Source organism: Shewanella sp. DW31, assembly GCF_015767295.1.
Classification (GTDB): Bacteria; Pseudomonadota; Gammaproteobacteria; order Enterobacterales; family Shewanellaceae; genus Shewanella; species Shewanella oncorhynchi.
Genome location: NZ_JADWMP020000013.1, coordinates 57,672 through 115,342 on the forward strand (window position 1 = coordinate 57,672; position 57,671 = coordinate 115,342).

Here is a 57,671-nt window from a genome sequence, read left to right on the forward strand (position 1 = left end):
ATGGCACTATTGTTGAAATTTGTGCTGAACTCGTCGGTTGTCGGAGAAGATTAAATGGTCGATTTGCGTTTGCTGCGTTTCTTTATTGCAATTTTTGAAGAGAACAATATTACCTCGGCGGCTAACCGTTGCTTTGTGAGCCAGCCTTCACTGTCTGCTGGGTTAAAGCAACTCGAAGAAGAGCTTGGTGGTCAGTTATTTGAGCGCAGCAAAAAAGGCGTTAAACCTTTGGACAGCGCGCACTATCTATACCCTTTGGCGGTTAAATTAGTCGAGGAGGCGAGTAAGTTACCAGGCTTATTTATGGCGAAGGCGAGCCGGCAAAAGCTACGTTTGGCTGTGATGCCAGATCTCAGTCAGCGGCGTTTGGCGGGATTTTTACAACAGGTGAATCAAGCCATTGATAAGTTAGATCTTGAACTGGTGGACTATCAAAGCCCCGCAGATTGTCGTTTAACTATCGACAGTTTACGCCATGAAGATGAAGTATTTTTTCCGCTGTGGGAGGAGGATTATGTGCTCTGCGTCCCCAAGGATCATACCCTCGCCCAAGTAGATAGCCTACGTCCCGAGCAGCTCAATGGCTTTGACTTTATTGAGTGCCCACCCTGTGAAGCCCATCAGCAAACAATAGGTTTATTGGCGTGCAGCAATATGTCGCTTAATTTGGTCGCTAAGGCTGAGTCAAAATCTCTAGTGATGTCGCTAGTGTTAGCCGGATTTGGCGTGAGTTTTTTACCCGATGGTTTGATTGAAGATGAGCCTAGGCTCAAGCAAGTGAAATTTGATGGTCCGAGAATGTTCCGTCGTATTGGTTTGTGTTATCCCTCCCATCAGGCAGTTGCGCCAACATTGGCGACCTTGTTACGGCATTTAGCCGCTCGACCGAATTAATTCCAAGTTAGTTTTGGGTTATCAGCATTCAGATTAGTGAGTCGCTAAGGGCGATTCAGTGAGATTAAGTGGAGGCTCGACGCCGTAGGATTTAAATAGTTGAGTAATTTCACCAGAGGTGCGCATGTCGTCGACTATCTGGTGAACTTGCTTGGCATATTGATGCTGCGGCGACATGAGCGGAATACTGAAATAGCGGCCATTTTTGCTGATATCTACGTACGCCATCTGTTTGAGTTGGGGATCTTTGGCAAAAAATTGCATCTCATGCTGTTCGGAGGTGATGGCTAAATCGATACGCTCAGCCTTCAACATATTGATTAACTGACCATTATCATTAACAAAAGACACTTTTAGTTGGTTTTGATTGTCATTGAACTGCGGACAGTAAAAAGCGCCTCTAAGTGCGCCAATGATATGAGGTTTTAGTTCATCGAAATGTTTGACTTCAAGTTGTCTATTCGCAAGGGCAAAGTAATAGACGTAGCGCTTGTCGTATCCCAGTAGCATAGGGTCTAGAAAATCGTTGCGCTCTGGCGTCATCGAATGGACAGGAATTAGGTCGACTTGTCCCATTTCTGCCACTTTAATTGTGCGTGCCCAAGGCACATTACTCCAATTTATCTTGTGACCTAGGCGGGCGATGACTTCATTGATGACAGCTGCACCTGGGCCTTTGCACTCACCATTTTCGACATAAATAACAGGATGCCTATCGCGGCAGTGTGCTTGCCAGACAACGGCAGAGGTTTCTGCCCTTGCTTGGGGCAGAAATAAGCATGAAATGACAATGATCAGTATCAGCCTCATTCATCTTGCCTATTAAAATGCTCAGTTTTAATTATCGGGCTGGACAGTTAATTCGACTAGGTTTTATTTTTGAGTCGTTTAGCTGCGCAGGTTTGGTCAATAATTGATTGTAGTGCTTATACATCCACTGTGCTTTTTAAGTAATTATAAATTCACTCTATTTTGTAACCAAACGGTTTGGCCTGTTAAATCTGACCAAACCTTTTCTGGGGCTCATTCGCTGCTAGGAAACTTACCTATCCGACTCAAGATAGGGCGTTAATTGGGTTTCAATAGCCTCAATTTGAGTTTCGGCGTAGGCAAGTTCGGATTCGGTTAAACATGATTTTGCGGTGTTTTGATGGAGTCGTTGAGCGCTATTCATCCCGTATTTACCAAAATGACGTAGCAATAAACTAGACCAAATAAACATTTGTATAGGTTTATTTAATTGTTCTGCGCCGTAAATATTGACCAGCTCCCGCATAGCAATTTCATGACCTAGCTCTGCCGATTTGACGTACCAAGCTTCTGCCGCTTGTAGAGCCTCTTGAGTGGTTTTTTCACCACTTAAAAATGATTCAGCCTTATAGAAATAAAAATATTGTTGTTGCTCAGCGGGGATTGGATGCTGATGCAAGAAACTGTCACGTAGACGCTCAGCCTCTCTTATCTCTAAGGTACCTAGTTGCTGACTGAATCTGGCTAATTCTTTTAGGTGATCTGCTCTATTGCTCATGGCCGCGAGCTGGTAATACATTAACGCTTTAATTGGTTGGCGACTCACGCCTAAACCTTGCTCATAAATCTTGCCTAAGCCTAGCAGTGCGTCTTCATTCCAGTTAAGTACGAATTCTTCAAAGTCAATTTTAGCCTGTTGGTAATCACTTTCATTTTGTGGCGCTTTCAGTAAAAGATGAGCAAATTCAATCTTAGCGAAGTCATTACCTCTAGCGACAGATTGGCTTAACCAATGGCGCGCCTTGTCATAGTCGACAGCAAAATCTTCACCGTAGAGGAAACGTTTACCAAGATAATACTGGCGGAAATCATCGTCTGCGGCGCGCTCGCTAAGTAATGCCTCTGCACGCGCTAAATCTTTAGGTCCACCTTGGCCTGCAGCAAGCATATGCCCTAGATCATCTTTTGCTAATTCATAATCAGCGGCTGCGGATTTCTCAAAGTATTCACGTGCTTTGATATAGTCCGAAGTGACGCGCTCATCATGCCAGTAGAGTGTGGCTAAATGGTAATAGGCTCTTTGGTTTTCTTGTGCGGCGGCTTTTTCGAACCAGTAAATTGCTTGGCTAGCATCGGGATCGAGAAAGGGCTGGCTTAGATACAAGTAAGCAAGCTCATATTGAAACTCGGCTTGCCCCGCTTCGGCATTAGGTTTGAGCTGTTCTGCCTGTGCGATTAACTCATCGAGTGTTTGCGACTCAGAAGAGAGCAAATTAGGTAGTGTGAGCATGGGTAAATATTGAGGCTCTATTTCGGCGGCTTTTTTATACCAATCGTTAGATGCCTTGGGATCGGCGGGAACTTGTGGGAATCGACCGGAATAAAGTTCGGCCATAGCAATGGCGGCAACGGCTAAGCCTTTATCGACTGCCTGCTGAATATAATCTAGGCCAGAGTTGACTTCGCCTTGGTTAATCAGTGTTAAGCCATGATTGAGTAGCGCAGTAGGATCACCTGTGGCAAGTGCTTTAGCTTGCACTTGTTTTTTTTGATATTTAGCGAAAAAAATAAACAGTACAATAAAAGCAATAATTATGAGTATCAACAACATAGTAGTCCATCACTATCGATATTTGGGAGTATAGTAAACGTAAATTTTTACAAGAATGCAAGTTTACAATTTGGGCTAGGCTGATCGACTAAGCCTACCAATCCCATGGGCATTAGCGTTATTTATCTTGTAGATGGATCTCTCTAATGGGGCAGGCAATCTCGATTCCTGCCTGCTTAAGGGCGTTATAAAGAGCGAGGTTCACCTTATATTTATGCTGAAAATAGCTTTGTGTGGGCACCCAGTAACGAACCCCCATTTCAATTCCATTAGCATTAAAACCATTGATGCCAATATTAGGTGTGGTCTCTTGATAAACATAGGGATTATTGCTTAATAACTCAGTAATCACACTAATGGCTCGTTCGGGATCTGTGTTGTAACTGAGATTGAACTGGGTTTCGACTAGCTTATTGCTGAAGGAGTTGTGCAGGATTTCGCCGACGATATGCTTATTAGGAATGCTGATTTGCTCACCTTCCTCATTGGTCAGTATGGTCATGCCTAAGTGGATACGTTTAACAACGCCGCTTTCCCCTTTAATTTCGATAGTATTGCCTACCACAAAAGGGCGGGTGACGATAATAGTCACGCCTGCGGCATAGTTCGCTAGCATGCCTTGTAAGGCTAAACCTGCACCGAGGGAGGCGGCACCAATTGCCGCAACCATAGGGGTAATACTGATGCCGATCTTGCCGAGGGCGATAATCCCGACCATGACTATGATCAAAATGCGGATAAGATTGCTGACAAAATTGCTTAGGGTGATATCGATATTGTGTTTGTCGAATTGCTTAGCGACTAAGCGTGATACTTTACTGGCTACCCATAAACCTAACAAAAAGATCAGCAAAGCACCTACGAGTTGAAAGCTGTAGGTGACTAAAAATTCGGTGATGAGTTGATAAACGCCTTGTAGTTGCTGCAATTCTTGATCGAGTCCAGGTGTTATCATTATGATATCCTTGTAATAAAATTAACTGTGCGATTATAGCGTAGAAATTCCACCAAATACTTTTCGCCCTTCATGTGTGAAGCGTATCATGTAATCGTGGTTGGTTTAATGAGTCGATAGGGGGAGTCAGGTATGCTGTTCGCCTATCCAATAATGGAGTCGAGTGTTTATGAAAACGCTGTTGTTATGTTTGTCTTGTCTGTTAACCCCAATCTGGGCGTATGCTGCGAGTTATGTTGCCGGAGATGCGATTAATCCCATTTCACTTCTCGACCAAAATGATAAAACCATTAATGTGACTGATGAGACTCAAGTGCTGCTCTTTAGTCGCAGCATGAAAGGCGGTGATGTGATTAAGGATGCACTTACCCCCTTGAGCGCGACTCAAATGCCAACGGGTTTAGTTTATGTTGCCGATATCAGTGGTATGCCTTCTTTGATCGCTAAATTTGTGGCTGTGCCACAGATGCAAGATTTACCTTTTGCGATTGGGTTAGATAGGGATGGTGAGATCAGTCGTTTATTACCTGATAACAAAGATATGGCCACTATGATATTGCTTAAGCAGCGTAACATTTTGGACATTGCCTATTTTGATTCCAGTGAAGCCTTGAACCAAGCCCTCGCAAAACTCAATCAGCCGCAGTAACAACTCGATTTAACGGACGTATTTTAAGGCATCCATTAGTCTTCTTTTCGCTGTGTGATTGTTACTTCAAGATAACTGTTTTTAGATGGATATTTTGGCTCCAGCCAGTCTATCCATCTCCCTTCCGATAACGTCGTAAAAAATTCACTTTTTATTCTGATAATGAACACAAATTTACCTTAGGGTTTGTGTGCATAATTATTTGTTTTATAGCGCCTTTTTTTGATGGTTCAGTTCCTTAAAGAGTTGGGGAATAAAAAGTTATTAATTCAGCATAAAAATTCGTTGCGTAAAGCGAAAAAATATCGTTTACTGCGCACGTTTTTAATACATCACACTTACTGTTATCTATCTGACCCAAAGGAGACTCTGGCCCAATGAGCCAATTTCAATCTATTGATGTTGCTGACTATTATGATATGGACACATTCAAGCGTATTGAAGCGTTTGCCAAAGACAAAGCAACCCCGTTCGTCGTGATCGATACCAGTATCATAGCGAAACAATACGATGACATGGTTAATAGTTTTCCTTACGCCAACGTTTATTATGCAGTTAAGGCAAACCCTGCGGCCGAGATCTTATCTTTACTAAAAGATAAAGGATCAAACTTTGATATTGCCTCGATTTATGAGCTAGATATGGTCATGAATGTCGGTGTGACAACCGATCGAGTCAGCTATGGTAATACGATTAAAAAGCGTCAAGATGTACGTGCATTTTATGAGCGTGGCGTGCGTATGTATGCATCTGACTCAGAAGCCGATTTGCGAATGATCGCTGAAGAAGCGCCGGGTTCACGTATTTATGTGCGCATTCTGACCGAAGGTACAGATACCGCTGATTGGCCGTTATCCCGTAAATTCGGCTGCCAAAACGAAATGGCTTATGAGCTATTAGTATTGGCACAGGAATTAGGCTTAGAACCTTTCGGTATTTCTTTCCATGTGGGTTCTCAGCAACGTGACATAGGTGCTTGGGATTCCGCTATTGGTAAAGTGAAAAGTATTTTTGACCGTCTGCGTGATGAGCACAATATCACCCTGAAGATGATCAATATGGGCGGCGGTTTCCCTGCTAACTATATTGATAAAACCAATCAATTGGGTGTGTATGCCGAGCAAATCACTCACTTCCTGAAGGAAGATTTTGGTGATGATTTACCACAAATTATTTTGGAACCAGGTCGTTCGTTGATCTCTAACGCGGGGATTTTAGTGTCTGAAGTGGTACTGATCAGCAAAAAATCTTACACAGCGTTAGAGCGTTGGGTGTTTACCGATGTGGGTAAATTCTCTGGCTTGATTGAAACGATGGACGAGGCGATTAAGTTCCCGATTTATACTGAGCGTCAAGGCGAGCTGGATAAATGCGTGATTGCCGGCCCAACCTGTGACAGTGCAGATATCATGTATGAGCACTATAGCTATGGCTTACCAAATGACTTAGCCATTGGCGACCGTATGTATTGGTTAACCGCAGGGGCTTATACGACGACGTATTCAGCAGTATGCTTTAACGGTTTCCCACCGCTGAAGGATTACTATCTGTAAGCGATTGTGGTGACATTAATAAGGGCGCTTAGGCGCCCTTATTTGTCTTTAGAGTAATAGCGGGATTACTCGTGGGATTTGAGGATCTGATAAATTTCCTCTTTTAAGTGTAACTTTCTGCTTTTGAGTTCTTTCACAGTGGGGTTGAAATCACTGGCGACACGTTTTTCCAGTTGTTTGATTTCCTCGTCTAACTGATTATGCTCATTAAACTTACGTTGAAAATGAGCATCTTGGGTTTTCAGGGTGGAAATTAATTCTCTGTACTCTGGAAACATCGGCATTCTCCTTGTCGTCATTTACTACACTTCAGGTTACGTCTTAACCCTAACCTTATACCAAGTCGTTAAACGTGACTTAGATCACTTTTAGCGGTCACTTAGATTAATACTAATGGATGATTTGTTTTAATCTATTTTAAATCAGTGCCTTAGGTATTTGTTGCCACAGACTCTGGCATGAGTTCAGGATCTAGTTCACACTTTGTTTGGTATAAATCAGACTGACATTCGAAATATGGGCAAATTTGCTATCTTGTGAGCAGATGCTGGTGTAGTTGGTAATTTCATTACGACTAAACAATTACTTCTTGCCGATAATTCTGTGATCAAGTTAACCTTCACCGCTTCGATACTAGGTTAAAGTCGATTTTATAAGAATTTAATTATCAAAAATGAAAGGGGTTTTCACAATGGCTGATGTATTTCATTTAGGTTTGACCAAAGCGATGCTCGATGGTGCAACCTTAGCAATCGTTCCTGGTGATCCAGAGCGTGTAAAACGTATTGCCGAACTAATGGACAATGCTACGTTTCTTGCTAGCCACCGCGAGTATACAAGCTATTTAGCGTATGCCGATGGCAAGCCAGTAGTAGTGTGTTCAACCGGTATCGGTGGTCCATCTACTTCTATCGCAGTAGAAGAACTTGCGCAATTAGGTGTGAATACCTTCCTGCGTGTAGGGACTACAGGCGCAATCCAACCTCATGTTAATGTGGGTGATGTGATTGTGACTCAAGCTTCAGTACGTTTAGATGGCGCGAGCTTACATTTTGCACCTATGGAATATCCAGCGGTTGCAAACTTTGAATGTACCACTGCTATGGTTGCAGCGTGTCGCGATGCTGGTGTTGAGCCACACATTGGCGTAACAGCTTCTTCTGATACTTTCTACCCAGGCCAAGAGCGTTATGACACTGTCACAGGCCGTGTAACGCGTCGTTTCGCGGGTTCAATGAAAGAATGGCAAGATATGGGCGTACTGAACTATGAGATGGAGTCTTCCACTTTGTTCACTATGTGTGCCACTCAAGGTTGGCGTGCAGCCTGCGTTGCTGGTGTGATTGTAAACCGCACCCAACAAGAAATTCCTAATGAAGCCACAATGAAGAAAACTGAAGTGAGTGCGGTTTCTATCGTGGTTGCTGCAGCGAAAAAATTGTTAGCTTAATTTTTAGTAAGCTAAGCAACACTCCCCTGCAAAGTGAGTGCTCAGAATAGAAAAGGTGCCAATGGCACCTTTTTTGTTGCTTTAAAACTATGCCGATACCGATTAGAAATGGTATTGAGCAATCACAGAGTAAGTGTCTTGATCGACGCCTTTCACACCGTATTTGTTGGTCCACAGATCGTATTCGATACCCACCAATAATTTATTGGCTTGATGATCACCGAACAGGCTCTTTCCGAGATCGTATTTTAGCTGTGGGTTGAAATGGAAGTTTTCCTCGTAGCCGTTATCGTCGGTGGCAAATACCCAGTCGATAAAGCCATCGAGTACTATGTTGGCAGATCCAACAGGGATATCGATACGAAATACAGGAGTGAACTGCCAGCCGTCACTATTGTTACCAGTGCTCATACCATCGCGGCGATAGGTATTAAAGTTAAGATAAGTGAAGTATGGTACTGCTATGTCAACCCCTAAACCGTAAAGTAAGCTGTGGACTGGACCTTCACCTTCTTCATAGGTTAACGCTAGAGACAAGTCTGTTATTGGGCCAAAGGCTATTTTTTCGCCAAGAATTTTACTGGCACTAAAACGTGGCGAAATTTCACCATAGGTAGTGCTTTGCATGCCCGTGTCGTTACCTTTGAAATAGATAAAATCTTGGAAGGCAAACCAATCACCGTATTTCCAACCGCCAGCTGTTTCCAAGGTGATAGTGGCTTGTTTATCCGATGGCGCTAAATCGTAGTCTTCGCCATAGAGGGCTGTTGCACTGAAATCCCACCACTGTACTAAGTCACCCGCAAATGCTTGAGGAGAAAGCATTAGTGCTAGGCATAGGCATGTTTTTTTCATTGTTATTTCCTGTTGTATAGGTCGAAGTTAATTCGTGTCTTACTCAATCCGCTCTCTGACCTATGGCATGGTTTGATGGGTAAGTTCAAACCTAGCGCGAGTGTACGTCAAAGGACTTGCTCAAAAGTGGGGGCAATATATGCAAAAATTTACATTTATTCAAAGTTTTTATTGAATGTTGTTGTCAAAATCACATAATCATTAGTGAGGGATTTTATTTTTAGATAATTGATTTTTAATGTTTTTTATTGTTATTTCGCCGCTTGTGGATTGGGGGCTTGCTATCTTTTTGAATTGATTATGCTTAATTTTAAAACAACCTGACGGCTTTCGTGGGCGGATATGGGAGAATGAGGATTAAGTCATAGGTGATTGAGTGTGCATTTTGATAGGGTAAATTTTGACATATTATGTCGATTATCCGAAACTCTGCTGTTATAGTGCAGTAAAGGACACTCTCATTTCAGGGGGAAATATGGAGTTTTCAAATCCGATTTTAGTGTGGGCAGTGATTGGTTTAGTGTTAATGCTCGCCGAAATAGTGGTTCCAGGTGGCATAATAGTGTTGCTGGGTGCGGCTTGTTTAGTCGTGGCAGGTGCGTTAGGCATAGGACTGGTCGAAGGTGTCGTGCAGAGCATGACCCTGTGGTTTATCTCTGCCATTGTGTTGTTATTGGCTTTCAGACAAGTCACTCAGAGGCTCGTTGGTGGTGATTCCCATGTGGATAACACGGATGAAGCAATCGAACTATACAATCAAATTGTTCGCGTAAAGCAGACCATTGGTCCTGGACAAACACCTGGGCGGGTGGAGTTTCAAGGTAGTGAATGGCCAGCGCTTGGCGATGGCAGCATTATTGAGGCGGGTACCGAAGTCAGAATTATTTGTCGTGAAAATATCGCTCTAGTCGTTGAGCCTATTTCAATAGAAGCTTCCAAAAACTAAAGGATGGAATCTATGTTTGTATTTACCTTAGTCATTTTATTTATCTTTTTTATTCTTTATAAGTTGATGTTAATTGTGCCGATGCGTGAAGTGCATGTCATTGAGCGTCTTGGCAAATTTCGTGCAGTATTAAGCCCTGGATTTCATTTTTTGATCCCTTTTTTCGATCGCGTCTCCTACCGTCACGATACCCGTGAGCAAGTATTAGATGTGCCGCCACAGAGTTGTATCTCCAAAGATAACACTCAACTTGAAGTGGACGGCTTGGTCTACCTAAAAGTGATGGATGGCAAATTGGCGAGTTATGGTATTGAAAACTACCGTAAAGCAGCGGTGAATTTAGCCCAGACCACTATGCGATCTGAAATCGGTAAGCTGAGTTTGAGTGAGACTTTCTCTGAGCGTGATAGCTTAAATGAATCAATCGTGCGGGAAATAGATAAGGCTTCCGAGCCATGGGGAATCAAGGTATTGCGCTATGAAATTCGTAATATCACGCCTTCACGCCATGTGATCCACACTCTTGAGAAGCAGATGGAAGCTGAGCGTCGTAAACGTGCCGAAATTACCTTAGCGAATGCCGAAAAAGCCGCGATGATCAATATGTCTGAAGGTGAGCGCCAAGAGGCCATTAACCTGTCAGAAGGTCAAAAACAGAAACGGATTAATGAAGCTAAAGGTACAGGTCAGGAGATCGCTATCATAGCCAAAGCAAAATCCGAAGGTATGGCAATGATCTCGCAAGCATTAGCCGTCAATGGCGGTACAGATGCGATGAATATGCTATTAAAAGAACAGTTTATTGCTCAAGTTGGCAAGATCCTCAATGATGCACAAGTCTCTGTTGTTCCCGCTGAAATGGCAAAACTTGAAGGTTTCTTCGAAGGCATGGAGCAAGTCACTCAGACTATGAGTGGCCAGAATAATCTTGGCAAAGGAGCGCGATAATGAATATTCCAGTAGATACAGATTTGATTGTGATGGCGATTTGGGGCCTGATATTTGCCATTTTTGTGATTAAACTATTTCAATCGATCCGCCTAGTACCCACTAAATCGGCTTTTATTGTTGAGCGTTTAGGTAAGTATCACAGTACGTTAGATGCAGGGTTCCATACCTTGATCCCCTTTGTGGATAAAGTGGCTTTTATTCATGATTTGAAAGAAGAAACCATTGACGTACCACCGCAGGAATGTTTCTCGAGCGACGAAGTAAACGTTGAAGTGGATGGGGTGATTTATATCTCTGTGACTGACCCAGTGAAGGCCAGCTATGGTATTACTGATTATCGTTATGCAGCAATTCAGTTGGCGCAAACGACGACGCGCTCTGTCATCGGGACACTTGATCTTGATCGTACGTTTGAAGAGCGTGATGTGATTTCAGCCAAGGTAGTGCAAGTCTTAGATCAAGCGGGTGCCATGTGGGGAATACGCGTGCATCGTTATGAAATTAAAAATATTACACCACCTGAAACCGTTAAAAATGCCATGGAAATGCAAGTAAATGCCGAGCGTGAGCGCCGTGCATTATTGGCTAAGAGTGAAGGCGACAAACAGAGTAAAATTAACCGTTCTGAAGGGGTTAAAGCTGAAACGGTAAACCGTTCTGAAGGTGAGATGCAGCGCCGGATTAACGAAGCCGAAGGTAAGGCTGAGGAAATTTTAACCATTTCCCGCGCAACGGCAGAATCGATTGAACGTCTCGCCTCTGTTATTGCCGCGCCGGGTGGTCACAATGCCCTGCGGATGCAACTCGGTGAGCAATACTTTAAACAGCTCGATGGCTTAAGCCAGAAGAATAGTCGAGTGGTGTTACCGGGTAATATGGTGGATTTCGATTATTGGATGAATAGCATAGGCTTAACGGAAGAAAAACCGAGCTAAGGCTGTGGTTAAAATCTGAAACTAGCTAGATTATTAAGGTCAAATACTTAGGTGTTTGGCCTTATTTTTTGGCTGTAATTGGATTCTGAGTTATGAAGAGTGAGTGGGTTAGACAGCTTCTGTTGAATGAACCGCCAGAAGCTGCAGTTGGGCATAGATAAATTTTTCATTGAATGGAAGGCTAATAAGCTAGGCGTTCGTGAATTTGGGAATGGGCGTGGGTTTCAATGAGCTTGGCAATTTGGTTTTGTTCTAATTGCTGAAGCGCAGAAATTTCGTCATAAATCTTGTCTTGAACATCTAGTGGCATGCGCACATGTTCCATAAACATCCTAATTCCCAGCATGTCGCCACTCTTGAACAATTGGCTGAATTCGGTGGCTTCTATCTCGATTAATGCATTCATAATACTTCACCCTGAGGTTGGATTTGACACAGATACAGCGGTCTTGCTGTTAATTAAGAGATACGCTTAAGTTTGATCTAGGTCAATTAAACTGCATATTAATCTTTCTTAATAAAGGATTTTGTTGTTTACAAATAATGGGTTATAAATTTAGTAGATCAGCAAATTTGAAATGAGTTGTTGTTTAAAACTGAGTTTTTATGGGTAGGCAGAATCAATAAGTGAGTCATGTGATACGGATAAAAAAATAGCGACGAGCGATAAAACGCTGGCCGCTATTTATTCTTAATAGTCTATCAGGAGTAGGCTAAAGCCTTATTTAGGAATCGCCAGAATCTGGCAACCATTAATCCCCGCTTTTTGCAGTGTATGACGTTTACGCTCTGCATCACGTTTACGCTCGAAGGGGCCTAAAGCAACCTTGTACCATACGCCAGTCGTACCTTCGACTTGTCTCACTTGCGCCTCTAAACCTTGGAAAGCGATGACAGCTTTCATCTCGTTCGCCTGTGATTCTTGGCGGAAAGAAGCACACTGCAACTGATATTGCATCGGTGTTCTGCTCGCAACAATATCGGGAATATCGACCTCAACATGCTTATTTTCAAGCTCGTTCAGATAGGTCCATTCTTCCTTTGGTTGTGGTGGCAGAGCATTAGGATCCTTCTTTGGCGGAACAATAAGCTCAGCAGTTTCAGTTGTCTCTACTGGGATAACGACCGCTTGGCGTTCAGGTTCTTTGACCTTAGGAGTAAGCACCGCTGTCTCTTGAGGCTTAACTTGTACTTCCGTTTTCTTGGCTGGAGCGGGTATCGGCTTCACTTCTTGCTTAGCATTATCTTTAATGCTTGACAGGAAATAGACGAAACAACCCACAGCGAGTATGACAAAGCCTATCAAGGTCAGCGGCAGCTTCTTACGCGGCGCCGATTTAGATTGTGAAGGCTTTGCTCGAGTTGGGCGAGTCGCGCGGATTGGGCGCGGTTTAGCGCCCGACTGCGGCCTTCTATTGGCATAATCGCGATTACTCATGGCTTACATCCGCTCTAAGGTTTCAATACCGAGTAGATTTAGGCCTTTTTGTAATGTACGAGCCGTCAGTTGCGCGAGTAATAAACGGCTGTTCTTTTGCGCGTCATTATCGGCGGCAAGCACTGGACAAGCTTCGTAGAAGCTAGAGAAAGCACCCGCTAATTCATATAAATAAGCACACAGTACGTGCGGCTGACCTTTATCGACAACACGATTGAGGATCTCACCGAACTGCGCCAACTTATTACCGAGATCTTTCTCTTTTTCATGCTCAAGCACGATTTTCGCTTGGCTGAGATCCAGATCAGTTACTCGCTTGAATATGCCCGCAACACGGGTGTAAGCGTACAGCAGGTAAGGTGCGGTATTGCCTTCGAAGCTGAGCATTTGTTCAAAGCTGAAAATGTAATCGCTGGTGCGGTTTTTCGACAAGTCAGCATATTTAACGGCACTGATCCCAACGACACGGGCGATTTCAGTTAGCGTGGCCTCATCCATATCAGGATTTTTGCTACGAACGAGTTCTAGCGCGCGCACATTGGCTTCTTCTAACAGGTCAACTAATTTAACGACACCGCCGCTACGGGTTTTGAATGGACGGCCATCTTCGCCGTTCATAGTACCAAAACCTAAGTGTTCTAACGACATATCTTCACGGACAAACTTAGCCAGTTTCGCTAGGCTAAAGACTTGTTGGAAATGCAGTGCCTGACGTAGGTCAACAAAATACAGGACACGATCGGCCTTTAACACGTTCGAGCGGTAGCGCATTGCCGCAAGATCTGAGGTGGCATACAAATAGCCGCCATCGGCCTTTTGGATGATAACAGGCAATGGCTCACCTTCTTTGTTGCGGAAGGCTTCTTGGAATACGACTTTAGCGCCGTTACTTTCGGTTAATAAACCTTGGGCATCTAAATCTTTAACCACTTGCTCGAGATCGGCGTTATAAGCACTTTCGCCGTGTACATCGGCGCGGGTCAGGCTCACACCTAAACGGGCGTAGACTTCATGGCAGTGGCTTAACGAAATGTCGTTAAATTCGCGCCACAGTTTGTTGCAATACTCGTCGCCAGATTGCAGTTCGACCACTAACTGACGAGCGCGGGTTGCGAATTCTGCTGATTCGTCGAAACGCAGTTTAGCGGCACGATAAAAGTTTTCTAAATCAGACAGTTCAAGTTGAGCTTCTTCACCATTTTTGGCGCGCAGCTCTTCCATATAGGCCAGCAACATACCAAATTGTGTGCCCCAGTCGCCCACATGGTTTTGACGAATAACCTTGTGGCCTAAAAATTCTAACGCACGCACAACACTGTCACCAATGATGGTTGAACGTAGATGGCCTACATGCATTTCTTTGGCGAGGTTGGGTGAAGAGTAATCGACAACAACGGTTTGTGGTGTCGGTAACTTAATGCCTAAATGCTCATCGTTGACGGCATTTTGCAGTTGATCTGCTAAGGCGCTGTCGTTGATGAAAAAGTTGATAAAGCCTGGTCCTGCAATTTCAACCTTAGCCACAAAAGCCGAAGCCGGTAAGGTATCTATGATCAGTTGGGCTAATTCGCGTGGATTCTTGCCTGCGACCTTGGTTAGCATCATGGCTAAGTTGGTTGCCAAGTCGCCATGACTCTTATCCTTGGTTCGATCTACCTGAATGCGTGCTTCAAAGTCAGCAGGCACAATACCTTGTTGTTTAAAGGATTCTAGAGTTTGTTCAAGTAATGATTGGATATGTGATTTCATGGGTTCTAATCGGCACTAACTTTAAGAGTGAATACAGGGAATAACCGCATATTTTAGCCGTTTGTGGTTAACAATTGCTATCTTCCCGATGATTTTTTATCAAATGGCGCTTAAATACTTATCAAATACTCGACTCAGAGGAGATCCTGTGGATCTCTGTCTAAGCTCCATCGGCAGCGTTTAGCTTCGATAAGTTGTTCTACAAGCGGATGAATACGTTCAAACTCTTGTTGCAAGCGATTGCGGTTTTTAGCTTGGAATAAGAGTTGGCGGCGGAACTTGCCGGCTTTTTTATCTAAGGGCGCTGGCATAGGACCAATCACCTCAAATTCTTTATCTTGCGGCAAAAGCGCGGCAAAGGCGTTGAGAAAGTTATCGGCATCACTGGCTAAATGCGCTTCGGCGCGCACTAACACCATGTGCCATGCTGGCGGCAGCAGTGCTTGTTGACGTTCTTTGAGCTGGCTGCGAGCAAACTCGCCATAACCGCGGTGCAGCAAATCCCGCAAAATGGGATTGTCGCTCTGGTGAGTTTGCAATAATACCGTGCCGGGTTTACTGGCGCGCCCTGCGCGCCCTGCAACTTGGGTATAGAGTTGCCCAAAACGTTCGGGCGCGCGGAAGTCGGCGCTAAATAAAGCGCCATCGACATCGAGTAACCCAACAAGCGTCACATCAGGGAAGTGGTGGCCCTTAGCTAGCATTTGCGTGCCGACGAGGATTTTATATTCCCCCTTATGAATCGCATTTAAGTGGGTTTCTAATGAACCTTTAAGGCGGGTCGTATCACGGTCGATGCGCACTACTGGATGTTTAGGAAACTCTTGTTGCAGCGCTTCGGCGAGCTGTTCTGTGCCTATGCCTTGGCCCATCAACATAGTGCTGCCACATTTGTGACACTGCTTGGGGATAGCGTATTGATTGCCACAATGGTGACAGCAAATTTCGCCAAGGGATTGATGTACTGTGAAAAACGCGTCGCAGCGGTCGCATTCGTGTAAGTGCCCACACTCGTGGCAAAGCAGGGCTGGTGCGAAGCCGCGGCGATTGAGAAACAACAAGACTTGGTTGCCTGCGTCTAAATGCAGGCGGATTTCGTTCAGTAACGGCACTGACATACCGGCTTTCAGCGGCATATTTTTAATATCGATAATGCCTTGGCGCACTTTTTTAGCCGCACCTGCGCGTTCACCCAATTGTAAATGATGGTAACGGCCGCTTAAGGCATTTTGTAGACTTTCGAGTGAGGGCGTTGCTGTGCCCAAAATCACCGGAATCGCTTCTAAATGGCCACGCATGACTGCCAAGTCGCGGGCATGATAACCAACGCCTTCCTGTTGTTTGAAGCTACTGTCGTGTTCTTCATCGAGTATGATGATGCCGGGATACGCCATAGGTGTGAACAATGCTGAACGCGTGCCAATAATGATTGCCGCCTGACCACAGCGGGCTTGGCGCCATGCTTCGAGTCTTTGATTGTCGGTTAACCCTGAATGCAAAATGGCAACATTGACTTTGAAACGGCGCTTAAAGCGATTGATTGTCTGGGGTGTTAAGCCGATTTCAGGCACTAAAATTAACGCTTGTTTGCCTTGCTTGAGGATTTCTTCGAGTACAGCAAGATAGACTTCCGTTTTACCCGAACCGGTAATGCCTTCTAATAAAGTACAGTGATATCCTTGTTGCAGATTTAAAGTGGCAACGGCGACGGCTTGTTCTTTATTGAGTTTATGTGGCGTTTCGTCCATTTCGAGTGTGGTGCGCCAGTCGAGGTTAAGCTCGGCAATTTTTTCATGGCGTGCCACCCAGCCTTTATCTTCTAGGGCTTTAAGCGCCGCTTTACTGATGTCTAAGCTGATAACCTCTTCTTGGGTTAAGCTGGCGGTTTTGAGTAACTCGAGTAGTTTTTTCTGTGCGGGTGCGCGTTTAACTGCTTCGGGCGCAATATTTTGGCCTATTTCAGTTAATTGCCAGAATTGGATCTTTTGTGGCGCGGCATCGAGCCCTTTACGCAGGGCCACAGGTAAGGCTTGGGTTAGCATCTGCCCTTGGCTGCAAAAATAGTATCTCGCAGCCCAAAGAGTTAATTTATAAAGTGATTCAGGCAGTAAAGGTTTATCGTCGATAAACTCGAGCACAGACTTAATTTGCTTTGGGGCTAAGCTGCAAGACTCAGTGATACCTGTGACTAACCCGATCAATTGTTGACGACCGAAGGGAACTTTAACGCGCACACCTATTTGCGGTGTACTAGGATAGGATTCGGGTACGCGGTAGCTAAAGGTTTGCCGCATAGGCACAGGTAACGCAACTTCGACAAACAATGACATATGCAGGCAAGTCTTAGACAAGAATGTGGTTTAGTGTACTCAGCGCGGCTGGCTAGGGCTAGCCCTAATGATGGTTTACCAAGGATAGTTGAGAGTAAATAAATGGCTAATATAGTGAAATCATTAGGTCTACTTGCTTTGGTGTGCAGTGCACCTAGCATGGCACAAGTCTCCCATGTGAGCATTAATAGCCGGATGTTTGAATTAGGCGCTTACCCTAAACTCAGGGTGAATGTGATCGCAGACAATCAAGATATGTCGCGCTTAGAGTTTGTTGTGCAGCAAGCAAGCGGCGAAGAAAGGTTAATGGTTGAGGAGATTAATCGCTTTTTAGTTTTACTCACTGGCGTTGAAGATGTGAAGGATAGTAGCGCTAAACTCTTAGTGAGAGAGTATCGTCTTGACCGATGGTATGACGTCAAAAGTATCAATTTATTCGGCACAGCTAAACCTGCCTCTGCCGCGTTAACGACAAAAGCGGTTTCGGACACTAAAAATACCACCACAGCGGGCGCCCCAAAAAGTGCGGATAAAGTGGGCATTAAGCCTGTAAAAGTGGTGGTAGAATCAAAGCCACTTGAAGAGGTAACGCCCGCAGTGACTGTTGCTACTGCTGCAAATACCCAATCCAAAGTACCAACGGTAGAAGTGGTGACTGGCTTTAAATTTCCTGAAGCCGCGAATAAACAAAATACGTCGGCTACTGAGATAAGCGCCTTCGCTAAAACCTCTGAGACGATTGCTGTTGAAAAAGTGGTCGTTGAAAACGCTGCAACTGAAACTGTGGTTCCAGAAATAGTGAAAACGGCAAATAATGAGCAAAAACAGAATATTGCTGAAACGGCCTCACAGACGCCCGAACATTGCCAGTTAACGTATCTTGCTGGCGAGACGTTGTGGCGTATCGCCAATCGATATGCCAAGGATTGGGATGTGAGTGTATATGGCGCTATGTTGGCGATTTACGAGGCAAATCCTGTGGCTTTCTCGAAGAATAGAATCAATGCACTCAAGAGTAATGCGGTGCTATCTTGTCCTTCGAAAATGATTTTGGATCAGCATTCTGATGCTAAAGAGGCGCGGGCGGTATTTGAGGCTAAAGAAGCGGGAAAATAAGCCGCTTAACTAAAGTCAAAATAGACACAGATTAACCGGCAAACGCTCAGATAATCTACTTGTATCCCTTGTAGGTATGCTGTACCATTCTGCGCCCTAAACATATTGTTATTAACATGCATGTGGTGTCCGACTACGGGTTGGAAGAGCGACATGGCCTTACACTTTTGAGGTAACCCCAATGAAACCAGGTATCCACCCAACATACGCTATCATCACTGCAAACTGTACTTGTGGTAACGTTATCAAAGTAAACTCTACTGCTGGTAAAGATCTGCATTTAGACGTATGTGGTGCTTGTCACCCATTCTACACTGGTACACAAAAAGTTGTTGATACCGGCGGTCGTATCGACAAATTCAACAAGCGCTTCGCAGTGCTTGCAAAGAAATAATTGCGATTGCAATGTTTCTAGAAAAGGCGCCTATGGCGCCTTTTTGCTTTTTGTTATTCGTCAATTTTCTTTATTCCGCTTATTCTACATATCTAGCTGGTACGACTTCACTCAATAAATCGTCAACTTATTCAGTATTGAGAGTTCAAGTGTATAATTCGACTTATTTATAGTAATTAACTATAAGATAAATATGCTAGTCGCCATATATTGTAATTTAACCAACATTTTTGAGATTAAGTCGCTACAACTACCGCAGTAACTACAAAATATATGTTTGTTTCCTACAAAACATATTAAGAAATGCAGCTTTATTATAGGAGATAATTTTATAAAACTAAGCTTAGAGTGTCTATTTGGCGGCTAAAGTGAAATTTATGAATCTCTTATTTATAAATTCCCCTTATTGGCGTATCTTACCCCGACCAGCCAGACTATTAACATCACCCTTTGGTGAGACTAGATGTGTGTTGGTAGGTCTTACTCTCATAAATTATAAATGTCGCATTTCAGGATTTTAAAATGTCAGATATTCGTCAACAAGCACTCGATTATCATGAATTTCCCATACCAGGCAAAACCGCAGTTTGCCTTACCAAACCCGCCGAAACGAGTCACGATCTCGCCCTAGCTTATAGCCCAGGTGTGGCTGAGCCAGTACGCGAAATCGCTGCAGATCCTGACAATGCGTATCGTTATACCAATAAAGGTAATACGGTTGCCGTGATTACCAATGGTACGGCTATCTTAGGTTTAGGGAATTTGGGCCCTTTGGCTTCTAAACCTGTAATGGAAGGTAAAGCATTATTGTTCAAGCATTTTGCGAATATCGATTCGACAGATATTGAGATTACGCATAATACGCCTGAGGAATTTATTAATACTGTTGCTGCGATTGCTGACACCTTTGGTGGTATCAATCTTGAAGATATTAAAGCGCCCGAATGCTTTGTTATCGAACGTGAATTGATTGCTCGTTGTAAAGTACCTGTATTCCATGATGATCAACACGGCACCGCAATCGTGACTGCGGCGGGTATGATCAATGCGCTGGAAATTCAAGGCAAGTTGATCAGCGACGCGACTTTTGTGTGTATGGGCGCGGGTGCAGCTGCCATCGCTTGTATGACTATGCTGGTAAAATGCGGTGCGAATCGCGCCAACATTTACATGCTAGATACTAAAGGTGTTATTCATTCTGGCCGTACAGATCTTAATGAATATAAAGCACTATTTGCGAATGATACCGAGAAACGCACGCTTCTTGATGTTATTAAAGGCGCAGACGTATTTTTAGGTCTATCAGGTCCTGACGTCATTGGTGCAGAAGAAGTCGCGCTGATGGCCGATAAGCCAGTGATTTTTGCGTGTTCTAACCCAGATCCTGAAATCAAACCTGCACTTGCTCATGCAACGCGTAGTGATTTGATCATGGGTACGGGTCGTAGCGACTATCCAAACCAAGTGAATAACGTATTGTGTTTCCCGTTTATTTTCCGTGGTGCATTGGATGTGCGTGCGTCTTGCATTAATGATGAGATGAAAATTGCGGCAGTTCATGCAATTGCATCACTGGCGAAAGAGCCTGTGCCTGCGAGTGTATTGAAGGCTTATCCTAATGTGACGTCGCTGAGTTTTGGCCCTGAATATGTGCTGCCAAAACCTATGGACCCACGTTTATTGCCAAATGTTGCCCGTGCGGTTGCACAAGCGGCTATCGACTCTGGTGTGGCTGCGATCACCACTTTACCTAAATACGCCGACTAGGCTAAAAGTGGTAAAAACATTAAAAAGAGGCTAATTAGCCTCTTTTTTGTTTTTAAGTGGACATTAAAGTCACAGCGTCTTAGTTGCCTTTTAGGTTATGCTACTGAATAATCAACGGACAACTTTGTTGTACTCCTGTTAAAATCGCACAAATAATTATAATAATCCTGCAGGATAGCGGATAGATGAAATTCACCCGAATGTTAACTACAAAATTAACCAGCTTTTGGTTAATGTCATTAGCCGCTATCGCCTTCGTATTTTTGCTGAGCGCTATGATGAGTTTCGTGCAGCTGACCTATAAATTTCAGCAGCAAAAAGTCGCTGAACTCGAAACTATGTTAGTCGATCAGTTTCAACACCAACCTGATTGGGAGCTAGAGGCTTGGCTACCGCCCATGCTGCTTGCTTACAATGCCGTTAATTTTCGGTTGACCTTGAAAGATGAAGTATTATTTGCCTATGAAGGCAACCTTTCTACGCAAAATGCGATGGTGTATGACCATGTGCTAGAGCCGACATCAGGCTTGCGTATGCAGTTAACCTTGACTCAGCCCTTCGAGCATTACACTTTCAGTTGGTATGAAATTCTGATTTTGTTGGTCGGTATCTTAGCTGTGGCTGCCTTAGTGCGTTTTGGTTATTTATGGTTTTCACAGCAGCTCGATGGCATTGAAGAATTAGCCTTACGCAGTCGATTGATTCTGCAAGGTAAGTATGAGCAAGCACTCGCTACCCCTGGAAATGGTAAACCAAGGCTGATTAACCGTGCTTTGACTAAGTTGTTAGAAGAGTTACAGGACGCACAAAAGGAGCGGGGGCGTTTCGACAAATTCATCCGTTCTAATACCTTTCTTGATGCGGAAACGCGCATTGGTAACCGACTCTTTTTGAATAATCGTCTCGACGCCCTTAGTCATAATCAGGCTATGCTTGCCCACGGGGTGATCTATTTATTAGAAATGGATGATCTGGATTTATTGCAGCAATCCCAAGGTGAAGCAGTGACGAAAGAGCTATTAAACTCGACTGTTAATGCAATAAGTCAATTGCTGCAAACTCAAGCTAATAGTATTTTTGCCCGTCGCTCCCATAATCAATTTGCCATAGTAGTGCCGCAAATCTCCTTAATTGAAGCGGATCAATTTGCCAGCAAATTACTCAAGATATGTCTAAGCCAGCCTTTGCCTGATGTTGAGAATCGCGATAACTTTTTCCACCTCGGATGCGCTTATTTTACCGCAGGCGATAATGCGGCTCAGTTAATTGAAGAAGCCGATATGGCTTTGAGGGCGGCACAATTACAGGGTAATAGTAATTGGTTTATGTACGACAAAGGCGCGATTGATGAAGAATTTGCTAAAGGTTCAGTGCGTTGGCGAAGCTTTTTAGAAAACGCGTTAGTGCAGCGGCGCTTTTTTCCCTTTAGTCAGCCGATAATTGATTCAGATGGTAATGAACACCATAAAGAGATATTTACGCGTGCTCGGGATAATCAGGGGGCGTTAATCCGTGCCACACTGTTTATTCCAATGGCGAATAAATGTGGCTTAATGCCACAGGTTGAACGGCAAATTATTGAGCGGGTATTGTTATTATTGTCGAATGAATTAGCAGACGGCGTATCGAATGCTCAAACAGTTAAGAAATCAGCGCCACAGATATACAGTATTAATCTGAGTTTGGATTCGCTAATGAGCCGAGCCTTCACTCAATGGCTAAAAACGACGCTATTAGAATATCGCCATCTAACCACGCGACTGATTTTCGAAGTGTCTGAAGATATCGTTATTCAACATCAAGAAAAGTTGCAGCCTAAATTAGATATGATCCGTAAAATGGGCGCGAGATTATGTGTCGATCATGTGGGTCAGCAGGTTGTCGGTACTTATTACATTCGCGAATGCCATTTTGATTTAATTAAGTTACACAGATCCATCGTGCGTCATATTCATTTACGACCAGAAAACCAATTATTTATTCGCAGTTTGATTGGCGGTTTATATCGAACGGAAGTACAAGTCTGCGCCGAAGGGGTAGAAGTTTTTGAAGAGTGGCAGACACTGCAAATCCTCGGTGTTGGCGCAGCGCAAGGAATGTATTTCAGTGAACCCATAGAGGCTAAGTAAGGGAAGTTCAGTGTTTGGGTGATTAATGTCGTCTTAGAGACAAATAGATCCTATTATTCACGTATTTATCTATAAAATACGAGCATTTGCGGCTAAACTAGCCAGTGCCAAAAATATGACGTTTGCGGTTTTTATTCTGTATCGAGCAGGTCATAGGTCAAGGAGCACTGGAGAGTGGAGTGACAGGAAGTTTGTGCGAAAGAGACTACTCAAGCTTTTAAATTCAGTTGGTTATAGGCATCTTTATGGAAAAAAGTCTTATAGGTCGATTAGCCTTTTGGCAGAAGAGAACAGAACCGACTAGCCTTGGTGTCTATGTCTGCGCCGATAAATTATGGGTGTACGCACCTGCCCAAAAAGAGAATGCTGAGCAGTGGTTACCCTTTGAGCTGAAAGATGAGCACTGGTCATTGGCGTTTGCTGCTGTGGCTAAATCCTTTCCTAATGCACAGTTACAGCTGATTTTGGCTTCAGGCCTTTATCAATTACTGCTGACCGATAAACCGAATGTCGATACTGTCGAGTTATCCCAAGCTTTGCTGTGGTCAATTAAAGACATGGTCACGCTACCTGTACCGCAAATCCATTTGGATTACTTTGAGTCACCCATTCCGAGTAATAAAATCAACGTTGTGGTGGTGGATAAAGCTAAGTTAGTGAGCATGGTGCAGGCCATTCATGAACAAGATTTACAACTTTTCGGTATTAGTATCGAAGAGTTAGCCGTGACTAACCTATTTAATGATGACAACCAAGCGCGTCTGGTGGTAAGCCATAATCCCGGTCAAGAATTGCTACTGACTGTGGTTAAGCAAGGTCAGCTGTATATGCAGCGTCGCGTGCGCGGATTTACTCAATTGGATAAGACTCAAGCGGATGAGTTAAGTTATGGCATGGCAGACAATTTAAGCTTAGAAATTCAGCGTTCTATGGATTATTTTGAAAGTCAATTGAGACAGGCTCCGGTATCTTCTATCGAACTCCTCGCCGATGGTGCCGTGGATACTTTAGCTAAGTTAGTCTCGGCAAACTTCAATCAAGCTGTGAATGTCATTGATAAAAGCTGTGTTGGCGCGCGAATGGCGGGATTAGCCTTTGCTGAATTTTATCGAGGTACAGAGTGATTAAATACCGAGTCAATCTTTACACTCCTTCATTATTGCCCCCGAAGCAAAGATTAACCTTTGCGCGTTTAAGTGCTTACGCCTTGGTTTTTGCGATCTTATTTGCGGTTTTAAGTGGTTATAGCTACTGGCAAGTCAGTGAGTTACAACAGGCCCAGCAGTTGGCTGCCCAACAAAAGCAGCAATTCGATACCCAAAAACAGGCATTAGAAGCACAAATTGCTGCGCGTAAACCCGATGCCGATCTTGTTGCGCGAGTCGATTTAGCGGCACAACAGTTAGAGCTTAAGCAATTACTCATGGGAGAATTGAGTCTTAGGACTTCTTTAACCAGTCGTGGGTTTGCGCCAGTTCTTAAAGATTTAGCCATCGTGTCGGATGCGAGTGTTTGGCTTAGTCATATCGTCATTAATGAGCAAGATTTTATGTTCGAAGGTTTTGCCGATCATCCTCAAAGCATTCCGCAGTGGATTGGCAAACTCAAAACTACGCAGACTTTAAAGGGGCAAGCTTTCTCGTCGATGAGCATGGATCGCGGTGAAGATAAACCTTTGGCCTTTACCTTGAAAAGCGATAACAAGGAGGAAGCCGCGCAATGAAGCAAAAGTTAGCCCAATTAGGACAACAGTTTGATGCGCTAAGTCGCCGTGAGCGAGTGTTGATCTCAGTCGCCATTCTGGCCGTGGTCGGAATGCTGAGTTATTTACCTTTAGAGTCCCTGTGGAAAACCCATGTGGCTGTTTCACAACAGCTAAAAGCCTTAGAGCAGGAAAACGCGATTTCGGCTCAGCAGGTTGACTTGTATCAGCAACGTTTAGCGTTAGATCCCAATCAAGATTACCAACAGCGTTTAGTGTTGTTGCAGCAACAAAATCAAGCCCTAGATGCCCAGCTCGATGAGCAGATGGTGGATATGGTGCCGGCAGACTATATGCCGCAGTTGCTGGGTAATTTACTAGGACAAGTGCAAGGGATTAAATTAATTAAGTTTATGTCGATAGCGCCCATCCCATTGTTACCCGTGGGTGAAGAGAAAAAACTCAATCTATATAGCCATGGTATTCGCTTGAGTTTAGAGGGCGATTATTTTTCTGTGTTGCGCTTTGTTGAAGCCGTTGAGGCCATGCCAGATAAACTTTATTGGAAGCGTCTCGACTATAAAGTCGCAGAATATCCAAAAGCGACCGTTGAGATTGAACTTTATACCTTGAGTATTAATAAGGACTTTATCAGTGTTTCTAAATAAGTCTTATATTATCAGTGTGTTGTTATTGGTTAGTAGCCCTATGGTGTCTGCTGAATCGCTGCGCGACCCGACTTTGCCCGGTAAAGGCTTTGCTGTGCAGGGTCATGCGAGTCAAACGCAGGATCAGGCGCTTGTACTTAACAGCATAGTAAGCTCAGGAAACACGGCTTATGCTGTGATAAATAACAAGATATTGTCTGTTGGCGACAGCGTTCAGGGGCTGAGTATCGTTAAAATTACCCCCACTTATGTATCGCTGTCCGATGGACGGAAATTGACATTGTTTCAAGCAATAACAGAGAGATAGGGAATACACCTCAGATGAAAGCGATTAAATACTTTACACCTCTGCTCTCACTTTGCCTTGTGGCGTGTCAGACCACAAATAGGCCACAGCCGGAGGCGAGTAAGGCGGAATTAGCGGCCTCAATGGCGACGGCAACGGCATCAACTACGCCACCGCCTGCGACTATGCCGGACGCGGTTCAGCGGGAATTGAATTCAGGCGCATTGCTATCAGGTTTGACCCCCACATTGGAAACTGAGCGTCGTTTCGATGTATCAGCCCACGATGTTGATGCTAAAGTATTTTTTCCAAGCTTAGTCCAAGGTACACCACTGAGTGTCGCCGTACATCCTGACGTGCAAGGTACGATCTCATTATCCCTTAAAGGTGTGACATTAACTGAAGCAATTCAAGTGGTTGAGGATATCTACGGCTACGAAGTGAGTCGCGAAGGGCGCATCCTAAGAGTGTTTCCTGCTGGGATGCGTACCGAGACGTTTCCGCTGAATTATCTCTACATGGAACGCGATGGCTTATCTGTGACGTCAGTGAGTTCAGGACGGATTTCGGATAGCAATAATTCCAATAGTAATTCGAACAATAACAATTCAAACAATAGCGGCTCGAATAATAACAATAATTCGAACAGCAGTAATGGCAATAACTCGAGCAGTAATGGCGGTAGCGATAGTAGCAACGGTACTTTTATCCGTTCGCGTACTAAGACAGATTTTTGGGGGGACTTGAAAGAGACATTATCCTCGATAATCGGCGAAACAGGTGGCGGTCGTCAGGTTGTTGTTACGCCGCAGGCGGGTTTAGTGACCATTCGTGCTTTTCCTAGTGAATTACGTCAAGTGCGTACTTTCTTAAATTCCGCAGAAAGTCATTTGCAGCGCCAAGTGATTTTAGAAGCGAAGATCCTCGAAGTCACCTTATCCGATGGTTATCAGCAAGGTATCCAATGGGATAATGTGCTGGGACATGTTGGCAATACGAATGTGAATTTTGGAACATCAGCTGGCCCTGGTTTAAACGATAAAATCACCTCGGCGATTGGTGGTGTGACCTCGCTGAGTATTAAAGGTTCTGACTTTACGACCATGATCAACCTATTAGACACCCAAGGTGATGTGGATGTATTGTCTAGCCCAAGGGTGACTGCATCGAATAACCAAAAAGCGGTGATCAAAGTCGGTACTGATGAGTACTTTGTCACCGACGTTTCATCGACCACAGTTGCGGGTACAACGCCTGTGACCACTCCACAAGTCGAGCTTACGCCATTTTTCTCGGGCATTGCCTTAGACGTTACGCCGCAAATTGATAGTGACGGCAATGTGTTATTGCACGTGCATCCATCCGTTATCGATGTGAAAGAGCAGACTAAAGACATCAAAGTGAGTGACGCTTCGTTGGAGCTACCTTTAGCGCAGAGTGAAATTCGTGAGTCTGATACTGTCATCCGCGCCGCCTCCGGTGACGTAGTCATCATCGGTGGCTTGATGAAGAGTGAAAATATTGAAGTGGTATCGCAAGTGCCTTTGTTGGGTGATATTCCTTTCCTCGGTGAATTGTTTAAAAACCGTAGTAAGCAGAAGAAGAAAACCGAGCTTATTATTCTGTTAAAACCTACGGTAGTTGGCGTTGATACCTGGAAAACTGAGCTACAACGTTCTAAGACCTTATTAGATCGTTGGTATCCGGAGACAAAGTAAGCTTCTATGTATCAGAAGCATTTTGGCCTAAGCCAACCTCCATTTTCACTGACACCCAATACCGGATTTTTTTTCGGCCTGTCGCCACATGTGGAAGCCTTGCAAGTGTTGCAAACCGCGCTGCAAACGGGCGAAGGCTTTATCAAGGTGACAGGGGAGGTGGGGACTGGTAAAACGTTGATTTGCCGCAAGCTTATCAACGAATTGCCGAGTCAGTTTCATTGCGCATATTTGCCTAATCCTTATCTCACTCCTACTGAATTACGTTGGGCGGTAGCGAGTGAGCTGGGCCTTAAATACACCAGCAATATCGACCAGCAGCAACTCACTGGACTTATTCAACAGCAGCTTTTAGCCTTGAGCGCCCATGGGCACGCCATCGTATTGGTACTCGATGAAGCGCAGGCATTGCCGGACGACAGTCTTGAGGCGCTGCGGTTATTCACTAATCTGGAAACCGAGACACGCAAATTATTACAGGTAGTGTTATTTGGGCAACCCGAGCTCGATGACAGGCTTAAACGCCAAGAATTTAGGCAATTAAGACAGCGTATTACTTTTAGCTACAACCTTCGCCCACTAACATGGGATGAAACCGACGCTTATCTTCGCCACCGATTAGCTATCGCTGGGCGTGCGGGCGAACCACTCTTTACATCACGGGAAACACGTCAGATAGCCTATGCGTCCCGAGGGATCCCCAGATTGATCAATATTCTTGCCCATAAAGCCTTGTTATTGAGTTTCGGCGAAGGCGCTACTCGTGTGCAAACCTCCCACGTTAAAGCCGCAATTCAAGACACCGAAGATGCAAGTGTTCGCCGATTATTATCGTGGAAATGGTTGCCTTTTTTCACTTTGATGACAGTGGCTTTCGGTTTGGGATTACAACACTTTTTCAGGGGTGTTGTATGAGCGTGATCAACAAGATGCTGCAGGATCTCGACAAGCGTCAGCAGGGGCATGAGCTCAGCAACGTGGCTCAGCCACAGGTGCAATATTTAGCTCGCAGGCGGACTCCGTCTAACGGGCTGCTGCTCTGTGGTGTGTCATTGCTATTCGGTGGCGCTCTGGTTTATGGCTGGCAACTTTTCATGGCAAAGCCTGCTGAAGCGACTATTTCGGCTCAAACAAATGGGCAAAATGAATCTACTCAGACTCAAATCGAGCCTGTGCAGGTAGACAAGATTACTTCGAGGCAGCATTCAGCAAGCGTCGTTGTCGTCGAAGAACCGCTTAAAGTTGCGACGACGCAGGAGTTTACGACTAAGAATGAAGAGCTTGAACCCAGTGTCGACGACGTTGTACTTAATCAGCCGCAAGAATTTGAATCAGAACATGATGTTGAACAAGAGTCACAACGGCAACAAGATGAGAGCTCAGTACTCGCAGATGGCCTAGTCAATACGTCAAGCGAGCCAAGCCATTCACAGTCAAATCGTGTGACATCGAGTGTGCGAAGCGCCGAGGTCACTGCTGCCGCACCCTCTGCATTAATGATGTCAGAACGTGCCAGTGTTGCCGCCGATAATGAACTTAACGCGAGCAATGAGCTTAAAGTACAAGAAGTTAAAGCTGATGCAGGCACTAATCGACTCACGCCCCAACAGCAAGGGCAAATGGCGATTACTGAGGTGAAGTTGACCCCAAAGCAGCTGGCGCAGAAGCGGTTCACATTAGCGAATGAGGCTGAAAGGGATGGCAAACTCAAAGATGCCATTAGTTATTATGAGCAAACATTAGGCTTTGATCCCAGTATGCATGAAGCGCGCAAGCAGTTAGCTGCGCTGCATTATGGGCAAGGTCAATTAGCCAAAGCCAGTGAAGTGTTACTGCAAGGCATGCTGTTATTCCCACAGCAGTTAGACTTTGCCTTATTGCTTGCTCGGGTTCAGCAAGCCTCTGGTCAGGCTGATCTCGCATTAGTGACGTTAGCCAACATACCTGACACGCATCCACTGGCGAGACAAAAGTGGATGGCACAATCGGATTTAGCGCAAAAGTTAGGACAGTTTCCGTTGTCAGAACAAGCCTATAGACAATTATTGCAACAAGAACCTCAACAGGCTAAATGGTGGATGGGGCTGGCCTATGCGCTCGATTCGCAGCAGCAATTTCCCCAAGCACGCCAAGCCTATCGGACTGCTTTAGGCCATAGAGGCTTATCGGCGCAGGCGAGTGCCTTTATTGAACAACGTTTGACTCAGCTAGGAGATAGCCAATGAAACCCAGATTAAAAATGCGTTTGGGCGATCTGTTAGTTCAAGAAGCCATTATTACTGAAGCGCAGTTGCAACAGGCGTTGGCCGAGCAGCGCAATACGGGCAAAAAACTGGGTCGTACTCTGATTGATTTGCAATCGATTACCGAACATCAGTTACTGCAGTTCTTGTCGCAACAATTGAATGTGCCTTTGCTGGATATCAGTAAAATGCCTATCCCTGCGGAAGTGGTGCATCTTATTCCTGAGGTGCAAGCACGACGTTTCCGCGCTTTAGCGGTTGAAGACCGGGGCGATAGCGTATTGGTTGCAATGAGCGACCCCGCGGATTTGCAGGCGCTCGATCACCTCGAAATGCTTATCGCACCTAAGCGTTTGAAGTTAGCGGTAGCGCCCGAGCAGCAACTGCTGCAAGCGTTTGATAACTTATATCGCCGTACAGACCAAATTGCTCAGATTGCCGGTAAACTCGAAGAAGAATACGCTGCCGACGAGATGTTCGATTTAGCCAGCCTCACGTCGGGCGATAGTGACAATGAAACCACAGTGGTTAAGTTGCTGCAGTCGATTTTTGAGGATGCGGTGCAAATGCGCGCCTCGGATATTCATATCGAACCCGGTGATAAAGCCTTACGTATTCGCCAGCGTATCGATGGTCAGCTACATGAAACGATTCTGAATGAAGTTAATATTGCTGCCGCTTTAGTATTGCGACTTAAGTTGATGGCGGGTCTTGATATTTCCGAAAAACGTTTGCCGCAGGATGGTCGTTTCCATATGGAAATCAAAGGTCATCATATCGATGTGCGTATGTCGACTATGCCGATTTACCACGGCGAATCTGTGGTGATGCGTTTGCTCGATCAATCGGCGGGTTTATTGACCTTAAACGAAACCGGTATGCCGCCTGCTATTTTGGCGCGTATTCGTAAACAGATTAAACGTCCCCACGGCATGCTACTGGTCACAGGTCCAACGGGTAGCGGCAAAACGACCACCTTGTACGGTATTTTGAGCGAGCTCAATACCGCCGACCGTAAGATCATCACGGTCGAAGATCCAGTTGAATATCAATTGCCGCGGATCAACCAAGTACAAGTTAACCATAAGATTGGCTTAAACTTTTCAAATGTATTACGCACCACCTTACGTCAAGACCCCGATATCATCATGGTGGGGGAAATGCGTGACCAAGAAACCGTGGAGATTGGTCTTAGGGGGGCATTAACGGGTCACTTTGTGCTATCGACCCTGCATACTAACGATGCGGTCACCAGTGCGCTGCGTTTACTCGATATGGGCGCTGCGAGTTATTTAGTTGCTAGTGCCTTAAGGGTGATTATTGCCCAGCGTTTAGTGCGCCGTGTCTGCCATAACTGTGGGGTAGAGTATCAACCGACACCGCAGGAAAAAGCCTGGCTGAGTAGTGTGAGCCGCAAAGATTTTACCCATGCGAATTTTAGAATTGGCACGGGTTGCCAGAGTTGTAATGGCAGTGGTTATCGTGGGCGGATCGGTATTTTTGAAATCCTCGAGCTAGACGAAAAGATGATCGATGCTATGCGTACTGGTAATCCGCAGGATTTTGCCAGAGCCGCGTTGCAGAGCCCTAACTTCACCCCACTCGCAGAGTCAGCTTTGCAATATCTGAGCGAAGGCATGACGACGATTGAAGAGGTCGCTAAGTTGGTGGAAGACGTAAGTGAATCTCAGATACCTTTGTCGAAGGATATTATTAGCCAACAAGGCGTTGAGGCGTAATTATGCCAATTTATCAATACCGTGGACGCAGTGGTCAAGGTCAATCCGTTACGGGACAATTGGATGCCGCGTCGGAAAGTGCCGCTGCTGACATGCTATTGGCGCGTGGCATTATTCCCCTTGAAGTCAAAGTCGCCAAAGTGGCTAAGTCGTTCTCACTGACTAAGTTATTTGGTGGCAAAGTCGCGTTAGAAGAATTACAGATTTTTACTCGACAAATGTACTCCTTGACCCGTTCTGGCATTCCTATTTTGCGGGCAATAGCAGGCTTATCTGAAACGGCGCATTCCCAGCGAATGAAAGATGCGCTTAATGATATTTCTGAGCAGCTCACCGCAGGGCGCCCCTTGTCATCATCCATGAATCAACATCCCGATGTGTTTGATTCTTTGTTTGTTTCTATGGTGCACGTGGGGGAGAACACGGGTAAGTTAGAAGATGCCTTCATTCAACTTTCAGGTTATATCGAGCGTGAGCAAGAGACGCGGCGACGAATTAAATCGGCCATGCGTTATCCCATGTTTGTATTGATTGCGATTGCGCTCGCTATGGTGATCCTCAATATCATGGTGATCCCTAAGTTTGCCGAGATGTTTTCTCGCTTTGGCGCCGACTTGCCGTGGGCGACAAAAGTGTTGATTGGTACATCAAATCTATTCGTGAATTATTGGGCGCTGATGTTGGTGGCGCTGATTGGTACTATCATTGGCATTCGTTACTGGCACCATACGGAAAAAGGCGAGAAGCAGTGGGATAAGTGGAAGTTACACATTCCCGCCGTAGGGTCGATTATTGAGCGTTCGACGTTAGCCCGTTATTGTCGCAGTTTCTCTATGATGCTCAGTGCGGGCGTACCGATGACGCAGGCCTTAAGTTTAGTGGCCGACGCGGTAGATAATGCCTATATGCACGACAAGATAGTCGGTATGCGCCGTGGCATAGAGTCTGGCGACTCTATGCTGAGGGTATCGAATCAGAGCAAGTTATTTACGCCACTAGTGCTGCAAATGGTGGCTGTGGGCGAAGAAACGGGGCAAATCGATCAATTACTCAATGATGCGGCAGATTTCTATGAGGGCGAAGTAGACTATGATTTAAAGAATCTTACCGCGAAATTGGAGCCAATTTTGATCGGTTTTGTGGCCGTGATTGTCTTAGTGTTGGCCTTGGGGATATATCTGCCAATGTGGGATATGCTCAATGTGGTCAAAGGCGGCAAGTAAGCGATATGGATAATATTTATTTCCTATCTTATACGTGGGACTGAGGTTAAATGCAGACTCAGCAAAAGGCTGAAAGCGATCTATTACGTATCTATGGACGTATGATCGCCATTGGAATTGTATTGGTTATCATGGCGGTGATCGGAGCTAAGTACTTTTTTACGCTACCACAAATAGCGGCTCGTGGATTGGAAGTGGAACACGCTCGTTTTTTAAATGTGCTGGTGATGGTGCGTTCCCAGTGGTTGTCTTTGGGTAAGCCGGCGCAATTGCAGTTGAACTGGGAGATATTTGATAATCCCTCCTTAGAAACTGAGTTGAGTGTTGTCGATATCAATGATTTAGGATGGCCACAACCTAAGCACTTAAATGATCAAGGCTGCCAATATTTGTGGCAAGAGTTAATGGGCGCTGAAACTGATAATTTAGGTCTTGAGGCGGATTATTTGGCTAAGGATAATAGCTGCCACTATCGGTCTAAAAATGGCGATAGTTTAGGCTATCAACTGAACTCTGGCAGGGTCATTTTTTTGACTGCTCCGTAAAATATTGTTAACTCAATGGCTTTTTAAAATTGATTTAACTGTTAGAATAAAATTTCTGAGGTCTGGGGACATATATATGAAAACTAAGCAAACAGGGTTCTCATTAATCGAACTTGTGATTGTGATTGTGATTTTGGGTTTACTCGCCGCAACTGCGATCCCACGATTCTTAAATGTCACCGATGATGCTGAAGATGCCAGTGTTGACGGTGTTGCGGGTGGTTTATCGACTGCAGTGAGCTTTGTGCGTTCTCAGTGGGAAGTTGATGGGCGTCAAAATAGCAGCGTTATCCTCGACGGTAACACAGTAAATGTCGATACACGTTTTGGCTATCCAACGGGAACTTCAGTAACCAGTGCGACCGCTATGACAAATGCCAGTTGCCAAGAAGTGTTTAACACTGTGTTGCAGAGTGCTCCACGTAACGTATTATTTAACCAAGATGCACGTAATCAACGTTATACCGCTCGTGTTATTAACGCCGCAGGCGGCAGTGCTAACTCAATTACTGGCGCAGTCGTTGCAGGTTTAGATTTATGTGTTTATCACCAAGTAGCTTCACTGGTGCTAAATCAAACGAATGGTGTACCCACTCCGGCTCCCGATTTAACAACGGTAGGTGCTAAGGGAATAGTGTATAACCCAGGCACAGGCAGAGTATTAAGCTTCACCCAAACACCATTTGTACCATAGAAACTAAAGCGTCATGCTTAAGTTAATCAACTTTTTTGTAAAGTTATTGAATAGGTAATTAAGAATGAAAAGACAACAAGGTTTTACCTTAATTGAATTAGTCGTAGTTATTATTATTTTAGGTATTCTTGCTGTCACAGCGGCACCTAAGTTTATAAATTTGCAAGGAGATGCCCGTAAGTCGACAGTCGAAGGCGTTAAGGCTGCGTTGCAAGGTGCAAATACTCTTATTTATTCAAAGGCAGCCATCCAAGGCTTGGGTAAAGCTGCTGATGAAAGTGTTGTTATTGGTAAAAATGGTGCTGCAGATATTGTAGTAACAGCTGATTTTGGTTACTTGAATAGCAAGACTAGTTCTGCAGTTGTTCAAACTAACCTTGAAAAAGCCTTGGATATGAAATTTGATGCATTGGCGACTGACACTGTAGGTACAGCGAATGACTTTGGTGTTGTGTACAAGAGTGCAACATCTTTTATTATTGTTCCTAAGGGAAAGAAAGACACTGATGCCTGTCGTTTAGAATATACACCTGCAACTAGCACTACATTACCTGTGTATTTAGTTGTAGCTACCGCGTGTTAATGGAGTTTCGCAGAATGAAAAAGCAAAATGGTTTTACACTAATTGAATTAGTAGTTGTTATTATTATCTTAGGGATTTTGGCTGTGACTGCGGCGCCTAAATTTATCAATCTACAATCAGATGCTCGAGCTTCAACCGTTAAAGGTCTAGAAGCTGCGATTAAAGGTGCGGATACGCTTATCAACTCAAAGTCTTTAATTGCAGGTAATAATACTGTTGCCGCTTCAGCAACTACTTTAGTTACTGTTGCTACAGGCAAAACAGTTTTGATTAATTATGGTCATGCCACACCTGTATGGACTGGTTCCTTGGAAAATGCTTTGGATATTAATGCTGCTGCTAGCGGAACATCAAGTGAGTGGATCTATCTGGAAGATAGTGCAAGTAAGAGCATTTATTTCTATCCACGAGGACAAATTAGTCCTTTAGCAGCAACTGCTCCTGGTACATGTTACGTGCAATACATTAATAATCTGACTTCATACGGTCCAATTACAGTGACTCCTGTAGTAACAGGCTGTTAAGTCTATTAATATTTAAAGGCCTGCCTAGCAGGCCTTTTTTTTAGATAAAATACGGTTCTTACATGATGTTAAATAAATGAGTCCGCCAAGAGTTTTCCGACATTTATTTGCGTTAATCATATCGTTGGCAGAAACTGAACCTAGTACATGAAATCAGCAATTAACGCGAGTGATGCTTAAATTCTCTATGTCAAAACAGGCTGGATTTACCTTAGTAGAATTAGTAACGACCATCATCTTGATTTCAATTCTTGCTGTGGTTGTACTGCCACGCCTGTTTACTCAGTCTTCCTACAGTGCCTATAGTTTACGTAACGAGTTCATTAGCGAGCTGCGTCAAGTACAGCAAAAAGCGCTCAATAATACCGACAGATGTTTTCGTGTAACTGTTTCTGGCACTGGCTATCAAGTGAGTCAATTCTCTGCCCGAAATGGGGCGGTTTGTTCTGGTACCGCATTATCGCCAAACCCGCTTTATACCCAAGCTTTTCAAGGTGGTGCTCAATTAGTGCTAGTGAGCACTAACAGTCCTAACAGTAGCAACTTCAGCCTCGATTTCGATATCAATGGTAGAACTTCGTTGGCTTGTAATGGGCCATGCATTAATGTAATTGCTAATGACACTGTGATGATTAATATATCCTCCGAGGGCTATATTTATGCGAAGTAATGCTCTCTCTAAAGGCCATATTCAAGCCCGCCTGTTGGGTTTTACCCTTATCGAATTAGTCATTGGTATGTTAGTGATTGGCATTGCAATAGTGATGCTAACCAGCATGTTATTCCCCCAAGCTGATCGTGCGGCCAGTACCTTACATAGAGTACGCAGTGCTGAGCTTGCACATTCGGTGATGAATGAAATCTGGGGTAAACGTTACGATCAAAACACTAATGCCAATGGTGGCACACCAGCCTGTGGTAGTCCGCTCGGTAGTAATTGTTCAACGTCATTAGGCCCTGAGTTCGGTGAGAGTCGTAACAACTTTAACGATGTGGATGATTACAACGGCTTAAATGAAACCGCGACTATGCTCAATTCGACCCAAACCTATGCAAATGCTTATCCTAACTATCGCTTAAGCGTCACCGTTGCTTATGGCGCAGTGTCCAATACTAAGCTAGTGACGATTAATGTGACTACGCCCGACAACGAAGTGATTACTTACAATATGGTGAGGAGTAATTACTGATGGCCTCACCTTTATCTGCGGTTAATAAAAAATCCACACTAGGTTTTACCTTGGTCGAGATGGTCACTGTTATCTTGATTCTGGGGATTCTCGTGGTCGGGGTGAGTAGTTTTATTATTTTTGGTACGCGGATTTTTGTTGAGTCGAGTTCAGTCGATCAAGTGCTAAGTCAGAGCCGTTTTGCCGTTGAGCGAATGACCCGTGAGTTGCGTAGTGCCTTGCCTAATAGCCTGCGAGTTAATACCGATTCGCTGACCTATCAATGTGTTGAGTTTGTGCCTATCGAAGCCAGCACGACTTATCTAACCATGCCAATAGTGCCAGCTGCCGCCGCGAGTACTGGGATAGTTATTCTAGATAATACCGCGAGTGCGATTCGCGTGAATCAATTTGCTTGGATCTATCCCTTGATTGACGCCGATGTGTATAGCAGTACGCGACAAAAACGAGCACAGGTTAAAACGATTGCGACTTCGCCTTCCCCTTTGGAGCATCAAGTGACGCTGACGTTTACTGCGCCAACACGTTTTGCTGAAGCATCACCACGGCAGCGAATCTATTTTGGTTCAAATCCTGTGAGTTATTGTTTTGAAAAAGAGCCAAGCGGTAATGATTTGCAAATCGTGCGTTATGCTGGTTATAACTTTAATGCCGTTCAGCCAAATCCTGCCGCTATGCCTGCCACTATGGGCTCGGGCGTGCTAATGGCGCAAAGTGTGGCAAATGTTTTAAATAATGGTGCTGATTTACCGCTGATTTTAACGCCATCTAGCCTAGTGAATAATGCTATGGTGCATTTACAACCGCGGTTTAATGTAAATGGTGAGACGTTCCAATACCGACATCAAGTGCAGGTGATCAATGTCCCTTAATTTATATCGTCAATCGACAGGTCATCACTCGGTCATGCGGATCTTACCCAGAACATTACTAGCAAGGTCGCAACGAACTGCTTTACCTGCGCGTCAACGCGGCAGTGCATTGATTATTGGCGTGTTTGTGATCACAGTGATGTTTCTACTGGCGTCAGCCCTGATCAATATTGTGCAGGATGGCGATACAGGTCTTACCCAAGAGGTGTGGGGCACGCGAGCCTTCGCCGCCGCGAATAGTGGCGCCGATGCCGCATTGGCACAATTATTCCCGCTAAATGCAGCTGCGAACGCTACGGCGACATGCACAAGTGTTTCAAGCTCTTGGACGCCGCCCGATGTCGTCGGCTTTCATGCTTGCGCGGTGACTGTGTCTTGCGACGTCTATAAGGTAGGCGCCGTCACTCAATATCTAATTGAAAGTACAGCGGTATGCGAAAGCGGCGAGACCCGTGTTAGCCGACAAGTTGAGGTAGAAGCCCGTGGGAACTAAGTTATCAAAAATGGTATTTAACAAAATAATGGCCAAATTCCCATTAATCCTTTTACTCCTAATCACGGCATTTACATCCCATTTGGCGAAAGCTGATTGGACTAAAACCTTTATAGAAGGTGTAAACAATTACGATAGAAACGGTTCAATTACCTTCAACAGTTCTTATTTATACAATGCCCCTAATAATGCAGGTCGTTGGTATAGTGACTTGCCAACTTATAACTATTTTCAAGGAGGAAACAGCTTTGACAATTTGTGTGTAACATCTAACAACTCTTATCGTTGGTGTCGTTCTGGAGACTATATTGCAACTTTACCTTCTAATCGTGTTGATTTTTCTCAGTGCACTTCTTCAAGCCCTGACAATGTAGGGCCCCCCACGTGGGATAACACGCGAATTAATGTAACTGAAGGTGAGTATAATAATATTGTTCTTGATGGAGGTTCAGATAAAACAATTCGGTTCGTTAGCAATAATGGCGTGTATAAGATGAAGTCGCTTACTGCTACTTCGGGCCGTATTGAGCTGGCTGCTGGACAATATTGGATTGAGAATTTATCTATTAATGACGGTGTAACTCTGGTATTCCCATCAACTGGTACCGTGTCATTTTTTATTAAAAATAACTATAGGCATTACAACTTAAACACAGTTGGGCAACCAGAAAAATTTCTCATTTATAGCTACTCAAATTTCACTCTCAATGGAGGGGCATATCTTAAATCCTATGTTGTTGCTGAAGGGAATGCGGTGCTAGAGGGGAGTTCCTCTTTGGAAGGAGCTATTACTGCTAGAAATATTAGTTTAGGTGGCAATAGTAGTATTAAATTTGACGATAATGCAGCAAAGATTGATGTTGTTCCAAATTGTAATCCTGCACCTGTTTTACAATGCTTTAACGATAATTTCTCCCAAAGCACTTTGAGTAATGACTGGGTTGTTTCTAAAAGTAGTGGAGGATTTACCCCTTCTATCCAAGGCGGTCGATTACGCTTAACCGAAGCTAAATCTGACCAATCTACGGCATCTACCTATCAAAGACTCTTTCCTGGAAAAGCTAACTTAGTGGAGATCCAGTTTGATCACTATGCCTATGGTGGCAATGGTGCCGACGGCATTGCGGTAGTGTTATCGGATGCTTCTATAACGCCGCAGCCTGGCGCCTTTGGCGGTCCATTGGGTTACGGTTATAAACCTGGTATTAATGGGTTCGCGGGTGGTTGGCTTGGGTTTGGTATTGATGAGTTCGGTAACTTCTCTGGTGAAGGCGGTAGTTCTAATGTCGGCCAGCGACGCCAGTCCGTTGCGGTTCGCGGTTCGGGTGTCGGCACGTCAGGGTATAATTATTTACGCGGCGCTTGTAGTAATGGCACTACTAATACGAACGGTAGTTGCTTATCGCCTGCGGTAGACGGCAATAATGTGTCGCCTGCGCACAGGTATAAAATCACAATTGATTCGCAAGCCGCGAATCAATCTATTGTGAAAATTGAGCGTAATATAGGTTCTGGTTTTGTGACTTTAGTTCCCGCATTTAACGCCGCAGCACAAAATGGTCAGGCGGCCATTCCAAGTGATTTTTTATTGTCTTTAACGGGCTCAACGGGGGGCTCAAATAACAACCACGAAATCGATAACGTGCAAATTTGTGCGTTAAAATCGAATCCTATTGGTGCTCAGATCGATCATTTTGAGTTTGATCATACGGGTCAAGGTCTGACCTGTAATGCTGAGACGGTAACGATTAGAGCCTGTGCAAATGCGAGTTGTAGTCAACTCTTTACTGCACCACTTAGCGCAACCTTATTACCTGATTCTGTGGCAGATGGCGTATGGGTTGGCGGTAATCAAGTGAGTTTTAGCGGTGGCACAGCGCAACTGCAACTGAGGCGAAATACTCCCGGTGTAGTGACTTTAGGGGTGAAGGGCTCTAATCCCACCACCAAACCCTTAAGCAAAACCCTTTGCCGTATTGGTAATGGTGGCTTGAGTGAAAACAATTGTTCACTCACCTTTGCCGACAGTGGTTTTGTATTCGATGTACCCGATAAGCGTGCGAATCGCCCCGAGCAAGTGTTAGTCAAAGCGGTGAAAAAATCCGATGTGACGAAGCAGTGTGTCCCAAGCTTCCAAAGCCAGACCAAAACGCTGAATTTCTGGAGCAGTTACCAAACGCCAAGCGCGCCTATCTCGCCTAAAGCCGTCACCATCAACAATACGGCAATTAGCACATCAAGTGCCTCGCCTACGGCGGTGAACCTGCTGTTTGATACCAACGGGCAAGCAAGCATTTCAGTAAATTACCCTGATGCAGGTAAATTACAATTAGATGCAAAATATACAGGTACTGGTGATGAACAGGGCTTAGTCATGGCAGGTTCAGACCAATTTGTCAGCGTACCCGCGGGATTGTGTGTTAAGCCTGTGGATGCCAGTGCCAGTGCCAGTTGCCCAAGTGCGAATATGAACTGCAATGCTTACCGTAAAGCCGGACAAAGTTTCGGTATGACAGTACAAGCAATGGCATGGGAAAAAGACGACGATAAGGACTTTTGTTCGGGCAACTTACCCACGCCTAACTTTAGCGATGCGCAGATGAAGCTTGCCAGTAAAGTCGTTGCGCCAAGCATTGCCAGTGGCGGCCATGATGGGGCGTTAGGCGTGGCATCCTATAGCCACTCGGCACAGGCCAATAATCTCAATACCTTAACTAATCAGACGATTAGCGAAGTGGGGGTATTCCAAATTGCGGCGCAGGCGAGTCCTAACTATTTAGGGACGGCAAGCAGCTTAAATATTCCAATTGGCTATTCTGCTAATATTGGCCGTTTTGTGCCCGATAGATTTTTAGTCAGTAACGTATCGGTCATACCCGCCTGCGGCGGCTTTAGCTATATGGATCAGCTGTTCCCTATGTCGATGGAGCTCAGTGCTTTAAATATCGCGGGGGATATAACGAAAAATTATTTCCCGCCATTTTCCCTCGCCACGGCAAAACTGGTGGGAGAAAACAACAATAATGGTGTCGATTTACAGAGTCGCTTAAGTGACTTACGTATAAAGGCTGATAGTTGGAATCAAGGTGTGGCGACGGTCGATGCTTCTTACCAAGCTAACTTTAGTCGGGTGACCCCAAATGTGGCGACGAATCTGTATCAGGATGGCCCCTTCGAGCTGCTCGATATTGGCGTGCAATTGATGGATAACGATCCTCGGCCGAATGGGCTTTACAGCTATGTGGCCTCACCAGACATGGATGCGGCATCTACAGGCACTTGCACTAACTGTAATGCTAAGAAAATCAGCACTCAAACCCTTCGTCATGGCCGTGTGGTGATGGATAACACCTATGGTCCTGAGACAGAAATACTGCGTATGCCGACTCGAGCCGAATATTGGAATGGCAGCAGTTGGGCCTTAAATACTGCCGATAACTGCACAACGGCAGTGTATGCTTTGGGTTCGCAGGTTGATCATTCCGCTCTGGGTTACAATTTTGATCCCGACTTAGTGGCGGGACAAAGTGTTGTGCGTTCTGGCGGGACTGCAACATTCCAAGCTGGCCAATTTGAGTTGCTTTGGCAAGCCGTTACAACAAGTGGGTTGCCATACCGCGGCCAAGTGACGGCGCCCTTGGATGTGCCGACATGGCTAGAATGGTACTGGAATTGGAATGGCGTATCGCCAACAGAGGTCACTGAACCGCGGGCAAGTGCGTATTTTGGTCGTTATCGAGGGCATGACAAAATAATCTATTGGCGTGAGGTAAACTAATCTGAGTTCTTTCTCTCATTAAATTGAACTCAGGCTTTCCCTTGAAATGGGCAGCCATTTCACTTATTGGAAGTCGACGAAAACGCTTGTAACAGATTCTAAATGCAATGCCTTAGTTTGATATTTGTTGCTGAATTGTGTGTTCACTCGTTTTTTGTTGCTGATATTATCGTCAATAAACAGTATTTTCCGCTTAAATACTGTTTTTTACGTGGCGATTTGAAAAAAAATCACTTCATTAGCGATTGTTAACCTCATCGGTCTTGTGGAATCAGGGTGGCATTGATAAAGTTAGCTGATTTTTCTTTTCTTCTGACTCCACAGAATACAGGCTAGTTACATGTTTAAGAAGCTACGCGGCATTTTTTCTAATGATCTATCGATCGATTTGGGTACAGCTAACACATTAATTTATGTTCGTGGCGAAGGCATAGTCCTCAATGAGCCTTCTGTTGTTGCTATACGTGGTGAGCGTAGTGGCTCCGGTCAGAAATCTGTTGCCGCGGTCGGCACAGAAGCTAAACAAATGCTAGGCAGAACGCCTGGCAATATCCAAGCTATCCGCCCAATGAAGGACGGTGTTATTGCAGATTTTTATGTGACGGAGAAAATGTTGCAGCACTTTATTAAACAAGTGCACAACAATAGTTTTTTTCGTCCAAGTCCACGCGTGCTTGTGTGTGTGCCCGTTGGTGCCACTCAAGTAGAACGCCGTGCTATTCGTGAATCAGCCATGGGCGCTGGTGCTCGCGAAGTATATTTAATTGAAGAGCCAATGGCAGCTGCGATTGGTGCGGGTTTACCCGTATCTGAAGCGACCGGCTCTATGGTGGTGGATATCGGTGGTGGTACCACTGAAGTCGCGATTATTTCACTTAATGGTGTAGTGTATTCGTCTTCTGTACGTATCGGCGGTGATAAGTTTGATGATGCGATCATCAACTATGTCCGCCGTAATTACGGGAGTTTGATTGGTGAAGCTACGGCTGAGCGTATCAAGCACACTATCGGCACTGCTTATCCTGGCGATGAAGTGCTCGAGATCGAGGTCCGCGGCCGTAATTTGGCAGAAGGTGTACCTCGTAGCTTTACACTGAACAGCAATGAAATTTTAGAAGCCTTACAAGAGCCATTATCTGGCATCGTAAGTGCTGTGATGGTGGCGTTAGAACAATCTCCACCAGAATTAGCTTCAGATATTTCTGAGCGCGGTATGGTGTTAACTGGCGGCGGCGCTTTATTGCGTGATTTAGACCGTTTATTAATGCAAGAAACCGGAATTCCTGTAATGGTGGCGGACGATCCATTGACCTGCGTAGCACGTGGCGGTGGTAAAGCCCTCGAAATGATTGATATGCACGGCGGCGATCTGTTCTCCGAAGAAACCTAATTTAACTTCGGTATGGGGCGGTTAATCACCGCCTTAGCTTTCCTATGAAGCCAATTTTTGTTCGTGGTATTTCAAACCAATTCCGTCTGACACTGGCAATTATTTTGTCGGTGGCTTTGCTCGTGGCTAATCATCGCCTCGATCCTGTACGGCAATCGTTATCCTCTTTTTTTAGTCCATTGCAGTATTTAGCGAGCGTGCCCGGTGTTGCGCTTGACTGGTCGTCTGAAAGTTTTGCCACCCGCAATATGTTAGCGTTGCAGAATAAAGAGCTGCTCAGGCAGCAATTGCTGATGAGTGAACGCTTACAGCGTTTCGAACACTTACGCCAAGAAAATGAACGTTTACGCGCACTGTTGGGCTCACCAGCCTACCTTGATTCGCGCAAAATGGTGGCTGAAGTATTGGAGGTGGCTAGCGATCCTTTCCATCACTATGCGGTGCTAAACCATGGTTCACGCAGTGGTGTATTTGTTGGGCAGCCTGTGGTCGACGCCCAAGGGGTTGTTGGCCAAGTGGTACAAGTCAGTGAAATGACCAGTAGGGTGCTATTGCTCTCCGATGTATCACACGGATTACCTGTGCGTATCACCCGTAATGATGTGCGCCTTGTTGCCAATGGTACGGGTGAGTTAGATGAAATAGAGCTGCGCCATGTGGCCAAGAGTACCGACATTCGTGTCGGCGATTTACTGGTCACCTCAGGTTTAGGGAATCGTTTCCCGGAAGGTTATCCGGTCGCGCGGGTTATGGAAGTGTTGACTGAAGATGGTCAAAGTTACGCTCGAGTTACCGCCCAGCCTTTAGCGGCGTTAGATCGTATTCGTTATTTATTGTTGATTTGGCCATCCCCCGATTCAGGTGTGACTTTACCGAGTCAGCCTACCGTGCCTGCTGCGGATCATTCATCGAGCGATAATGCATCAAAAGCAGATAGCGCTGTTCCTGCTGGCGGAAGTGTCACGCCAGTAGAGGCTTCTAAACCTGTGACCGCGCCTGCGACCAAACCGTCAACGGAAACCACTCCTCCTGTGGCTGAGGTGCATTAATGAGTTTTCAGGCCGCCAATGGGCGCTTTATTGTTTGGGTGACATTATTTATCGGCGTGATCAGCCAGATCATGCCTTTGCCAAGTGCTGTTGATGCTTGGCGTCCAGACTGGCTATTAATGATTGTTCTCTATTGGTCTATCGCATTACCCCACAGATACAACATCTTAACCGCATGGGTTTTAGGCCTAGTATTAGATATTTTATTGGGAGCCACCTTAGGTGTGCGCTCTTTAGCTATGTCTTTGGTTATTTATATCGCTATCTTGCATTGCCAGCGTTTGCGAAACTTCCCTCAATGGCAGCAGTCGTTAGTGATCATGCTACTGATTTGTATTTATCACTTAGTGATTTACTGGGTGGAATTTGTGATGCAAGAGGCTGTTTTCAAAACGGATCTATTTTTACCTGCGATTTCAGGATTAGTGATCTGGCCTTGGATATTTTGGATTTTACGTCGGGTTCGACGTCATTATAAGGTTCGTTAACTGTGGATTTAGTTTTAGCTTCAACTTCGCCACGTCGCAAAGAATTATTGGCACAGATTGGATTCGGTCGTCCTGAGTTTAGTTTCACGCAAGTGGCACCGGATATTGATGAAACTGTGCAACAGGGCGAAGCGCCAAGGGATTATGTACGACGTTTAGCTGCTGAAAAAGCCCAAGCTGGACTGGCATTATGCGCAGATATGTCACAGCCTGCTGTATTAGGTTCTGATACTATAGTAGTGCTTGAAAATCAAATATTAGGTAAACCGCTGGATGTGGCCGATGCTAAGCAAACGCTCAGTGAACTGTCTGGCAGAACGCATACTGTGATGACGGCTGTGGCACTGACCTACAAAGCAGGCGAGTCTGACTCAACCTTAAAAACTTCAGTGCGCTTAGTTGAAACACAAGTGCGTTTTTGCGCTTTATCGACAGCTGACATTGAGGCTTATGTGGCTTCAAAAGAGCCCATGGATAAGGCGGGCAGTTATGGCATTCAAGGGCTCGGCGGTTGCTTTGTGGCTGCAATTGAAGGCAGTTATTCTGGCGTTGTAGGTTTACCTCTGGTTGAAACGCGTGAGTTGTTAGCCGAAGTTGGCTTTATTTAACTGCTGCTGGTTGCTTATATTGCGATTTTGGCTTGAGGTTAGAATGAACCTTATTGGCGTTTAGGGCTCTGAATCGAGTACTCCAATGACGTTGACCTTGTTCCTTTATTCGGTTTTCATGCTTAGAGAGTTTGTAACTTCGATTAATTAATCTAGTTTCCCGAATGGGGTGAGTCGTGAATACCAGTCGCTTAAATCCAAATAAAATACAGCGCAAGATGGGTTCAGAATTACTGATCAACGTAACTCCATCTGAGGCGCGCGTTGCTTTAGTTGAGCATGGTGTGCTGCAAGAAGTCCATATTGAACGCCGGATGAAACGGGGTTTAGTGGGGAATATTTACAAAGGTAAAATCAGCCGTGTGTTACCCGGTATGCAAGCCGCCTTTGTCGATATTGGCTTAGATAAAGCGGCTTTTTTACATGCGTCCGACATAGTACCGCACACTGAGTGTGTCGCCGATGTTGAGAAAGGTCATTTCGTTGTTCGTGATATCGCCGAGTTAGTCCGTCAAGGGCAAGACATTATGGTGCAAGTGGTTAAAGATCCGCTGGGCACTAAGGGCGCACGCCTAACGACCGATATCACGCTGCCTTCCCGTTATTTAGTCTTTATGCCAGGTTCTAGCCATGTTGGTGTTTCCCAGCGTATTGAACTAGAAGAAGAACGCAGTCGCCTCAAACAAATTACTTTGCCCTATGTTGATGATGACGGTGGTTTTATTATCCGCACCGCCGCCGAAGGCGTAGGGGAAGATGAGTTATCCCAAGATGCGGCATTTTTACGCCGAGTTTGGTCAAAGGTGAGTGAGCGACGTAAACGCAGTGGTGTGTCGCTCCTGTATCAAGATTTAGCCTTACCTGTGCGCATTGTGCGTGATTTTGTCGGTACTGAGCTGGACCGTATTCAAGTGGATTCTCGCCGCACTTTTGCCGAGTTGCAGTCTTTTGCGCAGGAGTTTATGCCAGAGATTGCCGATAAGATTGAGCACTATTCAGGACCTGCGCCTATTTTTGATCTCTACGATGTGGAGAATGAAATTCAACGTGCACTCGGCCGTAAAGTCGAGCTCAAGTCTGGTGGCTATTTGATCATAGATCAAACCGAAGCCATGACGACTGTGGATATCAATACCGGCGCCTTTGTGGGGCACAGGAATCTTGAAGAAACCATTTTTAATACCAACCTCGAAGCGACCCAAGCGATAGCGAGGCAGTTACGTCTGCGTAATCTCGGCGGTATCATTATTATCGATTTTATCGACATGATGACGGCGGATCATAAGGCTCGTGTTCTTAGCAGCTTAACTAGCGCTTTGTCTAAAGACAGGGTAAAAACCAATGTGAGTGGTTTTTCGGGGTTAGGTCTAGTCGAAATGACCCGTAAGCGTACCCGCGAAAGTTTAGAGCATGTCGTCTGCGGCGAGTGTCCGGCCTGTCATGGCACGGGGAGCATGAAGACAGTCGAGACGGTTTCCTATGAGGTCTTTCGCGAAATAATCCGTTTAAACCGTGCCTACGATGCTGATGAGTTCCTGTTGTACTGTTCGCCTGCCGTGTATCAAAGTCTGCATACCGATGATAATCATCTTATTGCTGAACTTGAGGTTTACATAGGTAAGCGCATCCGTTTGCAAAATGAGCCTATGTACTCACAGCACAAATATGATGTGGTGATGATGTAGTGGCTACGCTTTTTACTGCAAAAAAATTTAGCCGTTTTTGTTGGCAATTTATGGCGCTTATTTTGGTCTTGTTTGCGCTTGCCGTCAGTTTGATCCGTGGCTTATTACCGCAGGTTGATGAAGTTCGTCAGCAACTGGTTAATTACGTAAAAAGCGAATATAAAGTCGATGTGCAAGTGGGGGAGCTATCCGCCCATTGGCAGGCATTTGGCCCTGCAATTAACATCGATGACTTAGTGATCCCGCCACAGGAACAACTGCCTGTGACCTTGATGATCAAGAACGTACAAGTGAAGTTAGATTTTTGGCAATCGCTGCTCACGCTCACCCCGCGAATCGAAGATGTTATTTTTGAGGGTGTCCATGTCGCTTTAGACATGGATAAGCTTACTGAAAACGATCCCGCCACAATTAATAAAGCACCGCAACTTGATTGGCTCTATGCCCTATTACTCAAACAACTCGATAGATTCTCCTTAACCAATGCCACAGTGCAATTGCTGAGCATGCACCAAGAGTTTCGCCCGATCCATATCCGTCATTTGAACTGGCGCAATCATGGTGAACGTCACCGCGGTGCGGGAGAGTTGTATCTTGATAGTCATGCCTCTGAGCATGAATCTCTCGGATTACAGTTAGATATCAAGGGCGATGGTGCAAATCCCGACAGTTTGACTGGGCAGATTTATTTGGCGGCTAACTCTTTGGATTTAGGTGAATGGGCTTCACGTCAGCCTAATCCCTATGATTCCACTCAAAAGTTACCCTTAGAAGGGGTTGTCAATCTTAAGGCTTGGCTTACGTTTGCCGACCGCAGCATCAGTTCTGCTATGGTTCATTTTGAGCCGAGCTGGCTGCAATGGACATTAAAGCAAGAGCCGCAGAAATTTGAAATTCAAGCGGGCGATATTGTCTGGCAGCCAAAGGAGACGGGTTGGGAAGTGCAAAGTTCAGGACTGGATTTTGTCACCAATGGTGAGCATTGGCCGGCATTAACGCTGGCCGCGAAGCGTCAAAACGATGAATTATTTGCCTATGTGAATCAAGTTAATACTCAGAGTCTATTGCCGCTGCTGCCGCTATTTCCTGGAGTCGATAGAGCCGTATTACGTCAATGGCATGCGTTAGCTCCCGAGGCGAATATTGGACCAATCCGCCTGTATCAAAAAGCCGACCAGCCTTTGCTCGCCAGTACCGAAGTGAAGCAGTTGCATTGGCAGAAGGTTGACGGTATTCCCAATACTCATCCTGTAGATGTGAACCTGCGCTGGCAAGATAAGACGCTGTATTTCTCTCTACCTGAACAAGTGTACACTCTTGATTTTGGTGATGAATTTTCGGCGCCATTAGTGTTCAATGGGGCGCCAATTGATGGTCAATTCGATACTGAACATCTGAGTTTAAATGTGCCTCAGTTGCAGCTTGAAAACGAAGATATCGGCGTTGATGCGGCATTGAATTTGGACTTTAGCGGTGCTGCACACATGGCGCTGGCGGCCAATGTTCGTATTAACAATGTGGCCAATGCCGACAAGTATTTCCCCAATAAGGCGATGGGTGAATCACTTGCAGAGTATTTGGATACTGGGCTTAAAGCGGGTCAGACCCAAGATGCGCAAGTTGTTTGGCGTGGTTCGTTAAGTGGTTTTCCCTTCGACGATAATAGCGGCGTGTTTCAGGCAGCATTTACCTTAACAGATGCCCAATTTCAGTTTCAACCCGACTGGCCTGCAGTCACAGATCTGTCCCTTAACGCTTTGTTTGAAAATACCCGTATGGATCTTTGGTTAAACCAAGGCAAGTTGATGAATGTGGATGCCACAGGTGCCCATGTATTTATTCCCGCCATTGGTGAACAGACGCTGCTAAGGATTGAAGCCGAACTGGCTACTCAAGGCAGTGCGGCGACTAAGGTGTTACAAGCCTCACCTTTGGCGAACTCAGTAGGCAAAACCTTAGATGTTGTGCAAGTACAAGGTGCTGTCACTGGCACTTTAGACATCAGCATTCCACTGTATGAAGGTGAAGCTGAAGATATTCGTGGTCAAATCCGTTTTGATAATACGCCTGTATATATTGCTCAGCCAGGGCTTCAACTTCATGGCGTGACTGGTGTAGTCGACTTTGCGAATGAGGTTGTGACAGGAAAAGGCATCAAAGCGCGCTTGTTCGAACAACCGCTTAGTTTAACTTTCGACACTCAGCCTAAAGGTAAAGATTTTGGCCTTAATCTTTCGCTGAAAAGTCGTTGGGATCTCAGCCGTCTCCCCGATGAATTGCACAATCCCTTGAGTGATTTTTATCAGGGAAAAATCAGTTGGGACGGTGCTATGACTATGCTATTTACTGAGCAAGGTTATCAAATCCAAGCCAAAGTGACTTCGGATATGCTGGGGACGCAACTGTTACTCCCAGGATACTTTGCTAAACCCGAAAATGAACCACGACCTTTAGTCGCCGAGTTTGTTGGCGATCAAGATGATGCGACGCTCGATGTCAAACTTGCCAGTCATGCCGAGTTTATCGGTGGTTTCGATGCCGATAAAGGCGCAAATTTTAGTTATTTTGACTTGTTATTGGGGCGTTTATTTGGTGAGGATGAAGCCAGAAATACGGAACAAGGTCATATTCAAATCGATCTCGGTAAGGCCAAATTAGTCGAATGGTTACCTGTGATTAATGCCTTTGTTGGTCAAGAGAAAATACCGAAAACGGGCATTTTAGTTGATGATATTCCACATAAAAGTTTATTTCCCGCGGTGGCGAGTATCGATTCTCATATCGGTCGGCTCGATCTTTTAGGGCAACAACTGACGGAGCTTAGGCTTAATGCTAAGCCTAACGAGACGGGATGGCGTTTTAATACCGTTGCCAACGAATTTGACGGTTGGATCGATTTCTATCCAAATTGGAAAACTCAAGGTCTCAAAGTTGTGGCGAATAAATTCTATTTTTCACCTGAGTTAAAGCCGAACACGGATGCCGATTTTGCCAGTGATCAAGTGCTCACTAACTTGCCGCCAGTTGCAGTGAATGTGGAAGATTTTCGTTTCTTCGATAAATCCTTTGGAAAGCTCGTTTTGCAGGCGAGCCCACAAGCGGCAGGATATAAAATTCAAACATTGTCTTTGACTACGCCCAATGTCAATTTGCAGGGCAGTGGCATTTGGCAGCAACAGGCTGGACAGAATAAAACTGATCTCAGTGTTGAGTTAAATGCCACTCAGTTTAGTTATCTGTCTGCTCAATTGGGTATAGAGCCTGGCGTTAATGAAGCCCCCTTGAAGGTTAATGCGGACTTATCTTGGCAAGGTGCTCCCTATGCCTTCTCCCTCGAAACCTTAAATGGCAAGGTGAAATTCAACTTAGGCAAAGGCCACTTATCTCAGGTGAGTGACAAGGGCGCGCGGATTTTCTCCCTGTTCAGTTTAGATTCTCTGGTGCGTAAACTGTCGCTGGATTTCACCGATGTCTTCGGTCAGGGCATGTATTTCAACTCTTTCAATGGCAATTTGCAGATTGATAATGGCGTGGTGAAAACCACAGACACTGAAATGGATGCCATTGCGGGTAATATGAAGGTGCGTGGCTATACGGATCTCACCACTGAAAGTTTGAATTACGATATCCGCTTTGTGCCGCAATTGGCCTCAAGTGTGCCGACTGTCGTATTGCTCAGTACCAGCGCTTGGACACTGGGTCTGGGGGCCTTTGCCCTGACAAAAGTGCTTGAGCCAGTGATTGAAGTGATTTCAGAAATTCGTTTTCGGGTGACTGGGACTATGGCTGAGCCTGTGGTCGAAGAGTTAGAGCGTAAGAGTAAAGAGATTGAAATTCCAGAATCTATTTTACCTGTAGTTGGCGTTGAGCGCCCAGCGGTGCCGATTGAACCTAAAAGTCACAACACTGATTTAACTAAACCGATAGACGTTAAAACGATTGAAGCCAAATCAACGGAAGCTCAATCAGTCGAGGCTAAAGCTGAGCAGGCCCAGGCTCCGATCTCTCAAGGATCAGAGTCTCAAGAATCACAGCTTCAAGAGGCTAAATCAGAAGAACCAAAGCGAGATGAACCAAAGCCTGCTGATAAAATTAAAGCACTCGATTTAAAGCGGGTTCAACCTCAAGTAGTACCTACGCCAGAAGTGCCAGCCATACCAGAGCATCGCGAAGCAGTAGAACCGATTAAGCAAATTCAGGGAGAGCAGAATGCACATCAGCCTGTTGCAATGTCAGAGCAGTCGCGACGTCAGCGCCAATCTGCAGTTTATCGAATCGCAGCTTAACGAACTCAAACGGGATGCCGATGCGCCCCATTTAGTCGTGTTACCCGAATGCAGCTTACTGTTTGGTGGCCATGAAAGTCAGCAACTTGCCTATGCGGGCGATGTTCATCAGAGTCCGCTCAAATCGGCGTTAAGTGCACTGGCCGCCAAGTATCGGGTGTTTATGGTCGCGGGAACTATTCCGGCGTTGGCTGAGGATGGTCGTGTTTATAGTCGCTGTTATCTGTTTGATGATAAAGGTGATACTTTAGGGCATTACGATAAACTACACCTTTTTGATGTAGATGTTGCCGACGGTACAAAGCAATATCGCGAGAGCGAAACCTTCTGCCCTGGTGATCAGATTAGTGTTATCGATACACCTTTTGGCAAAATAGGCCTAGCTATCTGTTATGATTTACGCTTTCCTGACTTGTTTAGGGCGATGCGCCTTGCGGGTGCCGAGATTATTGCTGTTCCTTCTGCCTTCACCAAGGTGACGGGGAAAGCCCATTGGCAGGTATTGTTACAGGCAAGAGCGATTGAAACCCAATGCGTTATTCTTGCTGCAGCTCAGTGGGGACAGCATAACGAAGGCAGCCGTGAAACTTGGGGGCAGAGCATGATAGTCGGTCCTTGGGGGAATATTTTGGCTGAACTTAAAACCGGTACGGGTTGGGTACAGGCTGAGGTCGACTTAACCGAACTGCACAGTATTCGCAGTAAAATGCCCGTCATGCAGCATAATCGTTTCCTTGAACCAAGCTTGAAATAATGCGCCAATAGCCAGCAGATGAGTTGAAATGCTGAATTTGCGTTTGAGTCGATATGCAGCATTAACACATAGAATTAGTACACCGAATTTACACTCAGAATATCAAGATCCCTTGGGGTCAAAGAGAGCATAGATGCCATTTTTAGCACAAGTAGAGCAAAGTTTATTGAAGAATGGGTTAACGTTAGAGGGCCTGCAAACCTATCTAAACACCATACATCAGCACAAAATCGATTATTCCGATCTCTATTTTCAAGGTAGTCGCCACGAATCTTGGGTGCTGGAAGACGGCATCATCAAAGACGGTAGTTTCCATATTGAACGCGGTGTAGGCGTGCGGGCCATCAGCGGTGAGAAAACGGGTTTTGCCTATGCCGACGATATCACTCCTGCCGCCTTAAGCGCTGCAGTACAGGCTGCCCGTGGCATTGCTAGTGCGGGTGAGCAGACTCAGGTACAAGCCTTTAAGCGTCAAAAAGCATTGGCGTTATACGACAGCTTAGATCCGATTGCGGCGATGGAAGAAGTCAAAAAAATCAACCTGCTGAAAGAAGCCGATGCTTTTATTCGCAGTCTAGATAGCCGGATTATTCAAGTGGTGGTTAGCCTTGCTGGTGTGCACGAAGAAATCCTCGTTGCTGCGAGTGATGGCACTCTTGCGGCCGATATCCGTCCTCTGGTGCGTTTTAACTGTAGCGTGATTTTGGAAGAAAACGGTAAACGTGAACGTGGTGGCGCCGGTGGTGGTGGTCGTCATGACTACGGTGTTTTAATGGCAAGCGATGACACGGGTTTACCTATGTGTTTCGCCTTTGCCCGCGAAGCCGTGCGTCAAGCGCAAGTTAACCTTAACGCCATCGATGCACCTGCGGGTGAAATGCCTGTGGTGTTAGGTAATGGCTGGCCCGGTGTATTGCTCCACGAAGCGGTTGGACATGGTTTGGAAGGCGACTTTAACCGTAAAGGCAGCAGTGCCTTTAGCGGCAAGGTTGGTCAGCAAGTTGCGTCTAAGTTAGTGACTGTGGTCGACGATGGCACCTTGCCTAATCGTCGTGGTTCACTGAGTATCGACGATGAAGGTGTACAAACCCAAAGAACGGTATTGATTGAAGACGGTATTTTAAAGGGTTACATCCAAGACAAACTCAATGCTCGCTTAATGGGTGTTGCGCCAACGGGGAACGGTCGCCGCGAATCCTACGCGCATTTGCCTATGCCACGTATGACCAATACTTATATGACGGCCGGTGAGTCAGATCCCAGTGAGATTATTAAGTCAGTGAAGAAGGGCATTTACGCCCCTAACTTTGGCGGTGGCCAAGTCGATATCACTTCGGGTAAGTTTGTGTTCTCAGCATCCGAAGCCTATTTGATTGAAAATGGTGAAGTTACTCAAGCCATTAAGGGGGCTACTTTAATCGGTAATGGCCCTGAGGCTATGAGCCAGATTTCTATGGTCGGTAACGATATGGCTTTAGATCAAGGTGTGGGCGTTTGTGGTAAAGATGGTCAAAGTGTGCCTGTGGGTGTGGGTCAACCGACCCTAAAACTCGATAAGCTTACCGTGGGCGGAACAGCATAAAACCTAGAACCTTACGCTTATGGGTTCTAGTCGCTGCCCACCATGAATGTTATCATTCGCAAAGGAAATTAGAGTAACTACTCTAGAGGTGTTAATGAAACTATCACGTGTGGTATGGCTGTGCCTATTATCATTGCCTTCGGCTGGCTATGCCCAGCCGATTAGCTTTACTGATGCTTGGCAGCAAGTGCTGAAGGTGAGCGACAAGTTGCAAGCGCAATCGCAGGAAGTTAACCGCGCTAAGGGTGAACAAGAGGCGGGCGAGAGCTTAAATTTGCCCTCATTAGACATTCGCGGTAACTATATTCATTTGGATAAACCGATAGAGTTTGATCTGAAAGAATTAAATTCTGTGATTTCTATCCCGCCATCGCTTGGCGGCATTATTGCGGGTATTCCGCCGCTGCCCTTAAGTGAACAAGATATTTTTAGCGCCAGCTTACAGGCAATGTGGCCGATTTATACGGGCGGACAGATCACTGCGGCTCAAGGTATACACGCGGCTATGGTGGCCGAGAAGCAACAAGAATTACAATTGGCAACGCGTGATTTATTTACCCTGCTGGTGGATAGATATTACGCTGTCGATGTGACGTTGGCATTGGTGAATACTCAGACTGATCTGGTTGGCTCGTTAGCTAAGCATGTTGATCATGCTTTAGCACTAGAGCGAGAAGGGCAAATTGCGAAGGTCGAGCGCCTCAATGCTCAGGTCGCTTTAGATAATGCTAAAGTCAATTTAGGCAGTGCTCGTCGGCAACACGAAATGGCAGTGATCGCGCTGGCACGTATGCTACAGCAAAGTCAGGTGAGCACAAATTCTTCCTTGTTTGTATTGCCGCAGGCTCCTTCATTCGCTCAACTCAGCCAAATTACCCTGAGCCAACATCCGGCGCTCAAATTGCTCGAAGCGAAAGAAACGCAAGCGAACGGTTTAATAGCGTTGGAAAAAGGTAAATACCATCCAACGGTTTTCCTCTTCGGTAACTACACCTTGTATGAAGAAGACACACTCTTGACGAGCATCACACCTGACTGGATGGTTGGGGTTGGGGTCAATGTGCCACTGATCAGCCGCGATGGTCGTAGCGGTAAAGTCGAAGCGGCGAAAAGTGCACTCTTACAAGCTCGTTATACCAAGGCACAAACTAAACAAGACTTGAGTCTGCTGGTGGATCAAAGCTACCGCCAATTATTACAGGCCGAGGAAGAAGTGACGGCGCTCGATACTTCGCTCGAACTTGCTATTGAAAACCTGCGCCTGCGTGACATCGCCTTTAATCAAGGGCTTTCAACCTCTATCGACAGAGTCGATGCGGAGCTGAAACTGAGCGCAGTGAAAACTCAGCAATTGGCTGCCCGTTATCGTTATGTGCAAGCCTATGCCAGATTAATGGCCATTAGTGGTCAATTAGATGAATTTATCGGTCGTACCACAGCCCCTACCCAAGTGCAGGAGACAAACAATGCGCGCTAACAGAATACTTGCCCTTGTGGCGTTGGTCGCATTAGGCCTTATCTTAGCCTATGGACTCAAGCTCGCTTATAGCCCGCAGCCGAGTTTGTTGCAGGGCCAGATTGAAGCCCGTGAGTACAATGTTTCGTCCAAGGTGCCAGGCAGAGTCGAACAAGTGCTCGTGCGCCGCGGTGATAGTGTGGCCCAAGGGGATTTATTATTCGCGATCCGCAGTCCTGAGCTAGATGCAAAGTTAATGCAGGCCGAAGGTGGTCGTGATGCCGCTAAGGCGATGCAGCTTGAAGCCAACAACGGTGCTCGCAGCCAAGAAGTGATGGCAGCCAAGGAGCAATGGCTCAAGGCGCAGGCGGCAGCAACACTCGCTAAAACCACTTATACCCGAGTCGAAAATTTATTTAACGAAGGTGTGGCGGCAAGACAAAAACGCGATGAAGCCTTTACCCAATGGCAAGCGGCAAAATACACAGAACAAGCGGCCTTAGCCATGTACCAAATGGCCGAGGAAGGTGCGCGGGCGGAAACCAAAGTGGCTGCGGCAGGTAATGCCCGTAAGGCTGAAGGTGCAGTGAAAGAAGTTAGCGCCATTATGGAAGATAGCCAAATGCGCGCACCTAAATCGGGTGAGATCAGCGACGTGCTGTTACAGGCGGGTGAATTGGCACCCAGTGGTTTTCCGATTGTCAGTCTGATTGATATGCAGGATGCTTGGGCCGTGTTCCAAGTGCGAGAAGACCAACTTAAACGTTTCAAAAAAGGTCAAACAATTCAATTAACGATTCCGGCACTCGGGCAGGATGTGGATTTTACTGTGTCCCATATCAGCGTGATGGGTGAGTTTGCCACTTGGCGTTCGACCGAAAGTGGCCATGATTTTGATATGCGAACCTTTGAAGTGGAATTGCGTCCAAACCAGCCGATTACCGATCTGCGTGTCGGCATGTCTGTGCTGCTGCGCAGTGAGTAAAAGTCGTGACTGAACGTACGCCTCACGCCAACGCGGCGGACAAGATTAAGGGCGAATCACAGCCATCGAGCATAAGCTTTATGGCGTTGCTCACAGCGTTAGTTCGCCGTGAGCTGCGTGCCCTATGGCATGACCCTTGGCAGTTAGCGCTGATAAGTTATATTCCACTACTGGGGATTTTATGCTTATGGTGGTTGTTCAGTGCAGGTCTGCCAAGGCAACTGCCCGTTGCGATTGTCGACCAAGATCATAGTCAATTGAGCCGCATGTTGACCCGTCAGCTTAAGGCAAACCCAGTTACCGAACCGCAAAGTTTTACCGACTTATCCTCGGCGATAAGCGCGATGCAACAGGCGAAAGTCTACGCGATTGTGGTTTTTCCCTATGATATGAAAAAGGATTTACTTACAGGCCATAAGCCTACAATTGATGTGCGCTACAACAGTCAATTTTTGCTGGTGGGTAAGTTACTCTCAAGCCAAATTCAGCTGAGTTTAGGCGACGGATTACAGCAAGTGGCGGGTTTAAAGCAGCTCGAAAATGGTACACCGAAATCCCAAGTCGCAGTGAATTTAAGCCCAGTCAAAAGCCAAACAACAGCCCTGTTTAACCGAAATAACAACTACATAGGTTTCTTAGTACCGCCAGTGCTGATTGCGCTGTGGCAGTTGTTATCTATGTTAGTGATGGCAAACAGTTTAAATCGAGAGCTGCATTTAGCGCCTACCACTCAGGCCGATGGCATGTCGAATCTCTTAACTGAACATTTTTGGCCTAAGGTGTGGGCGAAAATGGTGCTGTTTACGCCGATATTGATGTTGCAGGGCGGCTTTATTTTAGCTTGGCTGTATTTGTATCTTGCTCTGCCGATGGCGGGGAGTTTAGCCCTATTATTGCTCGCGCAATTAGTCATGTTATTGGCAGTCTGGAGCTTAGTGTTATTAATATTTGTAGTGATGCGTGACAGTGCGCGGGTCATCAGCTTTTGTACCGCTTTATTTGCGCCAGCGTTTGCTTTTATGGGCATTACTTTCCCGACTCACGAAATGCCGCAATTAGCCCAGTGGTGGCGACTTATCATGCCATCGAGCCATTATATTGAGTCCCATGTTAGTATCGTGAGTTATGGCGCCACTTGGCCAAGTGTAGCGAGCCAAATCACCAGCTATTGGGGCTTTATCTGTCTGATACCTTTGATATATTTCCTGTCGCGTAAATTACTGCCTACCACAGTTAACACCAATGCTTCAGTGACGGTTTATGACTCGGACGCAGCTATATCTGCGAAGGGGCAATAGGATGAATTTATCCAATAGCGAACACGCAAACACACCACGTCAGCTCAGTCTGTGGCGACTTATCCTCACTGAGTTTAAAGCCATTATTAGCGATAAAGCGATCGCTGTGACCTTATTTGGCGGTGTACTATTTTATTCGGTTTTGTATCCTTTACCCTATCTGAATCAAGTGCCGACCGAGCAACAACTGATCGTGGTGGACTTAGATCATTCTTCCCTAAGCCGTCAATTGATCCGTCATGCCGATGCCAGCGCAAAAATTCAAGTCATAGGCCAAGTCGGTTCGATTACCGAGGCGAAGCGTTTTATTGAGACGCGTAAGGCCCACGGCTTACTTGTGATCCCAGAAGGATTCCGTCGCGATTTATTGCTCGGTAAAGGTGTGACGCTAAGCTATGGCGGTGATGCTAGTTACTTTTTGATTTATTCCGCGGTTGTTGAAGGCTTAGTTAGCGCTGGAATGGATGCGGGTAAACAAGTGCAATTGATTGGCATGCTTGCTCAAGGACAAAATCCTAAGCAGGCCCAAGAGAGTTTAAACTCGCTTCATCTTAACAGTGTGCCTGCTTTTAACCAGAGCCTAGGTTATACGCCCTATGTGGTACCTGGATTGTTCTTGCTGATTTTGCACCAAACCTTACTCATAGGTACTGGCATTTTAGGGGCCGGGCAATGGCGGCATAAAGGGTATTGGCAGCAGGTGTCACCGGTGCAATTAGTCTGTGGTCGTATTCTTGCTTTCATGTTGATTTATATCTTCTTTACCAGCTTTTATGTGGGCTATTGTTATCACTGGTATAACGTGAGTATTCAAGCGAGCCTTGGCTTAGTTGCGCTGTGGTTATTGCCGTTTTTACTGGCTACCGCCGCCGCAGGTGTTGCCATGAGCACCTTATTCACTCGCCGTGATTTACCCACCCAAGTGCTACTGCTGATCTCTATGCCTATTCTATTCGTGTCAGGTTTTGTGTGGCCGATAGCACTGATCCCAGAACCTTTAGTACTCGGCTCACAGTTTATTCCTGCCGTACCCGCGATTATGGGCATGCTAGAACTCAATCAAATGGGCGCAAGTTGGGCGAGTGTGATGCCAAAATGGCTGCAACTCTGGGGCTTATTTGCGGTATTTTTCGGCCTAGC

General features: G+C 45.5%; 50 protein-coding genes (1 of these 50 only partly in view). 41 read left to right on the top strand and 9 right to left on the bottom strand.

Annotation, left to right across the window (positions count from 1 at the left end; translation table 11 throughout):
• Nucleotides 1-54: 54 nt before the first annotated feature.
• Complete coding sequence (locus GWI56_RS12370; protein ID WP_131523460.1) at nt 55-894, top strand: LysR family transcriptional regulator; 840 nt, start codon at nt 55-57, stop codon at nt 892-894.
• Nucleotides 895-927: 33 nt separating this feature from the next.
• On the opposite strand, the gene GWI56_RS12375 is transcribed toward GWI56_RS12370, so the two are convergent.
• From GWI56_RS12375 to GWI56_RS12385, 3 genes are all read right to left on the bottom strand, one after another.
• A complete protein-coding gene (locus tag GWI56_RS12375) occupies nt 928-1,704 on the bottom strand; it encodes a transporter substrate-binding domain-containing protein (protein ID WP_173247210.1) in 777 nt (258 codons plus the stop codon).
• Between the two features lie 232 nt (nt 1,705-1,936).
• Nucleotides 1,937-3,475: a tetratricopeptide repeat protein gene (locus GWI56_RS12380; RefSeq protein WP_198573048.1), complete on the bottom strand. Its 1,539-nt coding sequence runs from the start codon at nt 3,473-3,475 to the stop codon at nt 1,937-1,939.
• Between the two features lie 118 nt (nt 3,476-3,593).
• Nucleotides 3,594-4,430: a mechanosensitive ion channel family protein gene (locus GWI56_RS12385; RefSeq protein ID WP_131523458.1), complete on the bottom strand. Its 837-nt coding sequence runs from the start codon at nt 4,428-4,430 to the stop codon at nt 3,594-3,596.
• Nucleotides 4,431-4,599: 169 nt separating this feature from the next.
• Between GWI56_RS12385 and GWI56_RS12390 the strand changes: the two genes are divergently transcribed.
• Both GWI56_RS12390 and GWI56_RS12395 read left to right on the top strand, forming a co-directional pair.
• Nucleotides 4,600-5,079, top strand: a complete 480-nt coding sequence (locus GWI56_RS12390) for a hypothetical protein (RefSeq protein WP_105251255.1) — start codon at nt 4,600-4,602, stop codon at nt 5,077-5,079.
• 377 nt (nt 5,080-5,456) lie between these two features.
• Nucleotides 5,457-6,632 (top strand): type III PLP-dependent enzyme, encoded by a 1,176-nt coding sequence (locus tag GWI56_RS12395; protein ID WP_105251256.1) that lies wholly within the window; start codon nt 5,457-5,459, stop codon nt 6,630-6,632.
• Between the two features lie 65 nt (nt 6,633-6,697).
• Here the strand turns inward: GWI56_RS12395 and GWI56_RS12400 are convergent, their stop codons facing one another.
• Nucleotides 6,698-6,910 carry a YdcH family protein gene (locus GWI56_RS12400; protein ID WP_006083288.1) on the bottom strand — a complete coding sequence of 71 codons (213 nt, stop codon included), beginning with the start codon at nt 6,908-6,910 and terminating at the stop codon, nt 6,698-6,700.
• Nucleotides 6,911-7,323: 413 nt separating this feature from the next.
• On the opposite strand from GWI56_RS12400, the gene udp reads away from it, so the two are divergent.
• Nucleotides 7,324-8,082: a uridine phosphorylase gene (gene udp / locus GWI56_RS12405; RefSeq protein ID WP_105251257.1), complete on the top strand. Its 759-nt coding sequence runs from the start codon at nt 7,324-7,326 to the stop codon at nt 8,080-8,082.
• 102 nt (nt 8,083-8,184) lie between these two features.
• Here the strand turns inward: udp and GWI56_RS12410 are convergent, their stop codons facing one another.
• The gene (locus GWI56_RS12410) at nt 8,185-8,937 is read right to left on the bottom strand and encodes an outer membrane protein OmpK (RefSeq protein ID WP_198573049.1); all 753 of its coding nucleotides are present in this window, start codon (nt 8,935-8,937) and stop codon (nt 8,185-8,187) included.
• A gap of 475 nt (nt 8,938-9,412) precedes the next feature.
• On the opposite strand from GWI56_RS12410, the gene GWI56_RS12415 reads away from it, so the two are divergent.
• Genes GWI56_RS12415 through GWI56_RS12425 form a run of 3 tightly spaced genes read left to right on the top strand, consistent with a single transcriptional unit; the run spans nt 9,413 to nt 11,769 of the window.
• Nucleotides 9,413-9,883, top strand: a complete 471-nt coding sequence (locus tag GWI56_RS12415) for an NfeD family protein (protein WP_113940097.1) — start codon at nt 9,413-9,415, stop codon at nt 9,881-9,883.
• A 12-nt stretch (nt 9,884-9,895) separates the two neighbouring features.
• The gene (locus GWI56_RS12420; protein WP_105251260.1) at nt 9,896-10,831 is read left to right on the top strand and encodes a slipin family protein; all 936 of its coding nucleotides are present in this window, start codon (nt 9,896-9,898) and stop codon (nt 10,829-10,831) included.
• Nucleotides 10,831-11,769, top strand: a complete 939-nt coding sequence (locus GWI56_RS12425) for a stomatin-like protein (protein ID WP_181800857.1) — start codon at nt 10,831-10,833, stop codon at nt 11,767-11,769. Before GWI56_RS12420 ends, GWI56_RS12425 begins: the two co-directional genes overlap by 1 nt.
• Before the next feature lie 181 nt (nt 11,770-11,950).
• Here GWI56_RS12425 and GWI56_RS12430 read toward each other — a convergent pair whose 3' ends face one another.
• From GWI56_RS12430 to priA, 4 genes are all read right to left on the bottom strand, one after another.
• Complete coding sequence (locus tag GWI56_RS12430; protein WP_006083282.1) at nt 11,951-12,175, bottom strand: hypothetical protein; 225 nt, start codon at nt 12,173-12,175, stop codon at nt 11,951-11,953.
• Nucleotides 12,176-12,490: 315 nt separating this feature from the next.
• A complete protein-coding gene (locus GWI56_RS12435) occupies nt 12,491-13,207 on the bottom strand; it encodes an SPOR domain-containing protein (protein WP_168825699.1) in 717 nt (238 codons plus the stop codon).
• 3 nt (nt 13,208-13,210) lie between these two features.
• Nucleotides 13,211-14,956, bottom strand: a complete 1,746-nt coding sequence (gene argS, locus GWI56_RS12440) for an arginine--tRNA ligase (RefSeq protein WP_105251263.1) — start codon at nt 14,954-14,956, stop codon at nt 13,211-13,213.
• A 134-nt stretch (nt 14,957-15,090) separates the two neighbouring features.
• Nucleotides 15,091-17,286, bottom strand: a complete 2,196-nt coding sequence (priA, locus tag GWI56_RS12445; protein WP_113940093.1) for a primosomal protein N' — start codon at nt 17,284-17,286, stop codon at nt 15,091-15,093.
• A 102-nt stretch (nt 17,287-17,388) separates the two neighbouring features.
• Here priA and GWI56_RS12450 point away from each other — a divergent pair, with 102 nt between their 5' ends.
• From GWI56_RS12450 to GWI56_RS12610, 34 genes are all read left to right on the top strand, one after another.
• Nucleotides 17,389-18,402, top strand: a complete 1,014-nt coding sequence (locus GWI56_RS12450) for a FimV/HubP family polar landmark protein (protein WP_198573050.1) — start codon at nt 17,389-17,391, stop codon at nt 18,400-18,402.
• Between the two features lie 181 nt (nt 18,403-18,583).
• On the top strand, nt 18,584-18,796 hold the full coding sequence (gene rpmE, locus GWI56_RS12455; RefSeq protein WP_063883331.1) for a 50S ribosomal protein L31: 213 nt from the start codon (nt 18,584-18,586) through the stop codon (nt 18,794-18,796).
• Between the two features lie 522 nt (nt 18,797-19,318).
• A complete protein-coding gene (locus GWI56_RS12460) occupies nt 19,319-20,563 on the top strand; it encodes a malic enzyme-like NAD(P)-binding protein (RefSeq protein ID WP_105251266.1) in 1,245 nt (414 codons plus the stop codon).
• A gap of 185 nt (nt 20,564-20,748) precedes the next feature.
• Entirely contained in the window at nt 20,749-22,692 is a 1,944-nt protein-coding gene (gene csrD / locus GWI56_RS12465; RefSeq protein WP_198573051.1) for an RNase E specificity factor CsrD, read from the top strand.
• 245 nt (nt 22,693-22,937) lie between these two features.
• Nucleotides 22,938-23,816, top strand: coding sequence for an MSHA biogenesis protein MshI (locus GWI56_RS12470; protein WP_105251268.1), 879 nt, complete (start codon nt 22,938-22,940; stop codon nt 23,814-23,816).
• The gene (locus tag GWI56_RS12475; RefSeq protein ID WP_198573052.1) at nt 23,813-24,415 is read left to right on the top strand and encodes a fimbrial assembly protein; all 603 of its coding nucleotides are present in this window, start codon (nt 23,813-23,815) and stop codon (nt 24,413-24,415) included. Before GWI56_RS12470 ends, GWI56_RS12475 begins: the two co-directional genes overlap by 4 nt.
• Nucleotides 24,412-25,062, top strand: a complete 651-nt coding sequence (locus tag GWI56_RS12480) for an MSHA biogenesis protein MshJ (RefSeq protein WP_198573053.1) — start codon at nt 24,412-24,414, stop codon at nt 25,060-25,062. Before GWI56_RS12475 ends, GWI56_RS12480 begins: the two co-directional genes overlap by 4 nt.
• A complete protein-coding gene (locus GWI56_RS21715; protein WP_105251271.1) occupies nt 25,049-25,369 on the top strand; it encodes an MSHA biogenesis protein MshK in 321 nt (106 codons plus the stop codon). The genes GWI56_RS12480 and GWI56_RS21715 overlap by 14 nt, the downstream gene beginning before the upstream one ends.
• 14 nt (nt 25,370-25,383) lie before the next feature.
• Complete coding sequence (mshL, locus tag GWI56_RS12485; RefSeq protein WP_198573054.1) at nt 25,384-27,066, top strand: pilus (MSHA type) biogenesis protein MshL; 1,683 nt, start codon at nt 25,384-25,386, stop codon at nt 27,064-27,066.
• A gap of 6 nt (nt 27,067-27,072) precedes the next feature.
• The gene (locus tag GWI56_RS12490) at nt 27,073-27,981 is read left to right on the top strand and encodes an AAA family ATPase (protein ID WP_198573055.1); all 909 of its coding nucleotides are present in this window, start codon (nt 27,073-27,075) and stop codon (nt 27,979-27,981) included.
• Nucleotides 27,978-29,291 (top strand): tetratricopeptide repeat protein, encoded by a 1,314-nt coding sequence (locus GWI56_RS12495; protein ID WP_198573056.1) that lies wholly within the window; start codon nt 27,978-27,980, stop codon nt 29,289-29,291. Before GWI56_RS12490 ends, GWI56_RS12495 begins: the two co-directional genes overlap by 4 nt.
• On the top strand, nt 29,288-31,048 hold the full coding sequence (locus tag GWI56_RS12500; protein ID WP_113940085.1) for a GspE/PulE family protein: 1,761 nt from the start codon (nt 29,288-29,290) through the stop codon (nt 31,046-31,048). The genes GWI56_RS12495 and GWI56_RS12500 overlap by 4 nt, the downstream gene beginning before the upstream one ends.
• A 2-nt stretch (nt 31,049-31,050) precedes the next feature.
• Nucleotides 31,051-32,271 (top strand): type II secretion system F family protein, encoded by a 1,221-nt coding sequence (locus GWI56_RS12505; protein WP_126491075.1) that lies wholly within the window; start codon nt 31,051-31,053, stop codon nt 32,269-32,271.
• A gap of 50 nt (nt 32,272-32,321) precedes the next feature.
• Complete coding sequence (locus tag GWI56_RS12510) at nt 32,322-32,816, top strand: MSHA biogenesis protein MshF (RefSeq protein ID WP_198573057.1); 495 nt, start codon at nt 32,322-32,324, stop codon at nt 32,814-32,816.
• A 76-nt stretch (nt 32,817-32,892) separates the two neighbouring features.
• A complete protein-coding gene (locus GWI56_RS12515; protein WP_105251278.1) occupies nt 32,893-33,510 on the top strand; it encodes a type II secretion system protein in 618 nt (205 codons plus the stop codon).
• 64 nt (nt 33,511-33,574) lie between these two features.
• Nucleotides 33,575-34,093, top strand: coding sequence for a prepilin-type N-terminal cleavage/methylation domain-containing protein (locus tag GWI56_RS12520; protein ID WP_198573058.1), 519 nt, complete (start codon nt 33,575-33,577; stop codon nt 34,091-34,093).
• Between the two features lie 14 nt (nt 34,094-34,107).
• Nucleotides 34,108-34,617, top strand: coding sequence for a prepilin-type N-terminal cleavage/methylation domain-containing protein (locus GWI56_RS12525; protein WP_198573059.1), 510 nt, complete (start codon nt 34,108-34,110; stop codon nt 34,615-34,617).
• Between the two features lie 172 nt (nt 34,618-34,789).
• Complete coding sequence (locus GWI56_RS12530; protein ID WP_198573060.1) at nt 34,790-35,287, top strand: type II secretion system protein; 498 nt, start codon at nt 34,790-34,792, stop codon at nt 35,285-35,287.
• Nucleotides 35,277-35,807: a type II secretion system protein gene (locus GWI56_RS12535; RefSeq protein ID WP_198573061.1), complete on the top strand. Its 531-nt coding sequence runs from the start codon at nt 35,277-35,279 to the stop codon at nt 35,805-35,807. The genes GWI56_RS12530 and GWI56_RS12535 overlap by 11 nt, the downstream gene beginning before the upstream one ends.
• Nucleotides 35,807-36,679 (top strand): type II secretion system protein, encoded by an 873-nt coding sequence (locus tag GWI56_RS12540; protein WP_198573062.1) that lies wholly within the window; start codon nt 35,807-35,809, stop codon nt 36,677-36,679. The genes GWI56_RS12535 and GWI56_RS12540 overlap by 1 nt, the downstream gene beginning before the upstream one ends.
• The gene (locus GWI56_RS12545) at nt 36,669-37,172 is read left to right on the top strand and encodes an MSHA biogenesis protein MshP (RefSeq protein WP_198573063.1); all 504 of its coding nucleotides are present in this window, start codon (nt 36,669-36,671) and stop codon (nt 37,170-37,172) included. The genes GWI56_RS12540 and GWI56_RS12545 overlap by 11 nt, the downstream gene beginning before the upstream one ends.
• A gap of 28 nt (nt 37,173-37,200) precedes the next feature.
• On the top strand, nt 37,201-40,950 hold the full coding sequence (locus GWI56_RS12550) for a DUF6701 domain-containing protein (protein ID WP_198573084.1): 3,750 nt from the start codon (nt 37,201-37,203) through the stop codon (nt 40,948-40,950).
• A gap of 340 nt (nt 40,951-41,290) precedes the next feature.
• Nucleotides 41,291-42,340, top strand: a complete 1,050-nt coding sequence (locus GWI56_RS12555) for a rod shape-determining protein (protein WP_105251284.1) — start codon at nt 41,291-41,293, stop codon at nt 42,338-42,340.
• 44 nt (nt 42,341-42,384) lie between these two features.
• The gene (gene mreC / locus GWI56_RS12560) at nt 42,385-43,389 is read left to right on the top strand and encodes a rod shape-determining protein MreC (protein ID WP_198573064.1); all 1,005 of its coding nucleotides are present in this window, start codon (nt 42,385-42,387) and stop codon (nt 43,387-43,389) included.
• Entirely contained in the window at nt 43,389-43,877 is a 489-nt protein-coding gene (gene mreD / locus GWI56_RS12565; RefSeq protein ID WP_105251286.1) for a rod shape-determining protein MreD, read from the top strand. The genes mreC and mreD overlap by 1 nt, the downstream gene beginning before the upstream one ends.
• 2 nt (nt 43,878-43,879) lie before the next feature.
• Entirely contained in the window at nt 43,880-44,485 is a 606-nt protein-coding gene (locus GWI56_RS12570) for a Maf family protein (RefSeq protein WP_198573065.1), read from the top strand.
• Nucleotides 44,486-44,703: 218 nt separating this feature from the next.
• On the top strand, nt 44,704-46,170 hold the full coding sequence (gene rng, locus GWI56_RS12575) for a ribonuclease G (protein ID WP_168825804.1): 1,467 nt from the start codon (nt 44,704-44,706) through the stop codon (nt 46,168-46,170).
• Nucleotides 46,170-50,456 carry a YhdP family protein gene (locus tag GWI56_RS12580; RefSeq protein WP_198573066.1) on the top strand — a complete coding sequence of 1,429 codons (4,287 nt, stop codon included), beginning with the start codon at nt 46,170-46,172 and terminating at the stop codon, nt 50,454-50,456. Before rng ends, GWI56_RS12580 begins: the two co-directional genes overlap by 1 nt.
• Nucleotides 50,380-51,210, top strand: coding sequence for a carbon-nitrogen hydrolase family protein (locus GWI56_RS12585; protein WP_198573067.1), 831 nt, complete (start codon nt 50,380-50,382; stop codon nt 51,208-51,210). Before GWI56_RS12580 ends, GWI56_RS12585 begins: the two co-directional genes overlap by 77 nt.
• A gap of 133 nt (nt 51,211-51,343) precedes the next feature.
• Entirely contained in the window at nt 51,344-52,792 is a 1,449-nt protein-coding gene (gene tldD / locus GWI56_RS12590) for a metalloprotease TldD (RefSeq protein ID WP_198573068.1), read from the top strand.
• 94 nt (nt 52,793-52,886) lie between these two features.
• Nucleotides 52,887-54,269 carry a TolC family protein gene (locus GWI56_RS12595; protein WP_198573069.1) on the top strand — a complete coding sequence of 461 codons (1,383 nt, stop codon included), beginning with the start codon at nt 52,887-52,889 and terminating at the stop codon, nt 54,267-54,269.
• Nucleotides 54,259-55,233, top strand: a complete 975-nt coding sequence (locus GWI56_RS12600; protein WP_173247150.1) for an efflux RND transporter periplasmic adaptor subunit — start codon at nt 54,259-54,261, stop codon at nt 55,231-55,233. The genes GWI56_RS12595 and GWI56_RS12600 overlap by 11 nt, the downstream gene beginning before the upstream one ends.
• A gap of 80 nt (nt 55,234-55,313) precedes the next feature.
• Nucleotides 55,314-56,531 carry an ABC transporter permease gene (locus GWI56_RS12605; protein ID WP_198573085.1) on the top strand — a complete coding sequence of 406 codons (1,218 nt, stop codon included), beginning with the start codon at nt 55,314-55,316 and terminating at the stop codon, nt 56,529-56,531.
• A 1-nt stretch (nt 56,532) separates the two neighbouring features.
• Nucleotides 56,533-57,671, top strand: partial view of an ABC transporter permease gene (locus GWI56_RS12610; protein ID WP_198573070.1) — the 5' portion only. It continues 52 nt past the right edge of the window; the window shows 1,139 of its 1,191 coding nt (coding positions 1-1,139); its start codon is at nt 56,533-56,535; the stop codon falls past the right edge of the window.

Bases quoted from the DNA above. Each gene is read 5' to 3' on its own strand.
- GWI56_RS12490 (WP_198573055.1), top strand. From the start codon at position 27,073: ATGTATCAGAAGCATTTTGGCCTAAGCCAACCTCCATTTTCACTGACA.
- GWI56_RS12435 (WP_168825699.1), bottom strand. From the start codon at position 13,207: ATGAGTAATCGCGATTATGCCAATAGAAGGCCGCAGTCGGGCGCTAAA.
- GWI56_RS12585 (WP_198573067.1), top strand. From the start codon at position 50,380: ATGCACATCAGCCTGTTGCAATGTCAGAGCAGTCGCGACGTCAGCGCC.
- mshL (WP_198573054.1), top strand. From the start codon at position 25,384: ATGAAAGCGATTAAATACTTTACACCTCTGCTCTCACTTTGCCTTGTG.
- GWI56_RS12555 (WP_105251284.1), top strand. From the start codon at position 41,291: ATGTTTAAGAAGCTACGCGGCATTTTTTCTAATGATCTATCGATCGAT.
- GWI56_RS12470 (WP_105251268.1), top strand. From the start codon at position 22,938: ATGGAAAAAAGTCTTATAGGTCGATTAGCCTTTTGGCAGAAGAGAACA.
- GWI56_RS12400 (WP_006083288.1), bottom strand. From the start codon at position 6,910: ATGTTTCCAGAGTACAGAGAATTAATTTCCACCCTGAAAACCCAAGAT.
- GWI56_RS12480 (WP_198573053.1), top strand. From the start codon at position 24,412: ATGAAGCAAAAGTTAGCCCAATTAGGACAACAGTTTGATGCGCTAAGT.
- GWI56_RS12450 (WP_198573050.1), top strand. From the start codon at position 17,389: ATGGCTAATATAGTGAAATCATTAGGTCTACTTGCTTTGGTGTGCAGT.
- GWI56_RS12385 (WP_131523458.1), bottom strand. From the start codon at position 4,430: ATGATAACACCTGGACTCGATCAAGAATTGCAGCAACTACAAGGCGTT.
- GWI56_RS12500 (WP_113940085.1), top strand. From the start codon at position 29,288: ATGAAACCCAGATTAAAAATGCGTTTGGGCGATCTGTTAGTTCAAGAA.
- GWI56_RS12460 (WP_105251266.1), top strand. From the start codon at position 19,319: ATGTCAGATATTCGTCAACAAGCACTCGATTATCATGAATTTCCCATA.
- GWI56_RS12530 (WP_198573060.1), top strand. From the start codon at position 34,790: ATGCTTAAATTCTCTATGTCAAAACAGGCTGGATTTACCTTAGTAGAA.
- GWI56_RS12545 (WP_198573063.1), top strand. From the start codon at position 36,669: ATGTCCCTTAATTTATATCGTCAATCGACAGGTCATCACTCGGTCATG.
- priA (WP_113940093.1), bottom strand. From the start codon at position 17,286: ATGTCATTGTTTGTCGAAGTTGCGTTACCTGTGCCTATGCGGCAAACC.
- GWI56_RS12540 (WP_198573062.1), top strand. From the start codon at position 35,807: ATGGCCTCACCTTTATCTGCGGTTAATAAAAAATCCACACTAGGTTTT.
- GWI56_RS12430 (WP_006083282.1), bottom strand. From the start codon at position 12,175: ATGAATGCATTAATCGAGATAGAAGCCACCGAATTCAGCCAATTGTTC.
- GWI56_RS12515 (WP_105251278.1), top strand. From the start codon at position 32,893: ATGAAAACTAAGCAAACAGGGTTCTCATTAATCGAACTTGTGATTGTG.
- GWI56_RS12525 (WP_198573059.1), top strand. From the start codon at position 34,108: ATGAAAAAGCAAAATGGTTTTACACTAATTGAATTAGTAGTTGTTATT.
- GWI56_RS12425 (WP_181800857.1), top strand. From the start codon at position 10,831: ATGAATATTCCAGTAGATACAGATTTGATTGTGATGGCGATTTGGGGC.
- GWI56_RS12420 (WP_105251260.1), top strand. From the start codon at position 9,896: ATGTTTGTATTTACCTTAGTCATTTTATTTATCTTTTTTATTCTTTAT.
- GWI56_RS12410 (WP_198573049.1), bottom strand. From the start codon at position 8,937: ATGAAAAAAACATGCCTATGCCTAGCACTAATGCTTTCTCCTCAAGCA.
- GWI56_RS12595 (WP_198573069.1), top strand. From the start codon at position 52,887: ATGAAACTATCACGTGTGGTATGGCTGTGCCTATTATCATTGCCTTCG.
- GWI56_RS12520 (WP_198573058.1), top strand. From the start codon at position 33,575: ATGAAAAGACAACAAGGTTTTACCTTAATTGAATTAGTCGTAGTTATT.
- GWI56_RS12415 (WP_113940097.1), top strand. From the start codon at position 9,413: ATGGAGTTTTCAAATCCGATTTTAGTGTGGGCAGTGATTGGTTTAGTG.
- GWI56_RS12495 (WP_198573056.1), top strand. From the start codon at position 27,978: ATGAGCGTGATCAACAAGATGCTGCAGGATCTCGACAAGCGTCAGCAG.
- argS (WP_105251263.1), bottom strand. From the start codon at position 14,956: ATGAAATCACATATCCAATCATTACTTGAACAAACTCTAGAATCCTTT.
- GWI56_RS12535 (WP_198573061.1), top strand. From the start codon at position 35,277: ATGCGAAGTAATGCTCTCTCTAAAGGCCATATTCAAGCCCGCCTGTTG.
- GWI56_RS12600 (WP_173247150.1), top strand. From the start codon at position 54,259: ATGCGCGCTAACAGAATACTTGCCCTTGTGGCGTTGGTCGCATTAGGC.
- GWI56_RS12550 (WP_198573084.1), top strand. From the start codon at position 37,201: ATGGCCAAATTCCCATTAATCCTTTTACTCCTAATCACGGCATTTACA.
- GWI56_RS12605 (WP_198573085.1), top strand. From the start codon at position 55,314: ATGGCGTTGCTCACAGCGTTAGTTCGCCGTGAGCTGCGTGCCCTATGG.
- GWI56_RS12390 (WP_105251255.1), top strand. From the start codon at position 4,600: ATGAAAACGCTGTTGTTATGTTTGTCTTGTCTGTTAACCCCAATCTGG.
- mreC (WP_198573064.1), top strand. From the start codon at position 42,385: ATGAAGCCAATTTTTGTTCGTGGTATTTCAAACCAATTCCGTCTGACA.
- mreD (WP_105251286.1), top strand. From the start codon at position 43,389: ATGAGTTTTCAGGCCGCCAATGGGCGCTTTATTGTTTGGGTGACATTA.
- GWI56_RS12380 (WP_198573048.1), bottom strand. From the start codon at position 3,475: ATGTTGTTGATACTCATAATTATTGCTTTTATTGTACTGTTTATTTTT.
- GWI56_RS12375 (WP_173247210.1), bottom strand. From the start codon at position 1,704: ATGAGGCTGATACTGATCATTGTCATTTCATGCTTATTTCTGCCCCAA.
- tldD (WP_198573068.1), top strand. From the start codon at position 51,344: ATGCCATTTTTAGCACAAGTAGAGCAAAGTTTATTGAAGAATGGGTTA.
- GWI56_RS12370 (WP_131523460.1), top strand. From the start codon at position 55: ATGGTCGATTTGCGTTTGCTGCGTTTCTTTATTGCAATTTTTGAAGAG.
- rng (WP_168825804.1), top strand. From the start codon at position 44,704: ATGGGTTCAGAATTACTGATCAACGTAACTCCATCTGAGGCGCGCGTT.
- csrD (WP_198573051.1), top strand. From the start codon at position 20,749: ATGAAATTCACCCGAATGTTAACTACAAAATTAACCAGCTTTTGGTTA.
- GWI56_RS12505 (WP_126491075.1), top strand. From the start codon at position 31,051: ATGCCAATTTATCAATACCGTGGACGCAGTGGTCAAGGTCAATCCGTT.
- rpmE (WP_063883331.1), top strand. From the start codon at position 18,584: ATGAAACCAGGTATCCACCCAACATACGCTATCATCACTGCAAACTGT.
- GWI56_RS12510 (WP_198573057.1), top strand. From the start codon at position 32,322: ATGCAGACTCAGCAAAAGGCTGAAAGCGATCTATTACGTATCTATGGA.
- udp (WP_105251257.1), top strand. From the start codon at position 7,324: ATGGCTGATGTATTTCATTTAGGTTTGACCAAAGCGATGCTCGATGGT.
- GWI56_RS12395 (WP_105251256.1), top strand. From the start codon at position 5,457: ATGAGCCAATTTCAATCTATTGATGTTGCTGACTATTATGATATGGAC.